The organism is Pseudomonas sp. EYE_354, assembly GCF_023148575.1.
In the GTDB taxonomy this organism is placed as follows: domain Bacteria; phylum Pseudomonadota; class Gammaproteobacteria; order Pseudomonadales; family Pseudomonadaceae; genus Aquipseudomonas.
On sequence record NZ_JAHXNQ010000027.1, the window covers coordinates 1 to 49,452 of the forward strand.

A 49,452-nucleotide genomic window follows, 5' to 3' on the forward strand; every position below is an offset into this window, starting at 1 on the left:
CCAGCTTCATTGGTCATACCTCAACCTGGCTTGGAGTGAGCGCAATGGTGATGGAAAAGCACCTGACGAACCTGCGCGACACACTCCAGGCCATCGAGCGTTTGCATCAGGAAAGCTATCGTCAGCATGGCCACCTTAAATCGCCGCAGTTCTTCGCCGAACGCCAGCGCCTGCTCGCGCAGTTGGATGCTCATCTGCTGAACTCCACGCGTCTGCGCGGCCAGACTACTCTGGGCGATCATCCCAAGCTGAAAACGGCGCTTGGGATCTCCAGCCGAAGCTTGGTGTATCACTGGGACAAGGCCGGTGCGCCGGGGCAGATTCCGGGGTATTCAGCTCATGTGGAGGCGATCAGTCGTGCGACCAAGTACATGAAGACAGGCGGTTATATTGGCATTGGTATTGGTGGTGTGTCGTCGTTGCTGGCTATACAACAGGTGTGTAACGGTGACTCTGAGGCGGCTTGCGAGAAGATCAAATTTACTGAAGGTGGGAAATTCGCCGGTTCCACTTTTGGTGGCGCACTAGGTGGTGCGATATCGGGTTATGCCAGTAGCTCAATCTGCTTGGCGATTGGCGTAGCTACAGGAGGTATAGGAGGCGTTGTCTGTGTCGCGGCCGTAGTGGGAGCGGGCACATGGGTGGGTACGACGGGCGGAGGGATGGGAGGCGAATACATGGGTGAAATGATTTACAAGACTAGGCAACCATGACGAGTATCTACACGTGGTCTCCCTGGATCGCGATAATTGTTAGCGGCGGCCCGATTCTGCTTGCCGCGTTGAGCCTTGCATACAGCCTCTACCTGAGTCACCGTCATATGGATGCTATAAAGGAGGCCTTGAAGAACAGCCGTTATATTTATCTTTGGGGACCGAGCCTGGGTAAACGTGGCTTGATTTGGTCCCTGTGGGAGATATCAAAAATCGCCGGAATGGTGGTGTGGCCGAGGGCGTCTATTATTATCGGTGAACTGGACCCAGTCGATCTCAAAAACTTTCCACCTCACCTGAAACGACGTCTGATCGTCAATATGTCTATGGCGCTCACTGCCTTCAGCTGGATGATAGCTGTAGCCATTGTATTGAAGTTTAGATAGAACCGTAAAAATGGAACACATTCAACAAAGACCAATGCCGTGATGGGCGCGGACACGACAAATCTAAGGCCTCACCACTACGGAATGTCACGCCCACTCACGGCAACAACCGACACCCCTGCCGCTCCCCCAACCACCGCGCCGTGTGCGTGCGCCCCAGCCCGCTCGCCGTCACTTCACTCCGCTCCGGGCTATCCCTGAACGCACTGGTGGGCACGTACTGCTTCACATACCCGCGGCAATAGTCAGCTGGATTGTTCGCTACATAGCGGCACGAGCAGTACTCCTTGGCGGTGTAGGCCGCAATGATGTCGGGGAAGGCTTGCAGGTTGACGCGCTCGTGCCACACCCAGCCGAGCAAGGCGAGCAACAGGAGCAGAAACAGGCTGGTAAACGGCCGACGACGGATCATGGCTGCACCGCCGCGAGCACGCGTTTGAGCAGTTCGTTGTGGCGATAAGTACCGTCGCGGTCATCGCCGTAGCGCACGATCACCAAGTGTTCGGCGGGCATCACGTACAGCGCCTGGCCCCAGTGGCCAAGGGCGGCGAAGGTGTCGGCGGGGGCGTCGGGCCAGGGCCTTGGGGTGCCTTGGTTAAGCCACCACTGGCCGCCGGGGACGGCTTCGTCCTGGCCGGTTTTGTATTTATCGAACGGCTGGCGGTTGAACGCGACCCAGGCCTTGGGCAGCAATTGCTCATCGCCCCAGCGCCCATCCCGCGCCATCAGCAGGCCGACGCGCGCCAGGTCGCGGGCGGTGAGATAGGCATAGGACGAAGCGACGAAGGTCTCGTCGGCGTCGGTTTCCCAGGTGGCGCTGCGAATCCCCAACGGTTTGAACAGCGCGTCCCATGGATAACTCATGTACGCCTTGTGGCCGAGCATCCCTTTGAGCGCGGCGGAGAGCAGATTGCTGTCGCCGCTGGAATAGCGGAACACCTGGCCGGGACCGCTGAAGGCGTCCATATCCGCCGTAAACGCGGCCATATCGCCGCGACCACGGGTGTAGAGCATCGCCACCACCGAGGATTTGAGCGGCGCGTATTCGTAGTCTTCCTGCCAGTCGAGGCCCGACGCCCAGTGCAGCAGGTCGGCCATGGTCACCGCCGGGTGTTGCTTCATCGGTGGGTAAAAGCGCGCCACCGGGTCGGTGAGTTTGAAGCGATTATCGCCATAGGCCACGCCGAGCACAGTGGCCATCAGGCTCTTGCTGATGGACCAGGTGAGGTGCGGCGTGCTCGCCGTGGTAGGCGCGGCATAGCGTTCATAAATGATCTGCCCGTCGCGGATCACCAGCAGTGCATCGGTGCGGATGCCTTGGCGGCTGGCATCGTCACGCGGGGGGAAGGCGTAGGTCTCGAGGGCGTCGACGGCAGGGCCGACAAGTGGCGTGCCCTTGGTCCAGTCCTTGTCGGGCCAGTTTTCGGCGCGGGCGATAACGGTGACGAACAACAGGGCAACGCACAGCAAGCCTCTGACCATGGACACAAACTCAAGGGGGGCATTCAAGCCCGGGAGCCTAGCCCAGGCCGATGACAGATTGGCGACAGTCGGCGCTGTCATCCAAGCGTCACCATAACTTCATGGAGATGACACCGGGGCTACATAGCCTGAGTTTGGACAAACAAGTCGACCGGCCGGTAAGTGGCCGGCACTCGGAGATTCGCCATGACTCAGATCGCCCGCATCAGCGACACCGGCAATGAACGCCGTCTGCAAGCCGAACGCCTGGTTGGCGCGAAAGCTTTGCAGGAAGCCCAGGCCCTGCGTTTCAACGTGTTCAGCGGCGAGTTCAACGCCAAGCTGAAAGGTGCGGAACAGGGTCTGGACATGGATGACTATGATGTTCACTGCAGCCATATCGGCGTGCGGGACTTGAACAGCGGTCGATTGGTCGCCACCACCCGTTTGCTCGACCATCAGGCCGCCAGCACCCTGGGGCGGTTCTACAGCGAAGAAGAATTCAGCCTGCACGGCTTGCTGCACCTGCAAGGCCCGATCCTGGAGATCGGCCGCACCTGCGTCGACCCGGCCTACCGCAACGGCGGCACCATCGCTGTGTTGTGGGGCGAGTTGGCCGAAGTGCTCAACGAGGGCGGCTACAGCTATCTGATGGGCTGCGCGAGCATCCCGATGCATGACGGTGGCATCCAGGCCCATGCGATCATGCAGCGCCTGCGCGAACGCTACCTGTGCAACGAACACTTGCGCGCCGAACCGAAAAAACCCCTGCCGGCACTGGACCTGCCATCCAACGTCATCGCCGAAATGCCGCCGCTGCTCAAGGCGTATATGCGCCTGGGTGCGAAGATCTGTGGCGAGCCGTGCTGGGATGAAGACTTCCAGGTCGCCGACGTGTTCATCCTGCTCAAGCGAGATGAGCTGTGCCCGCGTTATGCACGTCACTTCAAGGCGGCCATGTGATGGGCCGCCTGCGCGTCTACGGGCGCATTGCCCGCGTATTAGTGGTGGTGGCGCTGGGCCTGAGCATGGCCAGTGTGTTTGGGCTGTTCGAGCGCCTGGGCGTGGCCAACTCGATGGTGCGGCGCCAGCGCTGGTCGCGGTTCTTTATGGCGCGACTGACCAACGCCCTGCCCTTTCGCGTGACGGTGCACGGTGCGCTGCCGACGCAGCCGATGCTGTGGGTGAGCAATCACGTGTCCTGGACCGACATTCCGTTGCTGGGCGCTGTGGCGCCGATGTCGTTTCTGTCCAAGGCCGAAGTGCGCACCTGGCCGGTGGCCGGTTGGTTGGCGGCCAAAGCCGGCAGCCTGTTTATCCGCCGGGGTTCGGGCGACAGCCAGTTGATCCGCAAACAGATGACCCGTCATCTGGAGCAACAGCACCCCTTGTTGATGTTTCCGGAAGGCACCACCACCGACGGGCGCAGCCTGCGCACCTTTCACGGGCGCTTGCTGGCCAGTGCGATCGACGCGGATGTGTGCTTGCAACCGGTGGCGATTCGTTATGTGCGCGACGGCCAGGTGGACCCGCTGGCACCGTTCATTGGCGATGATGATTTGCTCTCGCACCTGATGCGCTTGTTTGCCAATGATCAGGGCGACGTGGAAATCCACATACTCAAGCCGATCGCCTGCGCCGGCCAGGAACGTGCGGCGCTGGCGTATCAGGCGCAGCAAGCGGTGCAGAAGGCGTTGTTCGGGCCGTTGCCGGAGGCAGAGCACGTGGCGGCGCGACCAGCCTTCGCCGCTTGACGCGGGCATGGTCAGAAAGGTGGGAGGGGCAACCCGCCTCCCACCTTTAGTTTTGTGTGATCAGTTGAGACTGTGCGAATTCCTGCAATTGAGGGTAGAAGCGCCGGAAGTCTTCACTCAGCGGTTCATATAAAAGCCGCAACTCCTGCATCGCATGTCCCAACGCTTCCGGCTGCGTCAGCCGCCGCGAAATCCCCCGCAACACCTGCTCCATCACCGCGAACTCACGGTACGAGCCCAACCAATCCTGGGCCGCCATATAAGGCGCAATCTGCGCCAAGCGCCCCGGCAACTCCGGTTCGGCCTGCAGCACGCGGTACACCTGCGACGTGAAGTGCGCCAGCGGCTGGTCGGCATACAACGCCCAATCCCGCGCCAGGCAATGATCGAAAAACACGTCGACGACGATCCCGGCATAGCGCCTGCGGGTGAGGCTGAAGCGCGACAACGCCTGCCCCACCAGTGGATGAGTGTCGGTGAAGCGGTCGATGGCGCGATGCAACTGGATCGCCGCCTCGATCGGCGGGCTGAACTGCCCTTGCAGGCGGCCTTTGACGAAGTCGCCATAGAGGCTGCCCAGCAGTTGCGCAGGAAGTTGGCCGCCCAAGTGCAGATGTGCGAGATAATTCATGGCGCGCAGTCTAGCACTGCCATCAACGTATCGTTATAACCCGATATACCGATTTAGCCTGACCTCAGATCGAAATCATATTGGTATATCGGGATATTACGATTTAAAGTTCGCTTCATCGCGATATAACGCTTTACGACACCGAGCGACTGCCATGTCCATTGACCTCGACGAAATAATAAAAGCCCTGGCGCACCCAGTACGACGAGACATCCTCACCTGGCTGAAAGACCCGAAGGTGCAGTTCCCCGAGCAACTGCATAACCACGAATACGGCATCTGTGCCGGGCAGATCGACCAGCGCTGCGGCTTGTCCCAGTCGACCGTGTCGGCCCACCTCGCCACGTTGCAACGGGCGGGACTGATCAGCAGCCAGAAGGCCGGGCAATGGCACTTTTTCAAACGCAATGAGGAAGTGATCCAAGCCTTCCTCACGGCGTTTATCACTGAACTCAGCGCTGACATCCGCGCGCCGCTGTAAAGGACACGACAATGCCCCTCTCGCTACTCATCCTGGCCCTGAGCGCCTTCGCCATCGGCACGACCGAGTTCGTCATCATGGGCTTGTTGCCCGATGTGGCGAAGGACCTCGGCGTGTCGATCCCCGGCGCCGGCTGGTTGGTTACCGGTTATGCCCTGGGCGTGGCGATTGGTGCGCCGTTCATGGCATTGGCCACCGCCAGGCTGCCACGCAAAGCCGCCTTGGTAGCGTTGATGGGTATCTTCATCGTCGGCAACCTGCTCTGCGCCCTGGCCAGTGATTACAACGTGCTGATGTTTGCCCGTGTGGTCACCGCGCTGTGTCACGGCGCTTTCTTTGGGATTGGTTCGGTGGTTGCCGCCAACCTGGTCCCGGCCAACAAACGTGCGTCGGCGGTGGCCTTGATGTTCACCGGTCTGACCCTGGCCAATGTGCTTGGCGTCCCGCTGGGCACCGCGCTGGGCCAGGAAGCCGGCTGGCGTTCGACCTTCTGGGCGGTCACGGTGATTGGTGTCGTTGCACTGATCGGCCTGATCCGCTTCCTGCCGGCCAAGCGTGACGAAGAAAAACTCGACATGCGCGCCGAACTGGCCGCACTCAAAGGCGCCGGCATCTGGCTGTCGCTGAGCATGACGGCGCTGTTCGCCGCGTCCATGTTCACCCTCTTCACCTACGTTGCGCCGCTGCTGGGCGATGTCACTGGCGTGTCGCCCAAGGGCGTGACCTGGACCCTGCTGCTGATCGGCCTGGGCCTGACCGTGGGCAACATCATCGGCGGCAAGCTGGCCGACAAACGCCTGGCCGCTACGTTGGTCGGTGTGTTTATCAGCATGGCGGTGGTGTCCACGGCGCTGAGCTGGACCAGCGTCGCGCTGATCCCGACTGAAATCACCTTGTTCCTGTGGGCCACCGCGTCGTTTGCCGCCGTCCCGGCGTTGCAGATAAACGTGGTGACCTTCGGCAAGGCCGCACCGAATCTGGTGTCCACCTTGAATATCGGCGCCTTCAACATCGGCAACGCCATCGGCGCCTGGGTCGGCGGCAGCGTGATCGCCCACGGTTTCGGCCTGACCAGCGTGCCGCTGGCAGCAGCGGCCCTGGCGGTCCTGGCACTGGTGGTGACCCTGATTACTTTCCGTCAGAGCGGCGACGCCGATCTGGCTCCTGCGACCAACTGATCAACTCAATTGAAGGGTGTTATCCCATGACGACTATTTTCGATCCGATCACACTGGGCGACGTGCAGCTGTCCAACCGCATCATCATGGCGCCGCTGACCCGCTGCCGCGCCGATGAAGGTCGCGTGCCCAACGCGCTGATGGCCGAGTACTACGTGCAACGCGCCTCCGCCGGGCTGATCCTCAGCGAAGCCACCTCGGTAGCGCCGCTGGGCGTGGGCTACCCGGACACGCCGGGTATCTGGTCCAACGACCAGGTGCGCGGCTGGGCCAACGTGACCAAGGCCGTGCACGGTGCGGGCGGCAAGATCTTCCTGCAACTGTGGCACGTGGGGCGTATTTCCCATCCGTCGTACCTGAACGGCGAAGCCCCGGTGGCGCCGAGCGCGATCCAACCCAAAGGGCATGTGAGCCTGGTGCGCCCACTGGCCGACTACCCGACCCCACGTGCGCTGGAGACCGCTGAAATCGCCGACATCGTCGACGCTTACCGCACCGGTGCCGAAAACGCCAAGGCCGCAGGCTTTGACGGCGTGGAGATCCACGGCGCCAACGGTTACCTGCTCGATCAGTTCCTGCAAAGCAGCACCAATAAACGTACCGACAACTATGGTGGCTCCCTGGAAAACCGCGCACGCCTGTTGCTCGAAGTGACCGACGCGGCCATCGAAGTCTGGGGCGCTGGCCGTGTGGGTGTGCACCTGGCACCGCGTGCCGATGCCCACGACATGGGGGACGATAACCTCGCGGAAACCTTCACCTACGTCGCCAGCGAACTGGGCAAGCGCGGCATCGCCTTTATCTGCTCCCGTGAAAAGGAAGGGGCGGACAGCCTCGGCCCGCAACTGAAAAAAGCCTTCGGCGGCGCGTACATCGCCAACGAAAGCTTCACCAAGGACAGCGCCAATGCGTGGCTTGCCGCCGGCAAGGCCGATGCGGTGGCCTTCGGCGTGCCGTTCATTGCCAACCCGGACCTGCCGGCGCGTCTGAAGGCCGATGCCCCCTTGAATGAAGCTAATCCGCAGACCTTCTATGGCAAAGGCCCGGTGGGCTACATCGACTACCCGACCCTGGCGCTGTGACGTAACGCGTAAAAATGAAAAAGCCCCGGCTCTCGCGAACCGGGGCTTTTTCACTGGGGCAGGAAACACTGCTTCACAGAACCGCAACAAATTCCCTACAAAATACTTAGGCGGCTACCTATCAACCGCCCGCCAGCCCGTATATAAAGTCACCCCACCGATCAGGCATAAGGACGATTGACTGTCCTTAGGCTTTACTGTTGACACAGCCCGCGGCAATTACGCATTTTGTCTCAATTGCGCAGGCTGGGGCTAAAACGCAGCATGTCCAGCCCTGCATCCACCCAGCGTTCGGCTTCCTGGTGTAATTGGAAGCTGTCGGGGACCAGCAGCCACTGGCCAATCAGCCCATTGATGTAAGCATGCAGGCACACCGCGCCGCGGGTGGTGTCGAGGTTTTCCGGAAGTTGCCCACGGTGCACCGCGTTACGCAGCGTCAATCCGATGCGCAGGTTGCATTCCAGGCTGTGGGTTTGGCGCTGGCGGCGCATGTCGCACATTTCATCGGTGAATTCGCACTTATGAAACAAGATCTCGTTGATGCGCCGGGTTTTCGGGTCCAGGGCCACTTGATGAAACAGATGAATCAGCAGTTTGCGCATACAGCCCAGCGGGTCGATTTCGTCTTCGCTTTCGCTGGCCCTGGCCAACTCGTCCAACGGCTCGTGCAAGGTGTCGAGCAGTGCCTGCAACAGATCGGACTTATTGCTGAAATGCCAGTAAATCGCGCCTCGCGTCACGCCCGCCAACGCGGCAATGTCCGCCAGCGTCGTGCGTGCAACGCCGCGTTCATAAAAGGCTTGCTCGGCGGCATCGAGAATCTGGCTGCGCGTTTCTTGAGCTTCCTCTTTGGTGCGACGAACCATGGCAGTACAACCTCAATCAGGACACTTGAGACTATCGTTAACGCAACGTTAATAGATGCAAACGATGATCTGAATATTTGTGGGACGACACCATCATGGGCGCCGAACGTAATGGAATCGAGGCTGCAGGCGTTGCTTTGTCAACAACACGCGAAGCCTGTCAAGAGTTTACAAACAACCATGAACGTAAGTATATTGCGTAGCAAGCTACTTATCCACTCACGGCTCGTTTTTTACCCTTTCACCTTTCTTGTGCGCAGCCTGCGCGCCTGACCCGAGGATCTTCATGCAACTTAAGCCAGCTGTTACCGCTCTGGTCACTGCCGTCACCCTGGCATCGCTGCTCAGCGGATGTAAAAAGGAAGAAGCGGCTCCGCCCGCTCAAATCCCTCAGGTCGGCGTGGTCACTATTCAACCGCAAGCCTATACCCTCACCTCCGAACTGCCAGGCCGCACCACCGCCTACCGCATCGCGGAAGTTCGTCCACAGGTCAACGGCATCATCCTCAAGCGTCTGTTCAAGGAAGGCGCCGATGTGAAGGAAGGCCAGCAGCTTTATCAGATCGACCCGTCGGTCTACGAAGCGACCCTGAAAAGCGCACAAGCCACCCTGACCCAGACCAAGTCGATCACCGACCGCTACAAACAGTTGGTCGATGAGCAGGCCGTCAGCCGTCAGGAATACGACACCGCTGTCGCCAACCGCATGACCGCCGAAGCAAACGTGCAAACCGCCCAGATCAACGTGCGTTACACCAAGGTGTACGCGCCGATTTCCGGGCGTATCGGTCGCTCCGCCGTCACCGAAGGCGCACTGGTCAGTAACGGCCAGGCGGATGCCATGGCGGTGATCCAGCAACTGGACCCGATCTACGTCGATGTCACGCAGTCTTCTGCCGAGATGCTCAAACTGCGCCGCGACCTGGAAAGCGGTCAGTTGGAAAAAGCCGGTGCCAACGCCGCCAAGGTCAAGCTGACCCTGGAAGACGGCAGTGATTACGGCCAGGACGGCAAGCTGGAGTTCTCCGAAGTGTCGGTCGACCAGACCACCGGTTCCGTGACCCTGCGCGCAGTGTTCCCCAACCCTGACCACGTCTTGCTGCCTGGCATGTTTGTCCACGCCCAACTGCAGGCCGGTGTGAACAGCAAGGCGATCCTGGCACCGCAGCAAGGCGTGACCCGCGACCTCAAGGGCACACCAACGGCGCTGGTAGTCAATGCCGATAACAAAGTCGAGCAACGCGAGCTGGTGGCCAACCGTACCGCCGGCGCTTACTGGCTGGTGGAAAAAGGCTTGAACGCCGGTGACCGCGTGATCACCGAAGGCCTGCAGTACGTCAAGCCGGGCGCGGAGGTCAAGGTCAAGGAAGCTGACAACGCCAAACCCGCCGGTTCCGCTGCTCCTGCCGCCGCTGCCGGCAAAGGGGAGTAATCCATGTCGAAATTTTTTATCGACCGTCCCATTTTCGCCTGGGTAATTGCCCTGGTGATCATGCTGGTCGGGGCACTGTCGATCCTGAAGTTGCCCATCAACCAATACCCGGCCATTGCGCCCACCGCCATCGACATCCAGGTGACCTACCCAGGCGCGTCCGCACAAACCGTGCAGGACACCGTGGTGCAGGTCATCGAACAACAGCTCAACGGTATCGACAACCTGCGTTATGTCTCCTCGGACAGTAACTCCGACGGCAGCATGACCATCACCGTGACGTTCAACCAGGGCACCAACCCGGACATCGCCCAGGTTCAGGTGCAGAACAAGCTGAACCTGGCCACCCCACTGCTGCCGCAAGAAGTACAGCAGCAGGGTATCCGCGTGACCAAGTCGGTGAAGAACTTCCTGATGGTGATCGGTCTGGTGTCGGAAGACGGCAGCATGACCAAGGACGACCTGTCCAACTACATCGTATCCAACATTCAGGACCCGATTTCCCGGACGCCGGGTGTGGGTGACTTCCAGGTCTTCGGTTCGCAGTACGCCATGCGGATTTGGCTCGACCCGGCCAAGCTGAACAACTATCAGCTGACCCCGGTGGACGTCAGCACCGCGATCGCCGCTCAAAACGTGCAGGTGGCCACCGGCCAATTGGGCGGTTTGCCCGCCCTGCCCGGCACCCAGCTGAACGCGACCATCATCGGCAAGACTCGCCTGCAAACCGCAGAGCAGTTCGGCAACATCTTGATGAAGGTCAACACCGACGGTTCCCAGGTCCGCCTGAAAGACGTCGCGCGTATCGAACTGGGTGGCCAGACCTACAGCATCAGCGCGCAGTTCAACGGCAACCCGGCGTCGGGTATGGCGATCAAGCTCGCCTCCGGTGCCAACGCCCTGGACACGGCCAAGGCCATTCGCGCAACCGTGAAGTCCCTCGAGCCGTTCTTCCCGCCAGGCATGAAGGCGGTGGTGCCGTATGACACCACCCCTGTGGTCACCGAATCGATCTCCGGCGTGGTGCACACCCTGGTCGAAGCCATCGTGCTGGTGTTCCTGGTGATGTTCCTGTTCCTGCAGAACTTCCGCGCCACCATCATCACCACCATGACGGTACCGGTGGTACTGCTGGGGACCTTCGGGATCCTGGCGGCATTCGGTTTCACCATCAACACCCTGACCATGTTCGGCATGATCCTGGCCATCGGCCTGCTGGTGGACGATGCCATCGTCGTGGTGGAAAACGTCGAGCGGGTAATGGCCGAGGAACACCTGTCGCCGAAAGAGGCGACGGTCAAGTCCATGACCCAGATCCAGGGCGCCCTGGTGGGTATTGCCCTGGTGCTGTCGGCGGTACTGCTGCCGATGGCGTTCTTCGGTGGTTCCACTGGGGTGATCTACAAACAGTTCTCCATCACCATCGTTTCGGCCATGGCGTTGTCGGTACTGGTTGCCCTGATCTTCACCCCGGCCTTGTGCGCCACCATGCTCAAGCCGATCGACCCGGAAAAACACGGCCAACCCAAGCGCGGTTTCTTCGGCTGGTTCAACCGCACCTTCGACCGTGGCGTACTGAGCTACGAGCGCGGTGTGGGCAACATGATCAAGCACAAGATCCCGGCGTTCCTGGTCTACCTGCTGATCTTCGCCGGCATGATCTGGCTGTTCATGCGCATCCCTGCCGCGTTCCTGCCCGACGAAGACCAAGGCGTGATCTTCGCCCAGGTGCAGACCCCCGTCGGCTCCACCGCTGAGCGTACGCAAAAAGTCATCGACGACATGCGGATATTCCTGCTCAACGACAAGGAAGGCGAGCCGGGCGAAGGCAAGGGCGTGAAATCGGTATTTACCGTCAACGGCTTCAACTTCGCCGGCCGTGGCCAAAGCTCCGGTCTGGCCTTCGTGATGCTCAAGCCCTGGGATGAACGCGACGCGTCGACGTCGGTGTTCGAAATCGCCAAGCGTGCCCAAGGCTACTTCATGCAGACCTTCCAGGACGCCATGGTGTTTGCGATCGTGCCGCCTTCGGTACTGGAGCTGGGTAACGCCACCGGCTTCGACGTGTTCCTGCAAGATCAGGGCGGCGTCGGCCATGACAAATTGATGGCCGCGCGTAACCAGTTCCTGGGCATGGCCGCACAAAGCAAGATTCTTGCAGGCGTGCGTCCTAACGGGGTGAACGATGAGCCGCAGTACGAACTGACCGTCGATGACGAAAAAGCCAGTGCCCTGGGCATCACGCTGTCGAACATCAACCAGACCCTGGCGATTGCCCTGGGTGGCAGCTACGTCAACGACTTTATCGACCGTGGTCGCGTGAAGAAGGTGTACGTACAAGGCGAAGCCGCCAGCCGCATGTCGCCCGAAGACCTGAACAAATGGTACGTGCGCAGCGACTCCGGGAAGATGGTGCCGTTGTCGGCCATCGCCTCGGGCAAATGGATCTTCGGCTCGCCGAAACTCTCGCGCTATAACGGTGTGGCGGCGATGGAAATCCTCGGCACCCCGGCACCGGGTTACAGCACCGGTGACGCGATGACTGAAGTCGAACGCATCGCCAAGCAATTGCCGGCGGGTATCGGCTACGCGTGGACGGGCCTGTCGTACGAAGAACGTCTGTCCGGCTCCCAGGCACCGGCCTTGTACGCCCTGTCGCTGCTGGTGGTGTTCCTGTGCCTCGCGGCGTTGTACGAGAGCTGGTCGATCCCGATCGCGGTCGTGTTGGTGGTGCCGCTGGGTGTGGTGGGGGCGTTGATCGCCACCAGCATGCGCGGCTTGTCCAACGACGTGTTCTTCCAGGTGGGCCTGTTGGTAACGGTGGGCCTGGCGGCGAAAAACGCCATCCTGATCGTAGAGTTCGCCAAAGAGCTTCACGAACAAGGCAAGGGCATCGTCGAAGCGGCCATCGAGGCATCCCGCATGCGTCTGCGTCCGATCATCATGACCTCCATGGCGTTCATCCTCGGCGTACTGCCGCTGGCGATCTCCTCGGGTGCCGGCTCAGGCAGCCAGCATGCGATCGGTACCGGCGTGATTGGCGGTATGATCACGGCGACTGTCCTGGCGATCTTCTGGGTCCCGCTGTTCTTCGCCACTGTGTCCGCCGCCGGCGAGCGTAAAAAGACTGAACCCAAGCACACTTCTAAAGAGGCTGGCCAATGAGCAAGTCGCTACTTTCCCTAGCCGTCACCGCCTTCGTGCTCAGTGGCTGCTCGTTGATACCTGACTACCAGCGCCCCGAAGCGCCGGTGGCGGCGCAGTTCCCGCAGGGTCCGGCGTACTCGCCGGCCCAGGCGCCGAACCAGGCCGCTGCCGAGCAGGGCTGGAAGCAGTTTTTCCATGACCCTGCCCTGCAACAACTGATCAAGACCGCACTGGAAAACAACCGTGACCTGCGTGTCGCGGCGCTGAACATCGATGCCTATGCCGCGCAGTACCAGATCCAGCGCGCCGACCTGTTCCCGGCCGTCTCGGCCACGGGCAGCGGCAGCCGTTCGCGTACGCCGGCCAAACTGTCGCAGACCGGTGAAGCGACCATCGCCAGCCAGTACTCGGCAGGCCTGGGCATCAGTTCCTACGAGCTGGACCTGTTCGGCCGCGTACGCAGCCTGAGTGAAGAAGCACTGCAAAAGTACTTCGCCACCGAAGAGGCACGGCGCAGCACCCAGATCAGCCTGGTGGCCAACGTGGCCACCGCGTACCTGACCTGGCAGGCCGACAAGGAACTGCTCAAGCTCACCCAGGACACCCTGGGCGCGTACGAGCAGAGCTTCAAGTTGACCTCGCGCAGCAACGAAGTCGGCGTGGCCTCGGCCCTCGACCTCAGCCAGGCACGCACCTCGGTGGAAAATGCCCGCGTCGCCCTGGCGCGCTATACCCGCCAGGTGGCCCAGGATGAGAACAATCTGACCCTGCTGCTGGGCACCGGTCTGCCGGCGAATATCGCCAGCAAGCCGCTGTCCGATGACCTGCTCAGCGAAGTGCCGGCCGGGTTGCCATCGGACCTGCTGCAACGTCGTCCCGACATCGTGCAGGCCGAGTACAACCTCAAGGCAGCCAACGCCAATATCGGTGCAGCCCGTGCAGCGTTCTTCCCGAGCATCACCCTGACGGCCAGCGCCGGCACCGCCAGCCCGACCCTGGGCGGCCTGTTCAAGGGCGGCTCGGGCACCTGGTCGTTCGCCCCGCAGATCAACATCCCGATCTTCAACGCCGGTAGCCTGCGCGCCAGCCTGGACTACTCGAAGATCCAGAAAGAGATCAACGTGGCCAACTACGAGAAAGCCATCCAGACTGGCTTCCAGGAAGTCTCCGACGGCCTGGCCGCCCGTGAGACCTACAAGCAACAGCTGGATGCCCAGCGCGGCTTCGTGGCAGCCAACCAGGATTACTACCGCCTGGCCGAGCGTCGCTACCGCATCGGTGTCGACAGCAACCTGACCTTCCTCGACGCCCAGCGCCAACTGTTCAGTGCCCAGCAATCGCTGATCACCGACCGCCTGGCGCAGCTGACCAGCGAAGTCACCCTGTACAAGGCCCTCGGCGGCGGTTGGAACGAGCAGACCGCAAAGAATGAGCCATTGAAAGAAGAAGCCCCGGCGTTGAAGTTGTTCTGATTAGCGCTGCTGTAAACAAAAAACCGCCTCCCTTACTGGAGGCGGTTTTTTTATGCCGACTGATCGATGCCCACCAGGACTGGCTCGCCACCTGAACTCCGCTCGCCCCCAGGGGCTGCGCAGTCTTGCTTTCGCTTCAACCTTTCAGGTTAAAATTGGTTACAGATTCTTACCGACCACAGAGGGAGCTTGTCGTAATGATCGTAGGAATCGACCTGGGGACCACCCACAGTCTCGCCGCCGTCTGGCGCGGTGACGCCACCGAATTGGTGCCCAATGCCCTTGGCCAGTTGCTGACCCCAAGCGTGGTCGGGCTGGATGATCAAGGCCGTGTCCTGGTGGGCCAGGCTGCCAAAGAGCGCCTGCACACTCACCCGCACCTGACCACCTCGCTGTTCAAGCGTTTCATGGGCAGCGCCACCGAAGTGCGCCTGGGTGATCGTTCGTTTCGCCCCGAAGAGCTCTCGGCGCTGGTGCTCAAGAGCCTCAAGGAAGACATCGAACGCACCTACGGCCATACCGTCACCGAAGCTGTGATCAGCGTGCCCGCCTACTTCAGCGACGGCCAGCGCAAAGCCACGCGGATTGCCGGCGAACTGGCCGGGCTCAACGTTGAAAAACTGATCAACGAACCCACAGCCGCCGCCCTCGCCTACGGCCTGCATCAGCGTGACAAGGAAACCTCGTTCTTGGTGTTCGACCTCGGCGGCGGCACCTTTGACGTGTCGATCATTGAGCTGTTCGACGGCGTGATGGAAGTACGCGCCAGTGCCGGCGACAACTTCCTGGGCGGCGAAGACTTCGACACCCTGCTGCTGGAGCACTTCGTCGACAGCCAGCGCAATGCCGCCGGCTTCCCGCCCACCAGCAGCGTGCTGCACGCGCTGCGCCGCGAAGCCGAGCGCGTGCGCAAAGCCCTGGGCCAGGACGACAGCGCTGAGTTCGCGCTGCGCATCGACGGCCAGCAATGGGTACAGACCATCACCCAGCAGGAATTGGCCAAGCTTTACACGCCGCTGCTCGAACGCCTGCGCGCGCCCATCGAACGTGCCCTGCGCGATGCGCGGATTCGCGTCGGCGACCTGGATGAAATCCTGCTGGTCGGCGGAACCACGCGTATGCCGTTGGTGCGCAAGCTCGCCGCCGGCCTGTTCGGGCGTTTTCCATCCATCAGCCTCGACCCGGACCAGGTGGTTGCTCACGGCGCCGCGATCCAGGCCGCACTCAAAGCCCGTTCGGCGGCGCTGGAAGAAGTGGTGCTGACTGACGTGTGCCCCTACACCCTGGGTATCGAGACCTCGAACCAATACGGCGGCCATATCGAAAGCGGCCACTACCTGCCGCTGATCGAACGCAACAGCAGTGTGCCGGTGAGCCGGGTCAAAAGCGTGGTGACGCTGCACGACAACCAGAGCCAGGTGCTGTTGAAGATCTACCAGGGTGAAAGCCGCCTGGTCAAAGACAACATCGAACTGGGCCAGTTGGAGATCGACGTGCCCAAGCGCAAAGCCGGTGAAGTCTCGCTGGACGTGCGCTTCACCTACGACAACAACGGCCTGCTGGAAGCCCAGGTGAACATTCCGCTCACCGGCGAGCAACATTCGCTGGTGATCGAGAACAACCCCGGCGTGCTCAGCCCGCAGGAGATCCAGCAACGCCTGCAAGCCCTGGCGCAGTTGAAGGTTCACCCGCGCGACCAGCAAGTCAACACGGTGCTCACCGCACGCCTGGAACGGCTCTATCAGGAAAACCTCGGTGAGTTGCGTGAGCAACTGGGCCACTGGGCCGCGCAGTTCCAGCAGGTGCTCGACACCCAGGACGAACGGCGCATCCGTGAAGCGCGCAGTGAACTGACCCGGCAACTGGAGCAATTGGACACCGGGTTCTGGCGCTGAGGGGAGCACGACATGGACTGCTGGACCGTACTGCAACTGCCGCAAGACGCCGACGAGCGCACCATCAAGCGTACCTACGCGCGGCTGCTGAAAAGCTGCCGCCCGGATGACGACCCGGCCGGTTTCCAGCGCCTGCGTGAAGCCTATGAATACGCGTTGAGCGAGGCGCGCTGGCGTGCTGACAGCGAGGACGAAGCAAACGTCGAGGCGCCAGCGGTCGAACAGGCCTACGGCAACCTCAACGACCTGGCCGAGCTGATGGACATCCGCCCCCTCAGCCCTGCCCCGTTCGAAACACCGAACCTCGCCGACGCCCTGCTCAGCGGCCTCAAAATCCACAACCTTGACGAGCGCTGGGCACAGGCCCGGCAACAGGCCTGCACCGACGCGTTCCAGGCCGGTCTGCTGCGCCATTGCTTCGACGCCCCCGGCGAGCGCAGCGCCATCGCCCAATGGGCCGTGCAACACCTGGACTGGCTGACGCCGTGGCAACACGTGGCCATGACCCCCTGGCAGCACGAAGCGCTGACAGGCGAGCTGCTGCAGGACTACCGCCGTGTCTTGCAGGAACGGCTGGAACACAAGGCCGAACGCGAGTTCATCAGCCAACTGACGGCCTACAACAACCAACCGTGGCTGCGGGTGTTCGACCTGCAACAGCAGTGGCAACGCATCATTCTGCACCTGCTGCATGACACGCAGTGGAGCGTGCCGCTGTTCGAACGGGTGTGCCAGGCATTTGGCTGGGACGATCAGAAAGGCGTGTACCCGGAACCGGCCTGGATGTGGCGCGAACTGGTGTCGCGTTGCGAGCAGGAAAGCTTCTACGCCCACCTGCAAGACAAGGCCCACGATCCGCGACGCACCTCTGCCGACGCCTTTGCCGCGCGCCTGTTGCTGACGCCCATGACGGCCACCCAACAGAAAAACATGATCGACGGGTTTGGCGATAACGAGTGGAATGCCTGCCAGCACCTGGCCCAAACCCTGACCTGGCGCTACCCGCAATTGATTGAACGCTTGCCTCAGGCCGATGTGTTTTTCTGGCGCAAATTCGTACCGAGGCCGATCTACACCCAGGTGTTTATCCGACTGTGGGCGATCTTCGCCCTCGCCATCGGCTTGAACATCGCCCACGACACACCAGGCAAACTGGACATGATGTCGGTGTTCCTTTTCATGCTGATGTCATTCGTGCCGGCCCTTGTCGCCTTTCGTGTCACCCAGTTCTGGGCGGTCATGAGTTCGGTATACCGGGTGCCGGATATCTGGCTGAGCCAGTACCTGATCCCTAAACGACTCAATCCCAACGACTATTGGCTGGTGATTCGCCACGGCGTGCCCCAGGCAATCATGCTGATCGCCTGCGGCCTGATGCTCGGCATACTCGGCGCAGTGACCTATGCCGGCGCGCTGCTGATCAACCTGCTGCACACAAAACGCATCGGCCGGATGAGCCAGAAATTCAGTGAAGGTTATCCCTGGCTGAACGGCCTGCATTGGGCATTCTGGAGTCCCCTGCAAGCGGTGTTCGTGGTGGTGATGGTGGCGCTGATCGTCGCCGCCCAGCATTACTTGCCGGCGATCCCCTGGACCCACTTCACCCCGCCCAAATCCTGACTGCCGCAACCGGGCCTCAGCGCCCGGCAACTTGCGTTCGATCATCGCCCACAACCCGCCCAGCCCCGATTGAACCACTCCCGCACCGCCACGCACCATGGCCCGCACCTGCAAAACCCCAATAACAACAGGTCCAACGCCATGAGCATGTTCCGCCCTCGCCAGCTGTTGCTGGCCACCGCTGTTGCCAGTTTTGCCCTTCCTGCAATCGCCGAAGAACACGGTTTCCTGGAAGACGCCAGTGCCAACCTCAACCTGCGCAATTTCTTCTTCAACCGCAATTTCACCAACCCGACCAAAACCCAGGGCGGCGCGCAGGAGTGGACGCAGAGTTTCATTCTCGACGCCAAGTCCGGCTTCACCCAGGGCACGGTAGGCTTCGGGGTGGATGTGCTGGGCCTGTATTCGTTGAAGCTCGACGGCGGGCATGGCACCGGTGGCACCCAGTTGTTGCCGCTGGACCACGATGGCCGCCCGGCGGATGAATTCGGCCGCCTCGGTGTGGCATTCAAGGCACGTATTTCGAAGACCGAAGTGAAGGTCGGCGAATGGATGCCGGTGCTGCCGATCCTGCGTGCCGACGATGGCCGCTCGCTGCCGCAAACCCTGCGCGGCGGGCAGATCACCTCCAGAGAAATTGACGGCCTGACCCTCTATGGCGGCCAGTTCCGCGCCAACAGCCCGCGCGACGACAGCAGCATGAACGACCTGTCGATGACCGGTAAAACCGCGTTCACCTCCGACCGTTTCAACTTCCAGGGCGGCGAATACGCGTTCAACGACAAACGCACCCAGATTGGTCTGTGGAACGCCCAGCTCAAGGACATCTATCGCCAGCAGTACGTCAACCTGATCCACAGCCAGCCCCTCGGCGCCTGGACCCTGGGCGCCAACCTGGGGTTCTTCTACGGCAAGGACGACGGCAGCGCCCGCGCCGGCGCACTGGACAACAAGACCTGGTCCGGCCTGTTCTCGGCCAAGTACGGCGGCAACACCTTTTACGTCGGCCTGCAGAAACTCACCGGGAACACTGCCTGGATGCGCGTCAACGGCACCAGCGGCGGCACCCTGGCCAACGACAGCTACAACTCCAGCTACGACAACGCCCAGGAAAAATCCTGGCAAGTGCGCCACGACTACAACTTCGCCGCCCTCGGCGTGCCCGGCCTGACGTTGATGAACCGCTACATCAGCGGCAGCAACGTGCACACCGGCACGATTACCGACGGCAAGGAATGGGGCCGTGAAAGCGAATTGGGCTACACCGTGCAGAGCGGCAACCTGAAAAACCTGACAGTGCGCTTGCGTAATTCCAGCATGCGCCGCGACTACAGCAACAACGAGTTCGATGAAAACCGGTTGATCGTCAGTTACCCGCTAAGTCTGCTGTAAACCGGCGCGGCACTTACTGTATCGTGCGCGCCTGCCGCTGCTGATCCGCCCAGCAGCGGCCTCTTAATCGAGCCCGCGCCCACCATGAAATCCTTTGCCATCGCATCCGCCGTGCTTGCCCTGGCCATCAGCCTCAGTGGCTGCATCGGCGCGCCCATTGCGCTGACGCCACAGACCGAACAACGCCTGCAACGCCAGGCGCCGATCCGTTTTTTGCTGACCTTCGACGATGGCCCCAGTGCCTCGGGCTACAACAACCCGAGCCGCTCGGTGGTGGCCGACCTGGCCGACAACCCGGTGTTGCCGGGGATCAAGGCGGTGTTCTTCCTGCAGACCGAAGCGGCCCGTTCCGGTGGCAGTTCGCGCGGGCGCAAGACCATGGAGCGGGAGTACGCCGCAGGTCATGTCCTGGCGTTCCACACCGCCACCGCGTTTCATACCAACCACCGCTGGCTGAACAACGCCGAACTGGACAGCACCCTCACCCAGGGGGCCGCCGACATTGCCGCAATCACCGGCGCGCCGCCGGTGTTGGTACGCCCGCCATTCTGGAACTACGACCGCCGTACCTTTGCCGCCTACCAACGCCATGGCATGCACGTATTGCTGACCGACTTGAGCGCCAACGACGGCAAAATCTGGGGCTTCAACGCCAGCCCGCGCCGTCGCGCCAACCTGTATCGACAGCTGTCAGTGGTGCGCGAGCGCATTGCGTTGGGTGATTTGCCGACGGTGGACGGCGTGATACCGGTGGTGGTGACCTTTCACGACATCAACCGCTACACCGCGCGGCACCTGCAGGAATACCTGCAGATCCTGCTCGACAGTGCACAGGTCAACAGCCTGAAAACCGCTGCCCAGCCGTTCTACACCGACCACGCCGCGCTGCAGCGCGCGGCGCTGGCGCGCACGGTCAAGGATGTGAATGAAGAGGTGCATCTGCCCGGCGTGTGGAACTGGGTGTGGGGCGCTGACGCGCGCTGACCGCTCGAACGCCCGTCAGGCTTGACGGGACTCGACCCCCAGCTCATCCCACACCGACTCAGCCAGGTGGAAAGTGGCATTCGCCGCTGGAATCCCGCAATAGATCGCACTCTGCATCAGCACTTCCTTGATCTCGGCGCGGGTCACGCCATTGCTGGCGGCGGCGCGCAGGTGCAGCTTGAGTTCTTCACTGCGGTTCATGCCGATCAACATGGCGATAGTGATCAGGCTGCGGGTGTGCCGCGGCAGGCCGGGACGGGTCCAGATATCGCCCCAGGCGTGGCGGGTGATCATTTCCTGGAACTCGCCGTTGAACTCGGTCAGGGCGTTAAGGCTGCGGTCGACATGGGCGTCGCCCAGCACTTCGCGCCGTACTTGCAGGCCCTCGGCGTAACGTTGTTTCTCGTCCACAGCAGACATCCTCGATGTAAATAGTTGGCAGGCGAGCGAGCTGCCCGCTCGCCATAAATCCAGGTTAAGGCGCCAGCAAAAATTCAATTACACGGTCGCTGAACGCAGCGCCAGCCTGCACATTCGACAGATGGGCCGCATAGAACTCGGCGTACTCGGCGCCCTTCACATGGCTCTGGATAAAGTGGCCGCCCGCTGGCGGTGTGACCGCGTCTTCAGTGCCGGCGATGACCAGGGTCGGTACCTTGATCGAGGCCAGTTGCTCACGGAAGTCCGCATCCCGTACCGCTGCGCAATTTGCCGCATAACCCTGGGGCGACGTGGCCGCGAGCATGTCGGTAATCTGCTTGGCCTGGTGCGGGTTGGCCTCGGCAAAGTCGGCGGTGAACCAGCGCGCAATGGAGGCGTCACGCAGTGCGACCATCGCGGCTGCACCGTCACGCAGCACCGTTTCGATGCGTGGGTTCCAGATCTCTGGCGTGCCGATCTTGGCCGCGGTGTTGCACACCACCAGGCGCTGCAGACGCTCACCGGCATGAATCCCCAACCATTGGCCGATCAAGCCCCCCATGGACAGCCCGCAAAAATGCGCACGCGAAATCTCCAGCGCATCGAGCAAGGCAATCACGTCGCGGCCCAACTGCTCGATGCTGTAGGGCCCCTCGGTGACCAGAGATTTGCCGTGACCACGGGTGTCAAAACGCAACACGCGAAAATGCTCGGTAAACGCTGGGACCTGGATGTCCCACATATGCAGGTCGGTGCCCAGGGAGTTGGACAGCACCAATACCGGTGCGTCGACAGGCCCATCCAGTTGGTAATGCAGTTCGCCCTCGGCGAGTTGTACAAATGGCACAGCGGACTCCTTAGGCAGTGTATTGAACGTGTTCGGTGACCGCGCGGCTGACCCAGGTGCGCGCCTGGCCCAGGTAGTGGGCCGGGTCGAGCAGGCGGTCCAGTTCGGCGGCGGACAGTTCGGCGGTGACCTGCGGTTCATCCGCCAGTACCGCGCGCAGGTGACGGCCATCGGCGACGGCGCGCTTGCAGCACTGTTCCAGCAGATGGTGTGCGGTTTCGCGGCCCAGGCGCTGGGCGAGCACGGTGCTCACCGCCTCGGCCAACACCAGACCCTGGGTCAGGTCGAGATTGTGCTTCATGCGCTGCGGGTCGACTTCCAGCCCTTCGCTCACCAGCAGCGCCTGTTGCAAGGCGCCGGAAACCAAGCGGCAAATCTGCGGCAAGGTTTCCCACTCGGCATGCCACAGGCCCAGGCTGCGTTCGTGTTCCTGGGGCATGGCGCTGAACATCGTCGACACCAGCCCAGGCACGCGGGTCGCGGCGCTGATCAGCACGGCGGCGCCCACCGGGTTGCGCTTGTGGGGCATGGTCGAGGAGCCACCCTTGCCCGGCGCGGAGGGTTCGAACACTTCAGCCGCTTCGGTTTGCATCAGCAGGCTGACATCGCGCCCCAGCTTGCCGAGACTGCCGGCGATCAAGCCCAGCACGCCGGCGAACTCCACCAAGCGATCGCGCTGGGTGTGCCAGGGTTGGTCGGGCAAGGTCAACTGCAACTGGGCCGCCAGTGCCTCGGCCACGGGCATGGCCTGTTCGCCCAGCGCCGCCAGCGTGCCGGAGGCGCCGCCAAACTGCAGCACCAGCAGGCGCGGTTTGAGTTCGGCGAGCCGTTGCCGGTTACGGGTGACCGCCCCCAGCCAACCGGCGATTTTCATGCCCAGGGTCACCGGCGTCGCATGCTGCAACCAGGTGCGCCCGGCCAACGGCACGTCGGCATAACGCTGCGCCTGGGCGGCCAGCACATCGCCTAAACGCGCCAGGTCGGTTTCGATCAGATCCACGGCCTGGCGCAGTTGCAGGACCAGGCCGGTGTCCATCACGTCCTGGCTGGTGGCCCCCAGGTGCACATAGCGCTCGGCACCGGCATCTTCGCTGGCAATCAACTTGCCCAGGGCCTTGACCAAGGGAATCGCCGAATTGCCCGCCGCCGCGATCGCTACGCCCAAGGCATCCACGTCGTACAGCGAGGCCAGGCACGCCTGGGCGATCGGCGCGACGGCAGCCTGGGGGATCAACCCGACCTGCGCCTGTGCCCGGGCCAAGCCGGCTTCGAAATCCAGCATGCCCTGCAAGCGGCCGCTGTCGCAGAACACGTCGGCCATGCTGTCAGCGGTGAAGTAGGCGTCGAACAGTTGGTTACTGGTGCGCAACGTCATCACTCATCCCTTACAAATCGTGGTGCAAGTACGCCGCCTGCTTGGGCAGACGCAAGCTGAACAGGAACGCCACCGCCATCATCGCGGTGACGTACCAATAAAAGGTGTTTTCCATGCCCATGGATTTGAGCCCCAGGGCAACGAACTCCGCCGAACCGCCGAAGATCGCATTGGCCACCGCATACGCCAGGCCGACGCCAAGCGCACGCACCTGGGGTGGAAACATTTCGGCCTTCACCAAGCCGCTGATCGAGGTGTAGAAACTCACGATCGCCAGCGCCAGGGTGATCAGCACAAACGCCAGGAACGGGCTGCTCACAGTTTTGAGGGTCAGCAGGATAGGCATCGTGAACAACGTGCCCAAGCCTGCGAACCACAGCATTGAGTTACGGCGGCCGATTTTGTCCGCCAGCATGCCAAACACCGGCTGCATGCACATATAAAGAAACAGGGCGCCGGTCATGATGTAGCTGGAGGTCTTGGCATGCATCCCGACGGTGTTCACCAGGTACTTCTGCATGTACGTGGTGAAGGTGTAGAAAATCAGCGAGCCGCCGGCGGTGTAGCCCAGCACCGTGATAAAGGCCGCCTTGTGGTCGCGAAACAACGCCGCGATGCTGCCGGCGTCCTTGTCTTCACGCATTTCCTTGCTGGTGGTTTCTTTGAGGGTGCGACGCAGCAACAGCGAGATCACCGCGGCAATGGCGCCGATCACAAACGGGATGCGCCAGCCCCAGGCACGCAGTTCTTCCTCGGTGAGGATCTGCTGCAGGATCACCACCACCAGCACCGCCAGCAACTGGCCGCCGATCAGGGTCACGTATTGGAAGGACGCAAAGAACCCACGCTGGCCCTTGAGTGCGACTTCACTCATATAGGTGGCCGTGGTGCCGTACTCACCGCCCACGGACAGGCCCTGGAACAGGCGCGCCACCAGCAGCAGGATCGGTGCCCACACGCCAATGTCGTTGTAGGTCGGCAAAAAGGCGATGACCAGCGAGCCCGCGCACATCATCAGCACCGAGATCATCATGGAGTTTTTGCGACCGTGTTTATCGGCCACACGCCCAAACAGCCAGCCACCGATGGGACGCATCAGGAAGCCGGCGGCGAACACCCCGGCGGTGTTGACCAACTGCACAGTGGGGTTGTCGGACGGAAAAAACGCCGGGGCGAAGTAAATCGCGCAGAAGGCATACACGTAGAAGTCGAACCACTCGACCAGGTTGCCGGAGGAGGCACCGACGATCGCAAAGATCCGTTTGCTGCGTTCTTCTCCGGTGTAGTGACTGGTGGTTGTTGTCATGATGTTTTCACTCAGTGGGAACGGTTATAGCCTAGACACACTTTGCAACAACCGTGTTCCGCATTTACTGCAGTTACAAGCTGCAAGCCACAAGCCGCAAGAGCAGCGCTGGCGCAATCGCCGTTTTTTCCTGGAGCTTGCAGCTTGAAGCTTGCAACCGATGCTGATCAATAATCGAAGAACACGGTTTCCTTATCGGTGCCCTGCAAGATCACATTCCACTGGTACACGCCGTCGCCATCCGGCTGGGCGATCAGGGTGCTGCGTCGCTCTGCCGGCACACACGCCAGCAACGGGTCGTCACCGTTCAGTGCCTCACCGTCAAAGTAAATCCGCGTGAGCAGGTGCTTGACCAAGCCACGGGCAAACACCAACACCACCAGGTGCGGCGCTTGGGTGGTGCCCTTCAGGCCCGGCACGCTGCCGGGTTTGATGGTGGTAAAGCGGAAGCGCCCTTCGGCGTCCACCGGCACACGGCCAAAGCCTTCGAAACTCGGGTCGACGGCCTTGTCCTGCTCGTCCTCCGGATGGTCGTACTTACCCGCGGCGTTGGCCTGCCAGACTTCCAGCATGGCGTCGTTGACCACATCACCGTTGCCATCCACCACTTGCCCGCTGATCGCCACGCGTTCGCCAAGGGTGGCAGCGGTGGTCATGTCTTCGCGGTTAAGCCAGGTGAGGCCGATGTGGTAGTAAGGCCCCACCGTGTGGGACGTGGTTGCGTAAAGGCTCATCTCATTTCTCCATCGGCGTGGCGTCGCGGCCGCGCAGGACGATGTCCCAGCGGTAGCCGAGGGCATAGGAAGGAATGGTTTTTTCCAGGTCGAAGCGGGCGATCAAACGCTCCTTGGCGCTGGTGTCCGGCACACAGTTGTAGATCGGGTCGTATTCGAGCAGCGGGTCGCCGGGGAAATACATCTGCGTCACCAAGCGCGTCAGCACACTCGGGCCGAACAGCGAAAAGTGGATATGCGCCGGGCGCCATGCGTTGTGATGGTTGCCCCATGGGTAGGCGCCGGGCTTGATGGTCTGGAACTGGTACCAGCCATCGGCGTCGGTCACGGTGCGCCCGGTGCCGGTGAAGTTCGGGTCCAGCGGCGCATCGTGCAGGTCGCGTTTGTGGTTGTATCGGCCAGCGGCGTTGGCTTGCCAGATCTCCACCAGAATGCCCGGCACCGGCAGGCCGTTTTCATCCAGCACACGGCCGTGAATGATGATGCGCTCGCCCTGGGGCTCGCCGTCATGCTGGGCGGTCAGGTCGTTGTCCTTCTCGTTGACCCGCTCGGCGCCGATGGTCGGACCGGTGATTTCCGACAAGGAATGGGGCAGGAACACCAACGGCTGGGACGGCGAACGCAGGTTCGTCGACTGGTAGGCCGGGTGCAGGTAATCAGGTTGAGTGCCCGCTTGCGGGCGCCGGTAACCGGGCTTGTCACTCATGGAGCAGTCCTCTCTTATTAGATGCGTTCAATCGCCAGGGCCAAGCCTTGGCCGACGCCCACACACATGGTCGCCAGCCCCTTGCCGCCGCCGGTCTTTTCCAACTGATGCAGGGCGGTCATGACCAGCCGCGCACCGCTCATCCCCAGGGGGTGGCCGAGGGCGATGGCGCCGCCGTTCGGGTTGACCTGCGGCGCGTCGTCGGCAATGCCCAGTTCGCGCAGCACCGCCAGGCCTTGGCTGGCGAAGGCTTCGTTGAGTTCGATCACGTCAAAATCGGTGACCGCCAGGCCCAGGCGTTCCACCAGTTTGCGCACCGCCGGCACCGGACCAATGCCCATCACACGCGGGGCGACACCGGCACTGGCCATGCCCAATACCCGGGCGCGGGCGGTAAGCCCATGTTTCTTGACCGCTTCGGCCGAGGCGAGAATCAGCGCGGCGGCGCCATCATTGACACCTGACGCGTTGCCGGCGGTGACCGTCTTGTCGGGGCCATTGACCGGTTTGAGCCTGGCCAGCGCTTCGAGAGTGGTGTCGCGGGGATGCTCGTCATGCTCCACCACGGTTTCGCCTTTTTTATGGGCAACCCGCACCGGCACGATTTCTTCAGCGAAGTACCCGGCCGCTTGCGCGGCCGCGGTGCGTTGCTGGCTGCGCAGGGCGAAGGCATCCTGGTCGGCACGGGACACCTTGTAATCGTCGGCCACGTTATCGGCGGTCTGCGGCATCGCATCCACGCCGTATTGGGCCTTCATCAACGGGTTGATAAAGCGCCAACCGATGGTGGTGTCTTCCAGCTTCATGTTGCGCGAAAACGCAGCGTCGGCCTTGCCCATCACGAACGGCGCGCGGGACATCGACTCGACACCGCCGGCAATCGCCAGCTCCATTTCGCCGCTGGCGATGGCACGGAATGCAGTACCGATCGCGTCCATGCCCGAGGCGCACAAGCGGTTAAGAGTCACGCCGGGAATACTCTCCGGCAGCCCCGCGAGCAACAGCGCCATGCGGGCGACGTTACGGTTGTCTTCGCCGGCCTGGTTGGCGCAGCCGAGAAACACCTCATCCACCGCGCTCCACTGCACCGACGGGTTGCGCTCCATCAGCGCCTTGATCGGCACCGCCGCCAGGTCATCGGCGCGCACGGTGGCCAGGCCACCGCCGAAACGGCCGATGGGCGTGCGAACGGCATCACAGATAAATACCTCACGCATCATGCTTCTCCTGGTGCCTGGCCATGGGCGGCGGCCGTGCGGGCTTCGAGGTCCCGCAGGGCGGTCAGCTCAACCTCAGTGGGTTCGGCGGTGGTGTCTACGTGGTCGGCAAAGCGGATGGCCCAGCCGGTGGCCGCCACAACTTGTTCGCGCGTCACGCCGGGGTGCAGGGCGGTGACCACAAATTCGTGGGTGCCCTCTTCCGGCTCCATGATGCACAAGTCGGTGATGATGCCCACCGGACCTGCGCCCGGCAGGCCCAGGCGCTTGCGTGAATCGCCGCCTTCGCCGTGGCCCACGGAAGTGATGAAGTCCAGCTTGTCGACAAACGAACGGGACGACTGTTTAAGTATGATCAGCACGCTCTTGGCGGAACCGGCGATCTCCGGCGCGCCACCGGCACCCGGCAGGCGCACCTTGGGCTGGTGATAGTCACCGACCACGGTGGTGTTGATATTGCCGAAACGGTCGACCTGGGCCGCGCCGAGAAACCCGACGTCGATACGCCCGCCCTGCAGCCAGTAGCGAAAGATCTCACCGGTCGGCACCACGGTGTCGGCGGTTTCCGCCAGCTCGCCGTCACCGATGGACAGCGGCAGTACCGAAGGCTTGGCGCCAATCGGGCCGGACTCGTAGATCAGCACCACATCGGGCGACGACGTCAGGCGCGCCAGGTTGGCCGCTTTCGACGGCAAGCCGATGCCCACGAAGCACACCGAACCGTTCTTCAGGCGGCGCGCGGCGGCGACGGTCATCATTTCATTGGTCGAGTAAGCCATTACTTGGCCTCCTGCGCGGTGGCCAGTTTGGCCTGGAATTCACTGAAGTCGGCAGTGCCGTGGATGTATTCGTCAATCCAGGCGGTAAAGGTCCCACGGTCGCGGGCAATCGGGTCCCACGCCTGGTAGAAGCGGTTATCGCGTTCGTTGTAACCGTGAGCGTAGGACGGGTGTGCGCCACCGGGTACATGGCATACCGCGGTCAGGGCCCAGGTGGGCAGGACGCAGCTGTTCATCGGGGCATTCAGGTCGTCGACGATTTCTTCCACGGTGACGATGCAACGCTTGGCCGCCAGGGCCGCTTCTTTCTGCACGCCGAGGATGCCCCAGAGCAGCACGTTGCCCTTGCGGTCGGCTTTCTGCGCATGGATCACGGTGATGTCCGGGCGTACCGACGGCACCGCCGCCAGCACTTCGCCGGTAAACGGGCAGGTCACGCTTTTGATCAGCGGGTTGACCTTGGGCAGGTCGGAGCCAGCGTAGGCACGCAGCACCGCGAACGGCAGGCCCGAAGCGCCGGCGACGTAAGCATTGGCCAGGTCGGCGTGGCTGTGTTCTTCGATCTCCAGCGGCTGCGGCCATTGTTTTTCAACCGCGTCACGCAGGCGATGCAGGGAGCCCACACCAGGGTTGCCGCCCCAGGAGAAAATCAACTTGCGGGCGCAGCCGGCGCCGATCAACTGGTCGTAAACCAGGTCAGGCGTCATACGCACCAGCGTCAGGTCTTTCTTGCGCTGACGAATGATTTCGTGGCCTGCGGCAGTAGGGATCAGATGGGTAAAACCTTCGAGGGCGACGGTATCGCCGTCGTTCACGAAGCGCTTGACCGCATCACGCAGGGTGAGAATTTCAGCCATGGGGTTGGGCTCCCGGTGTTGATCGAAAAAGGCGCTGAGGTGGCGCCGAACAGCTTGAAGATTAAGCCGGGCCCTTAGGCCAAACAATCCGATAATCGACTAACCGTTCGATTATCGAACCGATTGTTGGCAAGCTATCAATCAACCTCAGGTCGCATCCGCGTGGCTGACCATGCCCTTGATGACCACTGCGGCAGTCGCCAAGGCAGCCGGGATCACCAAGGCCGTGAGCACCTGCTCGAAGTTCCAGCCCAGACCCAGCAGGGTCGCCCCCATCCAGGCACCGAGAATCGCGCCGAAACGTCCGATACCGAGCATCCACGACACGCCGGTGGCGCGGCCTTGGGTCGGGTAGAAGCGTGCGGCCAGGGACGGCATCGCCGATTGCGCACCGTTGACACACATCCCGGCAATCAGCACCAGGGTGGCCAGCAGCGTGATGTTGCCCAGGCTCTGCCCGACCGCGTAGGCAAACACCCCGGCCAGCAGGTAGAAGGTGCCGATGACCTTGTGGGGATTGAAGCGGTCCATCGCCCAACCCACGCCGACCGCGCTCAACACCCCGCCGAACTGGAACAACGCGCCGATAAACGCGGCCTGTTCCATGCTCGCGCCGCTGTCACGCATCAGGGTCGGCAGCCAGCTGGTGAGCAGGTACACAATCACCAGGCCCATAAAGTAGGTGAGCCACAGCAGCAAGGTGCCGGCGCTGTAGGTGCCGGAGAAAATCACCGCAAACACGTTGCGGGCCTTCACGGTTTTTTGCTCGGGCACGCTGAAACTGCTGGCCTGCGCAACAATGCTCGGCGCGATCGGTGACAGGGTTTTACGCACCTTGTCGGTACCCCGGTTGCGCACCACCAAGTAACGCGCGGACTCTGGCAGCCATACCAGCAGCACCACCGTCAGGATCAACGGCAGGATGCCGCCGATCAGCAACAGGCTGTGCCAGCCGAACGCAGGGATGAGCTTGGCCGAGATAAATCCGCCGCCGGCCATGCCCAGGTTGAAGCCGCAGAACATGCTGGTGACCAGCAGCGACTTGTGGCGCTCAGGGGTGTATTCGGACAGCAGCGTAGTCGCGTTGGGCATCCCTGCCCCCAGCCCCAGCCCGGTGAGGAAGCGCAGCACCAGCAGTTGATCGACGTTGCTGCTGTAGGCCGACGCCAGACTGAAGGCGCCGAACACCAGTACCGCGCCCACCAGCACGACTTTGCGGCCAAAACGGTCGGCCAACGGGCCGGAGCCCAGTGCGCCGAACACCATGCCGATCAACGCCGCGCTCATCACCGGGCCGAGGCTGGCGCGGTCGATACCCCAGTCCTGGGACAGCGCAGGCGCGATAAAGCCCATGGCAGCGGTGTCGAGGCCATCAAGGAACACAATCAGAAAACACAGGATCACCACACGCCATTGGTAGCGCGACAGTGGCTGGGCGTTGATAAAGGACTGTACGTCCAGGGAGGTACCGACAGAGGGCTGATTCATTATTCTTATTCCACACCGATGGCGGGCCGACGGCCTGAGGCCGTCATTCTTATTGGAGGCGCGTGCAAGCGCGCTGCCGCACAGTAATAAGCCTTGGGAAACAGCGTCAATTGATCACGCCGGGATCTGTGCGGTCACCGAACAGCTTAAGCAAACAGCTGTGCACTCAGCTCACGGCTGGCGCTGAGCATGCTCGGCAGGAAGCGCTGTTCCAACTCGCTGCGACTCACCCGTCCGGCGTGGGTGCTGACGTTCAGCGCCGCCAGGACCTGGCCCGACGCGTCATACACCGGCACGGCAATAGAACGCAGGCCTTGCTCCAGTTCCTGGTCGACGATGCACCAGCCCTGCTGACGCACTTGTTGCAGGCATTCGAACAAGGCTTCGGGGGTGGTGAGGGTGCGGCTGGTCTTGGTTTGCAGGTCAGCGTGGTCGAGGTAGTCCTGCAGCGACGCGTCGTCCAGCGCGGCAAGCAGAATGCGCCCCATGGAAGTGCAATAGGCCGGCAACCGCCCGCCCACCGACAGGTCCACGGAAATCAGGCGCTGGGTGGTGGCCGAACGAGCGATGTAGAGGATGTCGTCACCTTCAAGAGTGGCCATGTTGCAGGCCTCATGAAGTTGCTCGCTCATACGATCGAGGTAGGGCTGAGCCGACACGGCCAGCGGTGTCGACGACAGGTAGGCGTGGCCCAGGGTCAGCACCTTGGGCAGCAGTGAATAGGTACGCCCATCGGTGGTGGCGTAACCGAGTTTGATCAAGGTATGCAGGCAACGGCGCACGGCGGCGCGCGGGATTTCGGTGCGGTGGCTGATCTGGGCGATGGTCAGGTGACGCTTGCGCTCCTGGAACGCCTGCACCACGGCCAGGCCACGGGCCAGGGAGGTCATGAAATCCGGATCACCGGTAAACGCCTGGATGCGCTTGGCCGGAGAGGCAACGATCGGCGGCGCTACTGACGCGAAAGAGTTGCGCAATTGATCGTTCATGAGGGTTTCCTATTCTCTTATTTTCAACCACTGGGGGATTGGGCTGCTATTACAAGCCGCGTCGGACGTGGTGCACAAGGCAGCAGCCGCGACATTGGGCGATTATCGGACGCGCCGTCGATTATCGCAATTGGCGAACGAGCGCGGGCAACGCGTGGAAAAATCGCTGCCGCCGCTGCAAAGTTAATGCGACGTTTTAACGGCTCACGTTCCGCGAAATTTATGACGCCAGTTTTTCTGCACTTACCGACGCGTCTGCGTAACAAAACTCACACACAAAGTTGACGCTTTTTAACTTTATGCCGATAGTGTTATTCAAACGCGCCGCTATAATGCACCCTGTGCACGCGCAGCCGTTTCGTTATCAGGAACAACGCTCGCCACGCCATGCACCTTCACGGCATCGGCGGTCGCAACTAACGGCCTTCAATGGCTCCCCTGATACGCAGTTCTCACTTTTAAATGTTGAACAGCCCAATGGTTCAACTTTGCACACTGTGAGCGCGAGATTCAGGCATAACGCTGTGCTGTCATTACACACTCAACTCAATTAGGTAACACTGTGACGAAAGATGAACTGCGCGCGGAACTTGAGCGCCAGGAGCAACGTTACAAGGACGTTTACGGCGGGGAAGTCACCACCTACGCCGCCCAGCCGGAACCTGAACGCAAACCATGGCGTAAACGAGCCAGTCTGCTCGACCAGGCATTTGCCCAGGAAATCCAAAAGATTGAACAGGAACTCAAAGCCGAAGAGCCATAAGCGTTTGGATTTGAGTCCAGGGTCATGCTTCGACCAATGGCGCATAGCCATTGGTCGACCGCCCTGCCCCCCTCGGTCGCCGGTAAAATTTCATACAAATGTTTCAGGCATGACGTTTTGATGACAAAACCCTGCCTTTTTACCCCCCTGCTTTATAAATCAAAGACTTGCCCAAGCCCCGAAAACCCAGGGATGGCCCGCTTTTGGCCGGCTTTTTTCAGTGAAGATTGTTACCGATGAGCAGCTAGTGCATCGATTACTGAGGTTTTCTGGCATAATCGCGCCCCCTTACGACCGGGTCAGAAAACCTTCATGATCGATTTATTCAGCGGACTGGATGCTTGGGTTCTCGTGAGCCTGTTGCTCGCCCTGGCCTTTGTCCTCGCCTTCGAGTTCATCAATGGCTTTCATGACACCGCTAATGCGGTGGCCACAGTCATCTATACCAAAGCCATGCCGCCGCATCTGGCCGTGTTCTTCTCCGGGGTGTTCAACTTCCTCGGCGTGTTGCTCGGTGGTGTCGGTGTCGCCTACGCCATCGTGCACCTGCTGCCGGTGGAGTTGCTGATCAATGTGAACACCGGCCACGGTCTGGCCATGGTCTTCTCTTTATTGGCGGCGGCGATTACCTGGAACCTGGGCACGTGGTACTTCGGCATCCCCGCCTCCAGTTCGCACACGCTGATCGGCTCGATCCTTGGTGTCGGCCTGGCCAACGCCCTGATCAACGATATCCCGCTGGCTGACGGCGTGAACTGGCAGAAGGCGATTGATATCGGGGCTTCCCTGGTGTTCTCGCCGATGGCCGGTTTCCTGGTCGCAGCCCTGGTGCTGATCGGCCTGAAGTGGTGGCGCCCGCTGTCGAAGATGCACAAGACCCCGGACCAGCGCCGCAAGCTCGACGACAAGAAGCACCCACCGTTCTGGAACCGCCTGGTCCTGGTGATTTCCGCCATGGCCGTGAGTTTCGTGCACGGCTCCAACGACGGTCAGAAAGGTATCGGCCTGATCATGCTGGTGCTGATCGGCATCGTGCCGGCGCAGTTCGTACTCGACCTGGGCAGCACCACTTACCAGATCGAGCGCACCCGCGACGCTACCGTGCATTTGAGCCAGTTCTACCAGCGCAATAACGCCACGCTCGGCGAGTTCCTGGCACTGGGCAAAAGCGTGAAGGACGATCTGCCAGGCAAGTTCCAGTGCAATCCACAGCAGACCGAACCCACCATCAACGCGCTCGTCAGCACATTGAAAGGCGTCTCCGACTACCATTCACTGACCTCGGACCAGCGGATCGAAGTGCGTCGCTACCTGCTTTGCCTGGACGACACCGCGAAGAAAGTCGGCAAGCTGCCAGGCCTGGATGCGCGCGAGAAGGCGGACCTGGACAAGCTGCGCAAAGACCTGACCGCCACTACCGAGTACGCACCGTTCTGGGTGATCCTCGCTGTCGCACTGGCCTTGGGCCTGGGCACCATGGTGGGCTGGAAGCGTGTGGTGCTGACCATCGGTGAGAAGATCGGCAAGCAGGGCATGACCTACGCCCAAGGCATGTCGGCGCAAATCACCACCGCCACCATGATTGGCTTTGCCAACATCTTCGCCCTGCCGGTATCCACCACCCATGTGCTGTCTTCCGGTGTGGCCGGCACCATGGTCGCCAACAAGAGCGGCCTGCAAGGCGGCACCGTCAAGACCATCCTGATGGCCTGGGTGCTGACCCTGCCCGCGACCGTCGGCCTGTCGGCCGGGTTGTTCTGGTTGGCCTCGAAGGCACTCGGCAACTGATAGCCAGTCGCTGAAGAACAAGGTGCGGCCTCACTGAGGACCGCACCTTTTTTTATGCACCGGTTTTATCAAAAGGGATTAAATCGCAAGCAAAAAAAAGGGCGACCGAAGTCGCCCAAAATGCCTTGCGTGCTCATGTAACCCGGAAAAACCTATGGTTTTTTACGCTTGTTCGCGTCTTTCCAGATAAAAAATCCAAACCCTACAAAAAACAGCACCATGAGGCTTACGGTCAGCACTCCGGCGAACACCACATTATCGATAAACATGACCGGCCTCCTGTGCTTGCCCTGTTGCGATAGGGCTAAGTTAATGGAGAAGGCGGATTGGAAAATTGACGGGGATCAATGTCGCCCGCAACGGGGCGTAAAGAAGGGAAATAACTGACCTGCGTCAATGGATGCAGGTCAGTTCAACGCTTTTTAGGTTTGTTTTTCGATTTCTTCTTGGCTTTTCCCAACGGCATCGCTTGTTCGAACGCTTGGCGCACTTCATTCAGGCGTTTGTCATTGAGGTCATGCACGCGCTTGGCGCGTTCGGCATTCAGGTCGATCAGTTTGTCGTCATCACTCATGGCTTGGCTTACGTCGTGGCGAGAATGCGCCAATAATGCGGCCTCCTCTGCCCGACGGCAAATCAGCGCGCGACAAAAGGCAGGCCGTCGCCCAAAATCGGCGCTCTCGAGCTTGCCCAGGAGGCGCATTCAGGTGGCACTGCATAAGGATCTTCCGCCATTGCTGGCCCTGCGCGCCTTTGAGGCCGTGGCGCGCCACTTGAGTTTTATCAAGGCAGCCCATGAGCTGTCGGTCACCCAGAGCGCCCTTAGCCATCAGGTGCATAAACTCGAAGCCTTTCTCGGAAAACCGCTGTTTATCCGACGCACCCGCGCCATTGATCTGACGGCCGACGGCCAGCAGTACTACGCCCACATCCGCCCGGCGCTCGACGCCATCGCCGCCGCCACCCGTGAGCAACGGGTGGCCCCCAGCGCCACGGTGCTGCGCATCGGCCTGCTGGCGTCTTTCGCCGCGTTGTGGCTGGCTCCGCGCCTGGCCGGGTTTCTCGAGCGCCACCCGCATATCCAGGTGGAATTGCTACCCGCCATTCCACTGGCCAACGTCGCCGCCGCCGAAGTCGACCTGGCCATTCGTTACGGCAAGGGGGATTGGCCTGACGTGCAGGCCACCCGGCTGATGGCGGAAGTGATTTCACCGGTGTGCAGCCCAGCGTTCAAGGCCGGCCAACGGCACAACGCGCCGCTGTTGATGGCCACCTCACACCGGCCGTTCGAGTGGACGGACTGGTCCAGGCACTATCACGTCAACCTCGAACACCACCCGCGCGTGATGCTGCACGATTACAACATCGTCGTCGAAGCCGCCGTGGCCGGCCAGGGCATCGCCATGGGCCGCCGACGCTTGATCGAGCGCCGCCTGCAAGATGGCAGCCTGGTCGAAGCCTTCGACTGGCCGCCCTATCACAGTGACATCGGCTATTGGCTGATCACCCCCAACGGCCCTGCCAGTGAAGCGGCCGAGTGCTTTGGCCAGTGGTTGAAACACGCCTGCCGCGACGCGTGAGTTATTTCGATAGGTCCCGTGAGTTCTATCCGTTTGTCACCTCCCCTCCAGGCCAACATGCTCAACCCTCATCACCCATGAGAATTGACCATGAGCGACTCCCTGCGCCAACGCATACAGGCCCTTGGCCTGACGCTGCCCGTCCCCAGCCAGCCGATTGCCAACTACGTCAACCATGTACTCAGCCAGAATCAGCTGTTTATCTCCGGGCAAATCCCGCTGCTGGACGGCCGGCCGGCCTATGTGGGCCGTTTGGGCGAATCGCTCAGTGAAGAAGAAGGCACACAGGCGGCGGAACTGGCCGCATTGGGTTTGCTCGCGCAATTGAGCGATGCCCTGGGCGATGACCTGTCGCGTCTGGTGCGCACCCTGCGCCTGGGGGTTTTTATCGCCAGCGGCGCCGACTTCCAGCGCCAGGGTGCGGTGGCCAACGGCGCATCGAATCTGATGGTCAACGCCCTCGGTGAAAAGGGCCGGCATGCCCGCACGGCGGTGGGTGTGTCCAGCCTGCCGGGCGGCGTGGCGGTGGAGGTTGACGCGATTTTCGAGCTGCGCCCATGAGCCCGATCGACGTCCAACGACTCAGACAGGCCACGCCCGGCTGCCAATCCGGCCTCGTGCATTTCAACCATGCCGGTGCCTCCCTGCCGAGCCAGGCGACCCTCGATGCCATCCTCGATCAGTTGCACCGCGAAGCCCGCGACGGCCCGATGGAGGCCGGCGAGCACGGCGCTGTGCTGATGGAAAACGCCCGCCGTGCCGCCGCGTACCTGCTTAACGCGCCTGCCGCCTCAGTGGCGTTCGCCAGCAGTGGCTCGACCGCCTGGAACCTCGCGTTCCAGGCCTTGGGCCCTTGGCACCCCGGTGATCGCATCCTGGTCGGGCGCCATGAATGGGGCGGCAACCTGGCGAGCATGCAGTTGGCCGTGCAGGCCGGTGCGCGTGTGGAGGTCATCCCCTGCGATGCCACCGGCGCGGTCTGCCCGCAGGCGTTGGAGGCGATGATCGATACCCGCGTGAAGCTGATCGACCTGACCTGGCTGCCGGCTAATGGCGGCCTGATCAACCCCGCCCAGGCCATCGGCGAAGTGGCCAAGCGCCACGGCATTGCCTATTTCATCGACGCCGGCCAGGCACTCGGCCAACTGCCGGTGGACGTGCAGGCATTGCACTGCGATGTGCTCAAGTCGGCCGGGCGCAAACACCTGCGCGGCCCAAGGGGCACGGCGCTGCTGTATGTGCGACCGGCGTTTCTCGAGCAGTTGCAGCCTGCCGGGCGCGATGTTTTTTCAGCGCCATTGAGCGCCCACGGCTTCGACCTGCGCGACGACGCCCGGCGTTTTGAGACCAGCGAGGTGTCGTTCGCTTTGTTGGCGGGGCTGGGCAATGCCCTGCAGGAACTCAATCAGTTGGGGATTGAGCGGGTGTGGGAACGCGTCTCGCAGACAGGCGCGCGCATACGCACAGCCTTGCGTGAGATTCCAGGTATTGCGCTGTATGACTTGGGCACGCACCAATCGGGCCTGATCGCCTTCAACCTCGCCGGTTGGGATGCGTTCGAACTGAAACGACGCTTGGGATTGCAGCGGATCAATATCGGCGCCAACGGCGTGGCCTATACCCCGCTGGATATGCAGGCACGCGGGTTGACCAGCGTGGCGCGCATCTCGGTGAGCCCCTTGAACCACGATCACGACATCGACTCACTGATGGCGGCCTTGCGGGAGTTACGCGGTTAAACCTCGACGTCCACCCACAAGCCTTGGCGCGGTGCGTCTTCGATCAACGGCACGACGGGCACGGTGTTGTCGGCATTGAGCAGATCACCGGGGATCGCCAGATGCTGGTCAGGATCTTCATCGGCTTCGCGCCGGCGTTTCTGTTGCTCCTGCTGGCGACGCTGTTCTTCACGCAGCAAAAACGTCGACTGCTCGGCATCGCCCTTCTTCAGGTCGATCGTGCTTTCGCTGGAACTCGCCTGCGCAGGTACAACGGGCGGGATATCCGGCTTCTGGCGTACCGGGTCCAGTTGTGACGTAACCGGCACAACGCTGACGGGCAGCATAGGTGGCAACATAATCTTAATTCTCCTGATCAACAGGCTGTCGGCGGGACGCAGGGCGACTTGAACACAAGCTCGCCAACCTGTGACCCAGTCGACACTCGCAAGTGCCCGCCACCTGTCGATTCACGGCTCACCGTTCCCCTCAAACGGAGTAGTTTTTCTCAGAGTCCTTTGGCTGGGGACCTTGTTCCGTTAAGATAGTCGGCTTTTTCACGGCGGGAGTCAGGCAGCATGGCGCAGCAGTATCAACCGGGGCAACGCTGGATTAGTGACAGCGAAGCAGAGCTGGGGTTAGGCACCGTTCTGGCACAGGACGGCCGCTTGTTGACCGTGCTCTATCCGGCCACTGGCGACACTCGCCAGTATGCGCTACGGAATGCGCCCCTCACCCGCGTGAGGTTCTCGCCGGGTGACACCATCACCCATTTCGAAGGCTGGAAAATGACCGTGCAGGAAGTCGACGATGTCGACGGCCTGCTGGTCTACCACGGCCTCAATGGGCAAAACGAGCAGGTCACCCTGCCGGAAACCCAACTCTCCAATTTCATCCAGTTCCGCCTGGCCAGCGACCGTCTGTTCGCCGGCCAGATCGACCCGCTGGCCTGGTTCTCGTTGCGCTACCACACCCTGGAACACACCAGCCGCCAGTTGCAGTCCTCGCTGTGGGGCCTGGGTGGCGTGCGTGCGCAACCTATTGCGCACCAACTGCATATCGCCCGCGAAGTCGCCGACCGTATCGCGCCGCGCGTATTGCTGGCCGACGAAGTGGGTCTGGGCAAGACCATCGAAGCGGGTCTGGTGATCCATCGCCAGTTGCTGTCGGGTCGCGCCAATCGCGTGCTGATCCTGGTCCCGGAAAACCTGCAGCACCAATGGCTGGTGGAAATGCGCCGCCGCTTCAACCTGCAAGTCGCGCTGTTCGACGAAGAGCGCTTTATCGAAAGCGATGCCACCAACCCCTTCGAAGACACCCAGCTCGCACTGGTGGCACTGGAGTGGCTGGTGGACGACGAGAAGGCCCAGGACGCGCTGTTTGCCGCCGGCTGGGATTTGCTGGTGGTCGACGAAGCCCACCACCTGGTCTGGCATGAAGAAAAAGCCAGCCCGGAATACGCGCTGGTCGAGCAGCTGGCCGAAGTGATTCCTGGCGTGCTGCTGCTCACCGCGACCCCGGAACAACTGGGCCAGGACAGCCACTTCGCGCGCCTGCGCCTGCTGGACCCGAACCGCTTCCACGACCTGCAGGCCTTCCGCGCCGAAAGCGAAAACTATCGCCCGGTGGCCGAGGCCGTTCAGGAGCTGCTGGACAAGGGCCGCCTGTCACCGGCGGCGCACAAGACCATCCAGGGTTTCCTCGGCAACGAAGGCGAAGCGCTGCTGACCGCGGTCAACGATGGCGACGCTGAAGCCAGCGCCCGCCTGGTGCGTGAACTGCTCGACCGCCACGGCACCGGCCGTGTGCTGTTCCGCAACACCCGCGCCGCCGTGCAGGGTTTCCCGGAGCGCAAGCTGCACGCCTACCCGCTGCCAAACCCGGACGAATACATGGAGTTGCCGCTGGGGGAGCACGCCGAGCTGTACCCGGAAGTCAGCTTCCAGTCGCAGCCGGACATCGAAGAAGAAAACCGCTGGTGGCGCTTCGACCCACGGGTCGAGTGGCTGATCGACCAGCTGAAAATGCTCAAGCGCACCAAGGTGTTGGTGATCTGCGCCCACGCCGAGACCGCGATGGACCTGGAAGACGCCCTGCGCGTGCGCTCCGGCATCCCGGCCACGGTGTTCCACGAGGGCATGAACATCCTCGAACGTGACCGCGCCGCCGCCTACTTTGCCGATGAAGAGTTCGGCGCCCAAGTGCTGATCTGTTCGGAAATCGGCTCCGAAGGCCGTAACTTCCAGTTCTCCCATCACCTGGTGCTGTTCGACCTGCCGTCCCACCCCGACCTGCTGGAACAGCGGATCGGCCGTCTGGACCGGATCGGCCAGAAACATGTGATCGAACTGCACGTGCCGTACCTGGAAACCAGCCCCCAAGAGCGTCTGTTCCAGTGGTACCACGAAGCGCTGAACGCGTTCCTCAATACCTGCCCGACCGGCAACGCCTTGCAGCATCAGTTCGGCCCGCGCCTGCTGCCGCTGCTGGAAAACGCCGACGACGGCGAGTGGCAAGCCCTGATCGACGAAGCCCGCGCCGAGCGTGAGCGCCTGGAGCAGGAACTGCACACTGGTCGCGACCGCCTGCTGGAGCTTAATTCCGGCGGCGCGGGTGAAGGCGATGCGCTGGTCGAAGACATCCTTGAGCAGGACGATCAGTTCGCCCTGCCGATCTACATGGAAACCCTGTTCGACGCCTTCGGCATCGACAGCGAAGACCATTCGGAAAACGCGCTGATCCTCAAGCCAAGCGAAAAAATGCTCGACGCCAGCTTCCCCCTGGGCGACGACGAAGGCGTGACCATCACCTACGACCGTAACCAGGCGCTGTCGCGCGAAGACATGCAGTTCATCACCTGGGAACACCCGATGGTGCAGGGCGGCATGGACCTGGTGCTGTCCGGCTCCATGGGCAACACCGCCGTGGCGCTGATCAAGAACAAAGCGCTCAAGCCAGGCACCGTGTTGCTGGAGCTGCTTTACGTCAGTGAAGTGGTGGCACCGCGTGCGCTGCAACTGGGTCGCTACCTGCCGCCGGCTGCGCTGCGCTGCCTGCTGGACGCCAATGGCAATGACCTGTCGGGCCGCGTGTCGTTCGAAACCTTGAACGATCAGCTCGAAAGCGTGCCACGGGCCAGCGCCAACAAGTTCGTGCAGGCCCAGCGCGATCAACTCACGCCGCGCATCAACGCCGGTGAAGAGAAGATCACCCCGCGTCACGCCGAGCGCGTGGCCGAGGCCAAGCGTCGCCTGGCAGCGGACACCGACGAAGAACTCGCACGCCTGAGCGCCTTGCAAGCGGTCAACCCGACCGTGCGTGACAGCGAACTGGTCGCCCTGCGCAACCAACGCGAGCAAGGCCTGGCCATGCTCGACAAAGCGGCGCTGCGACTGGAAGCGATCCGGGTGTTAGTGGCGGGTTGATGACCGCCCCGCCCCGTTAATAAGGAAGGCCCGCGTATGCGGGCCTTCTTCGTTTGTCTCAAGGGCTTGCTCGCGAAAGAGTCAGCTCGGTCTCATGCCGTCGCGGCAGCAGCCGGTGCCTCAACTGCCACCAACCCCTCCTTCATGCGCTTGGCATCGCGCACAAAACTGCGTGACGCCTGGAACAGAAACAGCATGGTCAAAAACAGCGCCACGGGAATCAGGTACATCGCGTCGTGCAAGCCCACCGCCTTGTAGGCCTCGGTCATCTGCTCGGCCCCCGCCGCATACATGGCCGAATGGGCAAAATGATCGGACAACCCGCCCACCACGATCGGCCCCATACCCCCGCCCAACAGGTACAGACCGGCAAAAAACAACGCCATCGCCGTGGCCCGCAGGCGTGGCTCGACCACGTCCTGGATCGCCGTGTACACGCAGGTATAGAAGTTATAAGCGAACAGCCAGCCCACGCTGAACAATGCGACAAACACGCCGATCTCGACGCGCCCGGCATGCAACGCCCACGCGGTGGTGACCGTGGAGATGATCAGGCTGAATGCCGCAAACAGCAGACGGCCATTGGCGACACGCTGATGGATCTTGTCGGCAACCCATCCGCCTAAGGTCAGGCCCACCAGCCCGGTCAACCCGACGATGACACCGGTGGCCACCGCCGCGTCCTGCAAAGGCATCAAAAAATAGCGTTGCAGCATCGGCACCAGGAACGAATTGCACGCGTAGGTGGCGAAGTTAAAACACAGTCCGGCCAGCACCAGCCAGAGGAAGGTTGGCACGGCCAGCACGCGCCGGATCGGGCGGTCGACGCGCTCCTGGGAGACCTGCACGGTCTCTGCCGCACCGCGCTTGGGTTCCTTGATATAGAACATGAACACCGCCAGGATCAGCCCCGGCACCGCCGCAATAAAGAACGGCGCGCGCCAGCTGTCGAACGCCTTGACCATCGCACCAATGGTAAAGAACGCCAACAGCAGGCCAAGCGGCAGGCCCAGCATGAAAATGCCCATGGCGCGGGCGCGACGGTGTGCCGGGAACAAATCGCCAATCAATGAGTTAGCCGCCGGCGCATAGCTGGCTTCACCGATACCGACGCCCATACGCACCAGCAAAAACGTCCAGAAACTGCCCACCAGGCCGTTGACGGCCGTCAGTCCGCTCCAGGCAAACAGACCCCAGCCCATCAGTTTGCTGCGCGAGCCGGTGTCGGCCATACGCCCAAGGGGCAGACCGGCGATGGCGTAAACGATGGTGAAGGCGGTGCCGATGATGCCGAGCTGGAAGTCGCTCAGGTGCCATTCCATGCGGATGGGTTCGATGATGATCGCGGGAATGGTGCGATCGAAAAAATTGAACAGGTTGGCGAGGAACAGCAGGAACAGAATGCGCCAGGCATTCGCCGCTTGGGTCGAGTTCTGCATGGGTCCGTCTCTTTTATTGTTATGAGAGCTGCGATGCCCGATGCATCCTGCTCAGGTACCTGCAACATAGTCAGGCGGCCCCCGGTTGTCTGTAATGATTCGTAAAGCTGATAGGACGTAATTTCGTCCGGCGCTACGGGACTTTCCTGACAAAAATATATGTGCGCGCCCCCCTTCCCAATGGCCATGGCGCGGATAGAATGACGAGCCTTCCCGTAGCACCCCATTCCTACCTTCTTATCGATGACGCCCATGTCCGAAGCCAGTCCGTGTCTGAGTTGCGGTGCCTGCTGTTCATACTTCCGCGTGTCTTTCTTCTGGGGCGAATGCGCCTCGTCGGGGGGCACGGTGCCCGATGAACTGGTGGTGCAGATCAACCCCACCCGTGTGGCGATGATCGGTACCGACCAAAAACCCGCGCGCTGCTGCAGCCTTGAGGGCGAAGTGGGGAAAGCCACGAGCTGCTCGATTTATGAGCAACGCTCAAGCCCCTGCCGGGAGTTCGACGCTTCGTGGAGCCAAGGGGTGCAAAGCGTGGAATGCGATACGGCGCGCGCTGCATTTGGCCTGGCGCCACTGCCGGCACCTTTCGAGCTGGAGCTGCCCATCAGCGCTTAGCATTAAACGCTATGGAGGGCATGCCAACATCATTCAGGGCAAAGTGCCATTGCCCGTGGAAAATTCCGCAAGGCTTCTATACTCGATGTCGTAGGTCATCGCCTCAAGCCATGTCGTCACGATCAAACCTGACGGCGATGCCCTTCAAATAGACCCGCTCTACCCGTTCAGCACGATAGCCCCCAAAGCACCGCTTTTACCGAGAGAGCCTGCCCCCGATCGCGCAATGCCCTCATCGATTGTGCGGCCAATACGCTGGCGCGGATTCTTTGGCATTACGCCATCATTTACCTAAAGATCGCCGACAAACGGCCGATTCATCAGAGTCCGGCCAGGTTTTCTCAGAGAACACAGGGCAGAGCCCGACTGTTCTGGACAAGGACGCACTGCAAAGTCGCGAACACCCATTCCGTGATGGCCCTTTGATTTTTTCAGCCATCCGCCCAGGCACATGGCGCACAATGACTTCTAAAAATAAATCTGCCACCGTGGTATCCGACGTGTTGCCCACTGCTCCTGCGGACATGCCCTCAGGTTCAAAGTCATTGAGCGCCCGCCCGCCGGCCACCCAGCAATACCTGTATTTCACCGAAACCAATACCGACCGCATCCTCGATAACCTCGATGGCCTGCGCGATATGGTGTTCCCGCGCCCGCCCCATCTGGAAGTCGACGACCAGCATCGCAGCGAGCAGGAATTTCCCTCGGTGTGCTTGATCGGGCTGGGCCGTTGCGGTTCGAACATCGCGCTGGACGTGGCGGAACTGGTGTACAACGCGCGCAAGTTCTACCTGAACGAATTCAGTAACGAAGATAAGTCGTTGGACAAGGGCTACAGCCCGGCCCAGTGGATCCGCAACAACCTGCGCCTGGGCGGCGGCAAGGCCAGCAAACCGGTGTTCCTGGTGGAACCTTTGGTGATGCTGGGCGACTTGGACAAGGACATCGCCGGGCGCATCCGCTTCTCGCGCAAGGGCGAAAAAAGCGGGTTCCTGCGCGACTACAGCAAGATGAAAATCATGGACCTGTCGGAAGTCCATGCCGGCGGCGCCGGTAACGCGCCGATCCTCGGCCAGTACCTGGCCAAGATCATCCTCAACAAAGATACCCAACGTTTTTCCAGCCCCGACTGGAAGATGATCCACTCGTACCTGATCGACTCGTGCGGGATCAAGGCCAACCAATCGCGCCTGTACTTCTCGATCTTCAGTGCCGGCGGCGGTACCGGTTCGGGCATGGCTTCGGAGTTTGGCCTGGCCCAGCAGCATTCGTACATGAACAAAACGTTCGACACCAAACCCGCCGACGAGCACGACAGCAAGAGCGGCCATGCGTTTGTGTTCGAACCAATCTTCACCAGCGGCATTTGCGTGTTGCCCAATATTTCCGATCATCGCAGTGAAATGTCCGAGGCGCTGCACATCAACGCCGGGCGACTGCTGTGCAAGTACCTGTCGGAAGAATGGGATTTCTCGTACAACTTCGCCAACGAAGACAGCAGCGAAGCCAGCGTGAAAGGCCGCATCCGTCCGTGGAACGCGATGATGCTGATCTCCAACGACATCATGCGCTACGCCGAAGAAAGCGATGACGGCAACATCCAGAACATTGATGTCAACGCCATGGAAAAACACGCCAACCAGTATATTTCCCAGCAGATTTTCAACATCCTCACCGCCCAGGCCGTGACCACCGACTACGACCAGAACTATTTCCGCCGCGCCGGTATCGACATTGGCGAAACCATCCGCCTGGACGCCAACGACCTGTTTATGAGCCTGGCCGGCCCGGTGGCGATTGCCTACGCTGAGTCCGTGGTCCCGGAAACCCCGGCGCCGTCGAACGACAAGTTCAAGGTGTTCGAAAAAGAACCGCAGCGCCTGAACATCGACGACCTGTTCTTCCGCTCCATCGACCTGCCGCACTTCAACAAAGTCACCCAGGCCATCGAAGGCATCAGCCTGTTGCCGATCGAATCCAAGCGCTACAAGGCCTCTTTGGAGCAGTACAAGAATTCGGGATACGATGCGGCGGCGCTGCATGACCTGCACTTCTTCAAGAACTGCTCGTCGGTGGTGTCCATCGTCTCGCTGCCCAAGGACTACAAACTGTCCTACATGGACCTGAACCGGCTCAAGACCCACCTCAACAGCCTGTTCCCCAACACCACCCTCAAGCGTTACGCCCTGGTAATCGGCGCGTCGGCCAACCTGTCGTTGACCACCCTGATCGCCAAAAGCCCATGCCTGTCGGATGACTTCCTGACGCTCATCGTGGCGTTTATCAAGCGCTGCTTCGCCCGCAACCCGTACCGCTTCGACGACACCCTGGACAACTCGATCCTGGACTTCATCATCCACGAAGACTTCGACGAAGAGCGCATCGACGAACTGCTCAATGAGTACGAGAACCCGGCGAAGATCCTCGATACCAACTGGTACGCGATCAAGCCGATGTATGAGAAGAAGTACCGCGAGCTGATCAACGACAAAGACAAGTTTGTCTCGATCAATGACATTCGTCTGTCACGGGATTGCGTGAAGAAGGCGATCAAGTACTTGCGCGAGATTTACCGTCACCGCATCGGTAAGACGAAGGTTATTTCGTTGAATAACCACACCGGCAAGACGGCCTAGTCGATGGCGACGGCGCTGCATGGCGCCGTCGCGTCTGTCACTGCACCCGGCGCTGGCGCAGAAACGCAATAATGGTTTCTTCGTCAGCGCGCTTTGCAGGCCGCGGCAGATGCTTCGGCCAACCGGCGTCGGTCACACCAAAAAACGCACGCTGCTCAGCCTCATCCCAGCCGCCGATCTCCTTCGAGGCCGATTCCCACCAGCCGTGCCGGCAGACTTGGTAGTACGGGTGCTCAGGCGCCGAGCTACCGTAGAGCAGGTCGCGACCGACCTTTTTCAAATGCTTGCGTTGATTGCGCAGTTTCCATTTGATCAGCAAGCGTTGCCAAGGGGATGGCACAGGCTTGATACGCGGCACTTCCCGGCAACGCTCGACCAGTTCAGCAGTGAACGCTTCGCCGTACTGCGTGAAAAAATGAGCCTGCATAGCGTGGAAAAACCGCTTGTCCGCATAGTAGTGATGCACGAACTTCCTGGCTTCGCGCACTTTCTGGTCACGCATCGCGAAGGAAATCGCGATCTGTTCGATGGTGTGGATATCGAACGAGCCTTGAGTCCACTCGTCAATCAAGCGGATCGAGGTGTCGAGCAGCGCCGCGTCAGTCGCGCGCACACCGCACAGACCGCTGTTGTAGAGCTTGAAGCTGGCGTCGGCCGTGATGCCATGTGCACGCAGGTGTTTGCCCAGTTGAAGGTAGTCCGCACGCTTGCAGACGTAGCTCCAGTCGTACTCGAATTCATCCATCACATACTGGCCAGGCTCGATCAGTTCGAAGACGCGATGGGGGGATTTGAGGAACAGCGTATCGGTATCAACGAACAGCGTTTTTTCGGCAAGCGTCAAGCCCTGGGCAATCGCGCATGCCTTGCGGCGATGGGGGTAGCCATTGTCGCCCTGCCATTGAGAAAGGGTCTGCGGGCTCAGTTCAAGGGTCTCGACAGGCCAGCCGACGTAGTCCTGCGGGCGGTCGGTCATGACGCGAATGCACAACGACTCGCCCTGCTTAAGTTGCGAGAGCGCGGTGAGGATGCTGAATTTGGCTTCGCGCCGGTAAACGTCTTGGCTGCCGTAAATAAGGTAGAGCAACTGGTGCGAAGTGTTCGCTAAAGAGGACGGCGCAGGCTGCATGACGAGCTCCAGTTAAACAGGCGGCGAACTTTACCGGAATTCGCTGCTTCCTACGGAACCATCTGACAGCTTGTGGTTTCTATAAACACCTCGAAACAATTCCCCGACGGTTTCGCCACGGCCAAAACTGTTCCCGTGACGTTAACGTCACCCTCACCTGTGACCTTTCTCTACGGCAAGGTGCCATCACGGCGTCGGCGGTTACTCCGCTACACACTTGCAAGGGCGCATGACATGCACCTTTTTCGTGCAGAGAATTCCTACGCCGCCCTTTCCTGGATCAGAATCCACGGCAAAACCACCACCGCCCACAGGCTCGGATCACGCTCAACCAGGTCCAATGCCCGCGTGGCAGACACTTCGGCCAGGCTACCCGAGGCCAGCCAGGCAGCCACTTTCTCGCGGTTATCTTCGGCCATTCCCTCGGCGGCTTCGATCAAATCCAGGCCGGCGTCGACCCACAATAGGGCACCCTTGGCAAAGAACGGTTCAAGCTCCTTCCAGGAAATTTCGGCAGTTTCACCGAGCAGCTTGGCATAGAGGGTGCTAGGTTCTTGTGTCATGGGATTCACCTTGGGAAAAAAATCGGCGCAATCATAACGTCGCAACCCAGGCAGAAAAACCCAGTTGCAATTGAGTCACCGAGAGAAAGTGTCAGGAAAGCCAAGGATTGCCCGAACGTCTGGCATCACCCCGCCGCCATTCTGTCTTTTTCTTTCATTTATGCGACACGTCCGGGTTTTGCCCCCAGCAGCCAGCTTTTCAAGCGATCAACCGGCGCTCTACACTGTACCGGTACAGTTGCCAGGGCACTGCCGGGGGGATATCCGAAATATCTGATCCGGTTCTGCAGCTCACAAGGCCGCTAGAACTATAAAAAATACAACAGTAAGAGTGGAGCACTATGAATAAGGCTACTAAGCAGATTTCCAAACTGTTTGCCGCTATGGTCCTGGCTGGGGTTGCCGGCCATTCGTTCGCAGCCGACACCATCAAGATCGGCATCGCCGGTCCTAAGACCGGTCCTGTAACGCAGTACGGCGACATGCAATTCATGGGTGCCAAGCAGGCCATCGCCGACATCAACGCCAAGGGCGGCGTCGACGGCAAGATGCTCGAGGCCGAGGAATACGACGACGCTTGCGATCCTAAACAAGCGGTTGCCGTGGCCAACAAAGTGGTCAACGACGGCGTCAAGTTCGTGGTCGGTCACCTCTGCTCCAGCTCCACTCAGCCAGCGTCCGACATTTATGAAGACGAAGGCGTGATCATGATTACCCCGGCTGCCACCAGCCCGGAAATCACCGCCCGAGGCTACAAACTGGTTTTCCGCACCATCGGTCTGGACAGCGCTCAGGGCCCGGCGGCCGGCAACTACATCGCCGACCACGTCAAGCCGAAAATCGTTGCGGTGCTGCACGACAAGCAACAATACGGTGAAGGTATCGCCACTGCGGTCAAGCAGACTCTTGAGAAGAAAGGCGTGAAAGTTGCCGTCTTCGAAGGCCTGAACGCCGGTGACAAGGACTTCTCCTCGGTCATCCAGAAGCTCAAGCAAGCCAACGTCGACTTCGTCTACTACGGCGGCTACCACCCTGAGCTGGGCCTGATCCTGCGCCAGTCCAAGGAAAAAGGCCTGAATGCCAAGTTCATGGGTCCGGAAGGCGTCGGCAACGATTCCATCTCGCAAATCGCCCAAGGCGCTTCCGAAGGCCTGCTGGTCACCCTGCCTAAATCCTTCGACACCGACCCGGCCAACAAAGCCATCGTTGACGAGTTCACCAAGAAGAAGCAGGACCCGACCGGTCCATTCGTGTTCCCGGCCTACTCGGCTGTTGAAGTCATCGCCGGCGGTATCAAAGCCGCCAAGAGCGAAGACACCGCCAAAGTGGCCGAAGCCATCCGCGCGGGCACCTTCAAGACCCCTACCGGCGATCTGAGCTTCGACGCCAAGGGCGACCTGAAGGACTTCAAGTTCGTGGTCTACGAATGGCACTTCGGCAAACCTAAAACCGAAGTTTCCCCTCAGTAAGCCAGGCGTTACTGGTCCTACAAGCCCACTGTGAAAGCAGTGGGCTTTGTTTTACGAGGTTTATGGGCCTGTCACCCGCGATCCGGGCGCTGGCTCACCTGAAAATCTTAAAACCGTCACCAGCGGTTCGCTGGCAAACGCTTTGTGCAAATGTGCTCACAGAACACAGCCCAGGGCCGGAACATGACTCCACCAGTGAAATGCGTATCGGGTTTTTAGGAGCGCTGTAATGCCTGAGATCTATCATTTTTTCCAACAGCTGGTTAATGGCCTGACCATTGGCAGCACCTATGCCTTGATAGCCATTGGCTACACAATGGTTTACGGCATCATTGGAATGATCAACTTCGCCCATGGCGAGGTGTACATGATTGGTTCCTACGTGGCCTTCATCGCCCTTGCCGGGCTGGCCATGATGGGTATCCACTCCCTGCCGCTGTTGATGACCGCCGCGTTCCTTGCGTCGATCGTCGTAACCAGTGCCTATGGCTACAGTATCGAGCGCGTTGCCTACCGCCCCCTGCGTGGCAGCAACCGTTTGATCCCGCTGATTTCCGCCATCGGCATGTCGATTTTCCTGCAGAACACCGTATTGCTGTCCCAGGACTCCAAGGATAAATCCATCCCCAACCTGATTCCGGGGAGCTTCTCCTTCGGTCCGGGTGGCGCGGAAGAAGTCCTGATTTCCTACATGCAAATCCTGGTCTTCGTCGTCACCCTGGTGGCCATGCTGGGCCTGACCCTGTTCATCTCCCGCTCCCGTCTGGGCCGCGCCTGCCGGGCGTGCGCTGAAGACATCAAGATGGCCAACCTGCTGGGCATCAACACCAACAACATCATTGCGCTGACCTTCGTGATCGGTGCCGCGCTGGCAGCCGTCGCGGCGGTACTGCTGAGCATGCAGTACGGCGTGATCAACCCCAACGCCGGTTTCCTGGTGGGCCTCAAAGCCTTTACCGCGGCGGTATTGGGCGGCATCGGCAGCATTCCGGGCGCGATGCTCGGCGGGCTGGTGCTGGGTGTGGCCGAGGCCTTTGGTGCCGATATCTTCGGCGACCAGTACAAGGACGTCGTGGCGTTCGGCCTCTTGGTTCTGGTGCTGTTGTTCCGTC

General features: G+C 61.2%; 45 protein-coding genes and 1 pseudogene. 25 read left to right on the forward strand and 21 right to left on the reverse strand.

Translation table 11 applies throughout. The features are described 5' to 3' along the window. A pseudogene (locus KZX66_RS25550) lies at positions 1 to 713 on the forward strand (PAAR domain-containing protein); the annotation flags it as partial. Further along, complete coding sequence (locus KZX66_RS25555) at positions 710 to 1,099, forward strand: hypothetical protein (protein WP_248083984.1); 390 nt, start codon at positions 710 to 712, stop codon at positions 1,097 to 1,099. The pseudogene KZX66_RS25550 and the gene KZX66_RS25555, both read left to right, overlap by 4 nt. 97 nt (positions 1,100 to 1,196) lie before the next feature. Here the strand turns inward: KZX66_RS25555 and KZX66_RS25560 are convergent, their stop codons facing one another. Together KZX66_RS25560 and KZX66_RS25565 are read right to left on the reverse strand one after the other, a co-directional pair. Then, positions 1,197 to 1,511 (reverse strand): amidase, encoded by a 315-nt coding sequence (locus KZX66_RS25560; protein ID WP_248083985.1) that lies wholly within the window; start codon positions 1,509 to 1,511, stop codon positions 1,197 to 1,199. Next, entirely contained in the window at positions 1,508 to 2,581 is a 1,074-nt protein-coding gene (locus KZX66_RS25565; RefSeq protein WP_248084023.1) for a serine hydrolase, read from the reverse strand. Before KZX66_RS25565 ends, KZX66_RS25560 begins: the two co-directional genes overlap by 4 nt. 186 nt (positions 2,582 to 2,767) lie before the next feature. Here KZX66_RS25565 and olsB point away from each other — a divergent pair, with 186 nt between their 5' ends. Beyond that, positions 2,768 to 3,523: an L-ornithine N(alpha)-acyltransferase gene (gene olsB / locus KZX66_RS25570; protein ID WP_248083986.1), complete on the forward strand. Its 756-nt coding sequence runs from the start codon at positions 2,768 to 2,770 to the stop codon at positions 3,521 to 3,523. Continuing rightward, the gene (locus KZX66_RS25575) at positions 3,523 to 4,314 is read left to right on the forward strand and encodes a lysophospholipid acyltransferase family protein (protein WP_248083987.1); all 792 of its coding nucleotides are present in this window, start codon (positions 3,523 to 3,525) and stop codon (positions 4,312 to 4,314) included. Before olsB ends, KZX66_RS25575 begins: the two co-directional genes overlap by 1 nt. Before the next feature lie 46 nt (positions 4,315 to 4,360). On the opposite strand, the gene KZX66_RS25580 is transcribed toward KZX66_RS25575, so the two are convergent. Then, entirely contained in the window at positions 4,361 to 4,945 is a 585-nt protein-coding gene (locus tag KZX66_RS25580) for an ACP phosphodiesterase (RefSeq protein ID WP_248083988.1), read from the reverse strand. Positions 4,946 to 5,099: 154 nt separating this feature from the next. On the opposite strand from KZX66_RS25580, the gene KZX66_RS25585 reads away from it, so the two are divergent. Genes KZX66_RS25585 through KZX66_RS25595 form a run of 3 tightly spaced genes read left to right on the forward strand, consistent with a single transcriptional unit; the run spans position 5,100 to position 7,686 of the window. Continuing rightward, positions 5,100 to 5,426: a helix-turn-helix transcriptional regulator gene (locus KZX66_RS25585; RefSeq protein WP_248083989.1), complete on the forward strand. Its 327-nt coding sequence runs from the start codon at positions 5,100 to 5,102 to the stop codon at positions 5,424 to 5,426. A gap of 11 nt (positions 5,427 to 5,437) precedes the next feature. Continuing rightward, a complete protein-coding gene (locus KZX66_RS25590) occupies positions 5,438 to 6,604 on the forward strand; it encodes an MFS transporter (RefSeq protein WP_248083990.1) in 1,167 nt (388 codons plus the stop codon). Positions 6,605 to 6,630: 26 nt separating this feature from the next. After that, entirely contained in the window at positions 6,631 to 7,686 is a 1,056-nt protein-coding gene (locus KZX66_RS25595) for an alkene reductase (RefSeq protein WP_248083991.1), read from the forward strand. A gap of 233 nt (positions 7,687 to 7,919) precedes the next feature. Here KZX66_RS25595 and KZX66_RS25600 read toward each other — a convergent pair whose 3' ends face one another. Further along, positions 7,920 to 8,552: a TetR family transcriptional regulator gene (locus KZX66_RS25600; RefSeq protein WP_248083992.1), complete on the reverse strand. Its 633-nt coding sequence runs from the start codon at positions 8,550 to 8,552 to the stop codon at positions 7,920 to 7,922. Between the two features lie 286 nt (positions 8,553 to 8,838). Here KZX66_RS25600 and KZX66_RS25605 point away from each other — a divergent pair, with 286 nt between their 5' ends. The 7 genes from KZX66_RS25605 (at position 8,839) to KZX66_RS25635 (ending at position 20,494) form a co-directional block, all read left to right on the forward strand. After that, complete coding sequence (locus KZX66_RS25605) at positions 8,839 to 9,984, forward strand: efflux RND transporter periplasmic adaptor subunit (protein WP_248083993.1); 1,146 nt, start codon at positions 8,839 to 8,841, stop codon at positions 9,982 to 9,984. 3 nt (positions 9,985 to 9,987) lie between these two features. Further along, entirely contained in the window at positions 9,988 to 13,149 is a 3,162-nt protein-coding gene (locus tag KZX66_RS25610; protein ID WP_248083994.1) for an efflux RND transporter permease subunit, read from the forward strand. Then, complete coding sequence (adeC, locus tag KZX66_RS25615; protein WP_248083995.1) at positions 13,146 to 14,603, forward strand: AdeC/AdeK/OprM family multidrug efflux complex outer membrane factor; 1,458 nt, start codon at positions 13,146 to 13,148, stop codon at positions 14,601 to 14,603. The genes KZX66_RS25610 and adeC overlap by 4 nt, the downstream gene beginning before the upstream one ends. A 197-nt stretch (positions 14,604 to 14,800) precedes the next feature. Beyond that, the gene (locus KZX66_RS25620; protein WP_248083996.1) at positions 14,801 to 16,498 is read left to right on the forward strand and encodes a molecular chaperone HscC; all 1,698 of its coding nucleotides are present in this window, start codon (positions 14,801 to 14,803) and stop codon (positions 16,496 to 16,498) included. A 12-nt stretch (positions 16,499 to 16,510) separates the two neighbouring features. Further along, positions 16,511 to 18,118: a J domain-containing protein gene (locus KZX66_RS25625; protein WP_248083997.1), complete on the forward strand. Its 1,608-nt coding sequence runs from the start codon at positions 16,511 to 16,513 to the stop codon at positions 18,116 to 18,118. 141 nt (positions 18,119 to 18,259) lie between these two features. Beyond that, positions 18,260 to 19,510 carry an OprD family porin gene (locus tag KZX66_RS25630; protein WP_248083998.1) on the forward strand — a complete coding sequence of 417 codons (1,251 nt, stop codon included), beginning with the start codon at positions 18,260 to 18,262 and terminating at the stop codon, positions 19,508 to 19,510. An 84-nt stretch (positions 19,511 to 19,594) separates the two neighbouring features. Further along, positions 19,595 to 20,494 (forward strand): polysaccharide deacetylase family protein, encoded by a 900-nt coding sequence (locus KZX66_RS25635; RefSeq protein WP_248083999.1) that lies wholly within the window; start codon positions 19,595 to 19,597, stop codon positions 20,492 to 20,494. A gap of 15 nt (positions 20,495 to 20,509) precedes the next feature. Here the strand turns inward: KZX66_RS25635 and pcaC are convergent, their stop codons facing one another. From pcaC to pcaR, 11 genes are all read right to left on the reverse strand, one after another. Next, positions 20,510 to 20,905 (reverse strand): 4-carboxymuconolactone decarboxylase, encoded by a 396-nt coding sequence (pcaC, locus tag KZX66_RS25640; RefSeq protein ID WP_248084000.1) that lies wholly within the window; start codon positions 20,903 to 20,905, stop codon positions 20,510 to 20,512. A 64-nt stretch (positions 20,906 to 20,969) separates the two neighbouring features. Then, positions 20,970 to 21,761, reverse strand: coding sequence for a 3-oxoadipate enol-lactonase (gene pcaD, locus KZX66_RS25645; RefSeq protein WP_248084001.1), 792 nt, complete (start codon positions 21,759 to 21,761; stop codon positions 20,970 to 20,972). A 10-nt stretch (positions 21,762 to 21,771) separates the two neighbouring features. Beyond that, the gene (locus KZX66_RS25650; protein WP_248084002.1) at positions 21,772 to 23,136 is read right to left on the reverse strand and encodes a 3-carboxy-cis,cis-muconate cycloisomerase; all 1,365 of its coding nucleotides are present in this window, start codon (positions 23,134 to 23,136) and stop codon (positions 21,772 to 21,774) included. A gap of 10 nt (positions 23,137 to 23,146) precedes the next feature. Next, entirely contained in the window at positions 23,147 to 24,442 is a 1,296-nt protein-coding gene (locus tag KZX66_RS25655) for an MFS family transporter (protein ID WP_248084003.1), read from the reverse strand. A gap of 167 nt (positions 24,443 to 24,609) precedes the next feature. Further along, the gene (gene pcaG / locus KZX66_RS25660; RefSeq protein ID WP_248084004.1) at positions 24,610 to 25,176 is read right to left on the reverse strand and encodes a protocatechuate 3,4-dioxygenase subunit alpha; all 567 of its coding nucleotides are present in this window, start codon (positions 25,174 to 25,176) and stop codon (positions 24,610 to 24,612) included. A 1-nt stretch (position 25,177) separates the two neighbouring features. Continuing rightward, a complete protein-coding gene (gene pcaH, locus KZX66_RS25665; protein ID WP_176994768.1) occupies positions 25,178 to 25,882 on the reverse strand; it encodes a protocatechuate 3,4-dioxygenase subunit beta in 705 nt (234 codons plus the stop codon). A 17-nt stretch (positions 25,883 to 25,899) separates the two neighbouring features. Continuing rightward, complete coding sequence (gene pcaF, locus KZX66_RS25670; protein WP_248084005.1) at positions 25,900 to 27,102, reverse strand: 3-oxoadipyl-CoA thiolase; 1,203 nt, start codon at positions 27,100 to 27,102, stop codon at positions 25,900 to 25,902. Then, on the reverse strand, positions 27,099 to 27,878 hold the full coding sequence (locus KZX66_RS25675) for a CoA-transferase subunit beta (RefSeq protein WP_248084006.1): 780 nt from the start codon (positions 27,876 to 27,878) through the stop codon (positions 27,099 to 27,101). Before KZX66_RS25675 ends, pcaF begins: the two co-directional genes overlap by 4 nt. Next, a complete protein-coding gene (locus KZX66_RS25680; protein ID WP_248084007.1) occupies positions 27,878 to 28,735 on the reverse strand; it encodes a CoA transferase subunit A in 858 nt (285 codons plus the stop codon). The genes KZX66_RS25675 and KZX66_RS25680 overlap by 1 nt, the downstream gene beginning before the upstream one ends. A 147-nt stretch (positions 28,736 to 28,882) precedes the next feature. Beyond that, the gene (locus KZX66_RS25685) at positions 28,883 to 30,223 is read right to left on the reverse strand and encodes an MFS transporter (protein WP_248084008.1); all 1,341 of its coding nucleotides are present in this window, start codon (positions 30,221 to 30,223) and stop codon (positions 28,883 to 28,885) included. A 146-nt stretch (positions 30,224 to 30,369) separates the two neighbouring features. After that, complete coding sequence (pcaR, locus tag KZX66_RS25690) at positions 30,370 to 31,212, reverse strand: pca regulon transcriptional regulator PcaR (RefSeq protein WP_025855315.1); 843 nt, start codon at positions 31,210 to 31,212, stop codon at positions 30,370 to 30,372. On the opposite strand from pcaR, the gene KZX66_RS25695 reads away from it, so the two are divergent. The 3 genes from KZX66_RS25695 (at position 31,211) to KZX66_RS25705 (ending at position 33,763) form a co-directional block, all read left to right on the forward strand. Next, positions 31,211 to 31,399, forward strand: a complete 189-nt coding sequence (locus KZX66_RS25695) for a hypothetical protein (RefSeq protein WP_248084009.1) — start codon at positions 31,211 to 31,213, stop codon at positions 31,397 to 31,399. The genes pcaR and KZX66_RS25695 overlap by 2 nt on opposite strands. 375 nt (positions 31,400 to 31,774) lie before the next feature. After that, positions 31,775 to 31,975: a hypothetical protein gene (locus KZX66_RS25700; protein ID WP_003172389.1), complete on the forward strand. Its 201-nt coding sequence runs from the start codon at positions 31,775 to 31,777 to the stop codon at positions 31,973 to 31,975. A 312-nt stretch (positions 31,976 to 32,287) separates the two neighbouring features. Continuing rightward, the gene (locus KZX66_RS25705) at positions 32,288 to 33,763 is read left to right on the forward strand and encodes an inorganic phosphate transporter (RefSeq protein ID WP_248084010.1); all 1,476 of its coding nucleotides are present in this window, start codon (positions 32,288 to 32,290) and stop codon (positions 33,761 to 33,763) included. A gap of 152 nt (positions 33,764 to 33,915) precedes the next feature. Here the strand turns inward: KZX66_RS25705 and ccoM are convergent, their stop codons facing one another. Together ccoM and KZX66_RS25710 are read right to left on the reverse strand one after the other, a co-directional pair. After that, positions 33,916 to 34,032 (reverse strand): cytochrome c oxidase subunit CcoM, encoded by a 117-nt coding sequence (ccoM, locus tag KZX66_RS26420; protein ID WP_017530457.1) that lies wholly within the window; start codon positions 34,030 to 34,032, stop codon positions 33,916 to 33,918. Positions 34,033 to 34,175: 143 nt separating this feature from the next. Further along, positions 34,176 to 34,370 (reverse strand): hypothetical protein, encoded by a 195-nt coding sequence (locus KZX66_RS25710; RefSeq protein ID WP_248084024.1) that lies wholly within the window; start codon positions 34,368 to 34,370, stop codon positions 34,176 to 34,178. Positions 34,371 to 34,470: 100 nt separating this feature from the next. Between KZX66_RS25710 and KZX66_RS25715 the strand changes: the two genes are divergently transcribed. From KZX66_RS25715 to KZX66_RS25725, 3 genes are all read left to right on the forward strand, one after another. Beyond that, complete coding sequence (locus tag KZX66_RS25715) at positions 34,471 to 35,343, forward strand: LysR substrate-binding domain-containing protein (RefSeq protein WP_248084011.1); 873 nt, start codon at positions 34,471 to 34,473, stop codon at positions 35,341 to 35,343. Positions 35,344 to 35,433: 90 nt separating this feature from the next. Continuing rightward, positions 35,434 to 35,904 carry a RidA family protein gene (locus KZX66_RS25720; RefSeq protein WP_248084012.1) on the forward strand — a complete coding sequence of 157 codons (471 nt, stop codon included), beginning with the start codon at positions 35,434 to 35,436 and terminating at the stop codon, positions 35,902 to 35,904. Continuing rightward, on the forward strand, positions 35,901 to 37,082 hold the full coding sequence (locus KZX66_RS25725; RefSeq protein WP_248084013.1) for an aminotransferase class V-fold PLP-dependent enzyme: 1,182 nt from the start codon (positions 35,901 to 35,903) through the stop codon (positions 37,080 to 37,082). Before KZX66_RS25720 ends, KZX66_RS25725 begins: the two co-directional genes overlap by 4 nt. On the opposite strand, the gene KZX66_RS25730 is transcribed toward KZX66_RS25725, so the two are convergent. Further along, on the reverse strand, positions 37,079 to 37,420 hold the full coding sequence (locus KZX66_RS25730; RefSeq protein WP_248084014.1) for an aspartate-semialdehyde dehydrogenase: 342 nt from the start codon (positions 37,418 to 37,420) through the stop codon (positions 37,079 to 37,081). The two genes, KZX66_RS25725 and KZX66_RS25730, sit on opposite strands and share 4 nt — an antisense overlap. A gap of 219 nt (positions 37,421 to 37,639) precedes the next feature. Here KZX66_RS25730 and rapA point away from each other — a divergent pair, with 219 nt between their 5' ends. Then, entirely contained in the window at positions 37,640 to 40,486 is a 2,847-nt protein-coding gene (rapA, locus tag KZX66_RS25735) for an RNA polymerase-associated protein RapA (protein ID WP_248084015.1), read from the forward strand. Positions 40,487 to 40,578: 92 nt separating this feature from the next. Here rapA and KZX66_RS25740 read toward each other — a convergent pair whose 3' ends face one another. Beyond that, positions 40,579 to 41,925 carry an MFS transporter gene (locus tag KZX66_RS25740; RefSeq protein WP_248084016.1) on the reverse strand — a complete coding sequence of 449 codons (1,347 nt, stop codon included), beginning with the start codon at positions 41,923 to 41,925 and terminating at the stop codon, positions 40,579 to 40,581. 252 nt (positions 41,926 to 42,177) lie between these two features. Between KZX66_RS25740 and KZX66_RS25745 the strand changes: the two genes are divergently transcribed. Then, positions 42,178 to 42,543 carry a YkgJ family cysteine cluster protein gene (locus KZX66_RS25745; RefSeq protein ID WP_248084017.1) on the forward strand — a complete coding sequence of 122 codons (366 nt, stop codon included), beginning with the start codon at positions 42,178 to 42,180 and terminating at the stop codon, positions 42,541 to 42,543. Positions 42,544 to 43,004: 461 nt separating this feature from the next. Next, positions 43,005 to 45,179 (forward strand): hypothetical protein, encoded by a 2,175-nt coding sequence (locus KZX66_RS25750; RefSeq protein WP_248084018.1) that lies wholly within the window; start codon positions 43,005 to 43,007, stop codon positions 45,177 to 45,179. Between the two features lie 37 nt (positions 45,180 to 45,216). On the opposite strand, the gene KZX66_RS25755 is transcribed toward KZX66_RS25750, so the two are convergent. Then, positions 45,217 to 46,308, reverse strand: coding sequence for a hypothetical protein (locus KZX66_RS25755; protein ID WP_248084019.1), 1,092 nt, complete (start codon positions 46,306 to 46,308; stop codon positions 45,217 to 45,219). 260 nt (positions 46,309 to 46,568) lie between these two features. Continuing rightward, entirely contained in the window at positions 46,569 to 46,871 is a 303-nt protein-coding gene (locus tag KZX66_RS25760; RefSeq protein WP_248084020.1) for a DUF2288 domain-containing protein, read from the reverse strand. Between the two features lie 341 nt (positions 46,872 to 47,212). On the opposite strand from KZX66_RS25760, the gene KZX66_RS25765 reads away from it, so the two are divergent. Next, on the forward strand, positions 47,213 to 48,340 hold the full coding sequence (locus KZX66_RS25765; RefSeq protein ID WP_248084021.1) for a branched-chain amino acid ABC transporter substrate-binding protein: 1,128 nt from the start codon (positions 47,213 to 47,215) through the stop codon (positions 48,338 to 48,340). A 229-nt stretch (positions 48,341 to 48,569) separates the two neighbouring features. Continuing rightward, a partial coding sequence (gene livH, locus KZX66_RS25770) for a high-affinity branched-chain amino acid ABC transporter permease LivH (RefSeq protein ID WP_248084022.1) occupies positions 48,570 to 49,452 on the forward strand: 883 nt, incomplete at its 3' end.

Bases quoted from the DNA above. Each gene is read 5' to 3' on its own strand.
- KZX66_RS25555 (WP_248083984.1), top strand. From the start codon at position 710: ATGACGAGTATCTACACGTGGTCTCCCTGGATCGCGATAATTGTTAGC.
- KZX66_RS25560 (WP_248083985.1), bottom strand. From the start codon at position 1,511: ATGATCCGTCGTCGGCCGTTTACCAGCCTGTTTCTGCTCCTGTTGCTC.
- KZX66_RS25565 (WP_248084023.1), bottom strand. From the start codon at position 2,581: ATGGTCAGAGGCTTGCTGTGCGTTGCCCTGTTGTTCGTCACCGTTATC.
- olsB (WP_248083986.1), top strand. From the start codon at position 2,768: ATGACTCAGATCGCCCGCATCAGCGACACCGGCAATGAACGCCGTCTG.
- KZX66_RS25575 (WP_248083987.1), top strand. From the start codon at position 3,523: ATGGGCCGCCTGCGCGTCTACGGGCGCATTGCCCGCGTATTAGTGGTG.
- KZX66_RS25580 (WP_248083988.1), bottom strand. From the start codon at position 4,945: ATGAATTATCTCGCACATCTGCACTTGGGCGGCCAACTTCCTGCGCAA.
- KZX66_RS25585 (WP_248083989.1), top strand. From the start codon at position 5,100: ATGTCCATTGACCTCGACGAAATAATAAAAGCCCTGGCGCACCCAGTA.
- KZX66_RS25590 (WP_248083990.1), top strand. From the start codon at position 5,438: ATGCCCCTCTCGCTACTCATCCTGGCCCTGAGCGCCTTCGCCATCGGC.
- KZX66_RS25595 (WP_248083991.1), top strand. From the start codon at position 6,631: ATGACGACTATTTTCGATCCGATCACACTGGGCGACGTGCAGCTGTCC.
- KZX66_RS25600 (WP_248083992.1), bottom strand. From the start codon at position 8,552: ATGGTTCGTCGCACCAAAGAGGAAGCTCAAGAAACGCGCAGCCAGATT.
- KZX66_RS25605 (WP_248083993.1), top strand. From the start codon at position 8,839: ATGCAACTTAAGCCAGCTGTTACCGCTCTGGTCACTGCCGTCACCCTG.
- KZX66_RS25610 (WP_248083994.1), top strand. From the start codon at position 9,988: ATGTCGAAATTTTTTATCGACCGTCCCATTTTCGCCTGGGTAATTGCC.
- adeC (WP_248083995.1), top strand. From the start codon at position 13,146: ATGAGCAAGTCGCTACTTTCCCTAGCCGTCACCGCCTTCGTGCTCAGT.
- KZX66_RS25620 (WP_248083996.1), top strand. From the start codon at position 14,801: ATGATCGTAGGAATCGACCTGGGGACCACCCACAGTCTCGCCGCCGTC.
- KZX66_RS25625 (WP_248083997.1), top strand. From the start codon at position 16,511: ATGGACTGCTGGACCGTACTGCAACTGCCGCAAGACGCCGACGAGCGC.
- KZX66_RS25630 (WP_248083998.1), top strand. From the start codon at position 18,260: ATGAGCATGTTCCGCCCTCGCCAGCTGTTGCTGGCCACCGCTGTTGCC.
- KZX66_RS25635 (WP_248083999.1), top strand. From the start codon at position 19,595: ATGAAATCCTTTGCCATCGCATCCGCCGTGCTTGCCCTGGCCATCAGC.
- KZX66_RS25650 (WP_248084002.1), bottom strand. From the start codon at position 23,136: ATGACGTTGCGCACCAGTAACCAACTGTTCGACGCCTACTTCACCGCT.
- KZX66_RS25655 (WP_248084003.1), bottom strand. From the start codon at position 24,442: ATGACAACAACCACCAGTCACTACACCGGAGAAGAACGCAGCAAACGG.
- pcaG (WP_248084004.1), bottom strand. From the start codon at position 25,176: ATGAGCCTTTACGCAACCACGTCCCACACGGTGGGGCCTTACTACCAC.
- pcaH (WP_176994768.1), bottom strand. From the start codon at position 25,882: ATGAGTGACAAGCCCGGTTACCGGCGCCCGCAAGCGGGCACTCAACCT.
- pcaF (WP_248084005.1), bottom strand. From the start codon at position 27,102: ATGATGCGTGAGGTATTTATCTGTGATGCCGTTCGCACGCCCATCGGC.
- KZX66_RS25675 (WP_248084006.1), bottom strand. From the start codon at position 27,878: ATGGCTTACTCGACCAATGAAATGATGACCGTCGCCGCCGCGCGCCGC.
- KZX66_RS25680 (WP_248084007.1), bottom strand. From the start codon at position 28,735: ATGGCTGAAATTCTCACCCTGCGTGATGCGGTCAAGCGCTTCGTGAAC.
- KZX66_RS25685 (WP_248084008.1), bottom strand. From the start codon at position 30,223: ATGAATCAGCCCTCTGTCGGTACCTCCCTGGACGTACAGTCCTTTATC.
- KZX66_RS25695 (WP_248084009.1), top strand. From the start codon at position 31,211: ATGAGGGTTTCCTATTCTCTTATTTTCAACCACTGGGGGATTGGGCTG.
- pcaR (WP_025855315.1), bottom strand. From the start codon at position 31,212: ATGAACGATCAATTGCGCAACTCTTTCGCGTCAGTAGCGCCGCCGATC.
- KZX66_RS25705 (WP_248084010.1), top strand. From the start codon at position 32,288: ATGATCGATTTATTCAGCGGACTGGATGCTTGGGTTCTCGTGAGCCTG.
- ccoM (WP_017530457.1), bottom strand. From the start codon at position 34,032: ATGTTTATCGATAATGTGGTGTTCGCCGGAGTGCTGACCGTAAGCCTC.
- KZX66_RS25720 (WP_248084012.1), top strand. From the start codon at position 35,434: ATGAGCGACTCCCTGCGCCAACGCATACAGGCCCTTGGCCTGACGCTG.
- KZX66_RS25725 (WP_248084013.1), top strand. From the start codon at position 35,901: ATGAGCCCGATCGACGTCCAACGACTCAGACAGGCCACGCCCGGCTGC.
- KZX66_RS25730 (WP_248084014.1), bottom strand. From the start codon at position 37,420: ATGTTGCCACCTATGCTGCCCGTCAGCGTTGTGCCGGTTACGTCACAA.
- rapA (WP_248084015.1), top strand. From the start codon at position 37,640: ATGGCGCAGCAGTATCAACCGGGGCAACGCTGGATTAGTGACAGCGAA.
- KZX66_RS25740 (WP_248084016.1), bottom strand. From the start codon at position 41,925: ATGCAGAACTCGACCCAAGCGGCGAATGCCTGGCGCATTCTGTTCCTG.
- KZX66_RS25745 (WP_248084017.1), top strand. From the start codon at position 42,178: ATGTCCGAAGCCAGTCCGTGTCTGAGTTGCGGTGCCTGCTGTTCATAC.
- KZX66_RS25750 (WP_248084018.1), top strand. From the start codon at position 43,005: ATGACTTCTAAAAATAAATCTGCCACCGTGGTATCCGACGTGTTGCCC.
- KZX66_RS25755 (WP_248084019.1), bottom strand. From the start codon at position 46,308: ATGCAGCCTGCGCCGTCCTCTTTAGCGAACACTTCGCACCAGTTGCTC.
- KZX66_RS25760 (WP_248084020.1), bottom strand. From the start codon at position 46,871: ATGACACAAGAACCTAGCACCCTCTATGCCAAGCTGCTCGGTGAAACT.
- KZX66_RS25765 (WP_248084021.1), top strand. From the start codon at position 47,213: ATGAATAAGGCTACTAAGCAGATTTCCAAACTGTTTGCCGCTATGGTC.